Origin of the sequence: Neomelitea salexigens DSM 19753, from assembly GCF_000422345.1 — a bacterium.
GTDB lineage: Bacteria > Pseudomonadota > Gammaproteobacteria > Pseudomonadales > Spongiibacteraceae > Spongiibacter > Spongiibacter marinus_A.
Genome location: NZ_AULP01000001.1, coordinates 230,687 through 287,650, shown reverse-complemented (window position 1 = coordinate 287,650; position 56,964 = coordinate 230,687). Strand labels below are relative to the sequence as shown.

Genomic DNA, 56,964 nt, shown 5'->3' with positions numbered 1-56,964 from the left:
GTGATTTTTGGGTTGGCAAAATGGAATTATCACTATGAATGCGAATATCCATCAGCGGGCGCAGGGCAAAGTGTTGGACGTGGCGATTATCGGCGCGGGATTCGGTGGGCTGGGCCTGGCTATTCAGTTGCAGAAGCAGGGCATAACCAACTTCCAGCTCTTCGAACAAGCGAAGGACGTTGGCGGGGTTTGGCGCGACAACCTCTACCCAGGAGCGGCCTGTGACGTGCCATCGCACCTCTACTCATTTTCCTTTGAGCCAAATCCTCAGTGGGGACGCTTGTTCAGCCCACAGCAAGAGATTTATCGCTACCTGCGCCACTGCGCCGATAAATATCAGTTGCGGCCAAAAATTCGCTTCTCCACGCGGGTAACCGCGGCCGACTATTGTGAAAGCACCGCTCAGTGGCGTTTGGAATTGGCAGAGGGGCACCCCGTATTTGCGCGTGCTGTTGTGGTTGCCATCGGCGCTCTGAACATTCCTCAATACCCCAATATCCAGGGTATTGAGCGCTTTAAAGGTGTGGTGATGCACACCGCACAGTGGCAGCGCGACGCTAACTTACGCGGTAAGCGTGTTGCCGTGGTGGGGACGGGCGCTAGCGCTATTCAGGTGATTCCCGCTATTCAGCCAGAAGTCGGCTCACTCACGGTATTTCAGCGCACGCCGCCCTGGGTGCTACCCAAACATGATCGTCGCCTAACCGTGGATGAGCACGCGCGTTTTCGCCGGTGGCCGCTGCTGCAGCGCATAGTTAGGCGCCTTCAATATGTGAAGATGGAAAGTGTCTTGCCCGCATTTATCTGGGACAGTCTATTCACTCGCTTGGGCGAGTGGGCAGGGCGCAAATACCTGCGCAGCGTTGTTAAAGATGAAACCCTCAGAAACGCCCTTACACCGCAGTACTCGATGGGCTGCAAGCGCGTATTGTTGTCTGATGATTATTACCCCGCGCTCTGCCAGGACAATGTAAATGTGGTTGCCGACGGCGTTGCGCGTATGGATGAATCGGCGATCTATAGCAGTAGCGGTGAGCGGCACGAAGTCGATGCGGTGATTCTTGCTACCGGTTTCAAGGTTCCCTCTGCGGGTGCGCCAATGCCTGTTCGCGGCTTGGGAGGGCGATCTCTTGAAGAGGATTGGGCTGAGGGGGCCGAGGCGTACAAGGGCATTACTGTGTCTGGCTACCCGAACTTGCTTTACCTGATGGGCCCTAATACCGGGCCCGGTAATACCTCCGTTATCTTCTACATCGAGTCGCAGATTCGCTATGTGCTGCAATACTTGCAGACGCTGCGCGAACGGCCTGATTGTGGCCTGGACATCAAGGCGGATGTGCAGGATCAGTACAACAAGCGCATTCAAAACATGTTTCGTGGAACGACCTGGATGTCGGGCTGTAACAGCTGGTATCTGACCCAAGATGGCCGGAACACAACGCTATGGCCGGGGTTTTCGTGGCGCTACCGCCTGATGACGCGCCGCTTTGCGTTGTCGGACTATCGTGTTGTCGCAGCGGATAGCGCCAAACCGGCGTTATCCGCTCACGAACCCGTTGCACTGGATTGTGCAGAGCTTCCCTAAGTGTTCAAAGAGGTCTATTGATGACTAAGGTAAAACAGGTTGTTGCCGTATCGGGTGCGGCGTCGGGAATTGGTTTAGCGTTGGTAAAGCAACTGCTTGGGGAGGGCTGCGCAGTCGCAGCCTCGGATATATCAGCAAAAAATTTGGCCGCCTTGCGTTCGCTCGCGGATGAACAACACTTGCTGCTTAGTTGCGTTGACGCTGCTGAGCAGACGGCTGTTGCCCTCTGGGCGGCGGAGGTGAAAGAACATTTCGGACGGATTGATGCAGTGATAAACAATGCGGGTGTGTCGCTGAGTTGTCATGCCGCGGAGCAGCCCCGAGAGCACTTTAGCTGGCTGATGAATATCAATTTTTGGGGTGTCGTCAACGGCTGTGAAGCGTTTTTGCCTTACTTAAAGGACGCGGGTGGCTGTATCGTCAATATATCCAGCTTGTTTGGCCTGCTGGCGGTGCCGTCGCAGTCGGCCTACAACGCGGCAAAATTCGCCGTACGTGGCTACTCAGAGTCTCTCCGTCAGGATTTAAAGGGTAGTGGCGTTGCGGTGCTGACCGTCCACCCCGGCGGCATAAAAACGAATATTGCGCGAAACGGGCGACATTTTCATGACCTTCACGGCAAGGAGAGTGATTTGGACGCCACCGCGGCAAACTTCGACAAAGTGGCGCGCACCAGCCCCGAGCGGGCTGCAGCGAAAATTATTCATGCCATGCGCCGCCGCCGTCGACGTTTGCTAATTGGCAGCGACGCCGTTTTTCTGGATTGGGTTCAACGTTTATTTCCCGCCAATTACGATCGCTGGTTGGCGCCACTAATACGTTTGTCGTAACGTTTGCTTTGGGCTGCCCTCAGCCCTTTTTTCTTACTACCTGAGCGATGGCGCTGCTATTATGCTTGCCGGCTTGTAAATAGCGGAGGAGTGCAGGTGAGCGCTACGATACAGCTAGAACCGTCCTGGCTTGAGGAATTGCGTGGAGAGTTCGAGCAGGAGTATATGCATACGCTGCGGCAATTCTTGCAGCAGCGTCGCGAGCAGGGGGCACAGATTTATCCTCGCCCGTCTCAATGGTTCGCCGCGTTAGACAGTACGCCTTTCAAACAGGTGAAGGTAGTGATCTTAGGGCAGGACCCTTATCACGGCCCTGGTCAGGCCCATGGCTTGTGCTTTTCGGTGCAACCTGGGATAAAACCGCCGCCGTCGCTGATCAATATTTTTCAAGAGCTGCAGAGTGATTTGGCGATCGAGCCTGCGGGGCATGGTTATCTGCAGTCATGGGCTGAGCAGGGTGTGCTATTGCTCAACAGTGTCCTCACGGTCGAGCAAGGGCAGGCGGGTGCTCACCAGGGTAAGGGCTGGGAACAGTTTACCGATGCAATCGTGTCTTCGCTGAATCAACATCGCGACGGTTTGGTGTTTTTACTGTGGGGCTCTCACGCACAAAAGAAGGGCGCTGCGATTGATTCGAGTAGGCACTGCGTTTTGAAGGCGCCTCACCCGTCGCCGCTGTCGGCCTACCGAGGTTTCTTCGGCTGCAAACACTTTTCTCAAGCCAACGCCTATTTAGAGGCGCGAGGGCAGGCGCCTATCGATTGGCGCCTACCTTCTACTTAACGATTTACAGGTCGGGCAGCTCATAGGGAAATGGTAGCAGTGTGATGCGGTGCTTGCCGTGGGCTGTAAAAATAGGCGAGTTCACCGCATCAACCGCGAGTACCGCCAGCAGTATGCTGTGATCATCTGCGTTATATAGCGAAACGAGCTTGCCGATACTCTGCGTATCACCGTCGCCAAACAGCTCCGTAGCGTCGCTTTCATTTATCAAGGCATCCACTTTCGCGGCGTAGAGGCGGCGTTTGAGTTTGCCTCGATATTGAATACGAGCGACCACTTCCTGGCCGGTGTAGCAGCCCTTTTTGAAATTTACCGCGCCCACCAATTGGTAGTTCAATTGTTGGGGCAGGAAAAGGTCCTGTGTCGCGGCGTGCACCTCGCCGATTCCCTGCAGGATGTTATCTCTCTCCCAGTGAGCACTATCGCATACGGCGACGCCGTCACAGAGCGCGGGCCAAAGTTCGGCGGCACGCGTGTCGGTGAGCCAGCATTCATAGCGCAGGCCGTCGTCGTCCAGTTGAACAATGATCGTGTCAGTGTCTACGGTGAGGCTCTCCAGCGCCGCGCTGGGGGCGGTGCCGAAGAGGGTGCGCAAACGCTGCCTGGCGCCGGGGCCAGCCACACCAATGGCAAAGCGCGCTCTGGGCTGATCACCAATCTCGGCTTTTGAGAACACAATATATTTTTTCAGCAGGCTGCGAGTGTTTTCACAAATATCGGCACGCATTCGCAACAGGGCCAGCGTTTCTGAAGGCTGGGCGCCGATAAAGCTGCTCAGCACGCGGCCTTTGATATTGCAGTATGCGCCGCGGCTGGACTGGGCCGGAGTGATCGCGCGCCAGTCACAGCTCGTTTGCCCCTGCAAAAAAGTGCCGCTGTCAGGTCCATCTACGTGTAAAAAGTCGTATTGAAAGAGCGGTGATACCCAGTCGGCTGTGCCGTGTTGTTGCTCGCCGCTGGCCCAGAAGCCGCTCGGTTTGATTTGGCTCTGGGGGAATTGCTTAGAAAGTAGCGCTTCAAATGTGCTCATGGGTCCTGTGCTACCGCTTCGTCGGTACCGTGTGGTGAATGAGGGATAGTATTCTGGTGTGATTTTCACGCTTTTCGGTTAGACGCTAACCGCTTCGCTGCGCAAATTACCAGTGACGGGGGAGCGTTGACTGCAATACTGGCTCAGGATCACGGTATACTATACAAGTAAATGTCGCCAATATTGGTGGCTCTCCCTTTATGCAGTGGAAAATAATGCTTTCGGAAAACGAGATCAAGCGAATTTACTGGGCCTGCCGGCGTGGCATGCTCGAATTAGACTTAGTTATGGTGCCATTTTTTGAGCAGCGCTTCCGGTCCCTCGACGAGCGCGATCAGCAGCGTTTCATTCGCCTGCTTGAGAGTGAGGATACTGAGTTATTTCAGTGGTTTCTGGGAACCACCAGCCCCGAAGACCCTGAGTTGGCCAGTATTGTGAATGATATCAACGCATTCTCCCGCGCCGCTAAGGCTTGAGCTGCGCGCTTCGCGTATCGGCTTTTGCGTATTTTGCCTGCTCGCCGCGTTGGCGCTAGTGCTGACACCCACCATCGCTCCGTCGGTTGAGCGTTGGGCAGGGAGCGCCTTCGCGGCAGCGAGCGCCGTGTTGCTTCTTCAATGTATCGTCCTGGCCTACGTATGGCGAATTTGGCGAAAAACGCGGTCAGTTATTTTCGGCAATGGTTTGGTATTGCACGTAGACGCCCGCGGTTGGCGAGCAGACGTTGAGGGTAAAGTCGTGGGCCTGGACCTCAGCTGCCAGTATTTCTCCCGTCATTTACTGGTATTACAGCTTTGCGCCGATGGTAGGGGTTGGTCGCTACCGATACTAGCGGATCAACTAAGTCGGGAAGACTTCCGCGCCTTACGGCGTGCTCTGCTACATGGCCGTTGGTAACGTATCACTGTCTGTCATTACCCAAGCGCTGAAGTTTAGCTCGTGCTCTGATGACCGTAATTGTCAGGTACCAATACAGTGTCTTGCGCCGTGGGCAGCGTGGCGGGGTAGTCCAGCGTATAGTGGAGGCCTCGGCTCTCTTTCCGTTGCATGGCGCTGCGAATAATCAGTTCAGCGACCATGGCGAGATTGCGCAGCTCCAATAAATCATTACTGACTTTATAATTGGAATAATATTCAGCAATTTCCTGCTGCAATAGGGCGGCGCGGTTCAGTGCCCGCTGCAGGCGCTTGTCGGTGCGTACAATGCCGACGTAGTCCCACATAAAGCGCCGTAATTCGTCCCAGTTGTGCGAAATGATCACATCTTCATCAGAGTCAGTCACCATTGACTCATCCCAGGGTGGTGCAATAAGCGGTGCGCTGAGGTCGTCGAAGCGGCTGTTGATATCTGCTGCGGCCGCGCCGCCATAAACAAGGCATTCGAGCAGTGAGTTACTTGCCAGGCGATTTGCGCCGTGCAGTCCGGTAAAGGCGGTTTCACCGATGGCGTACAGTCCGTCAACATCGCTGCGGCCGCGTTGGTCGACCATCACACCACCACAGGTATAGTGAGCGGCGGGAACGACCGGGATCGCTTCGCGGCTGATGTCGATACCGAGCTCAAGGCAGCGCGCTTTAATAGTGGGAAAGTGCTCAAGCAGGAATTCTGAGCTTTTATGGCTAATGTCTAGGTAGACGCAGTCGCTGCCGAGCCGCTTCATTTCATGGTCGATGGCGCGCGCAACAACGTCGCGAGGGGCGAGTTCTCCGCGCTCGTCATAGCGCTGCATAAAGCGCTCGCCTTTGGCGTTGAGCAATTTCCCACCTTCTCCCCGTATGGCTTCGGTGATAAGGAAGGACTTCGCCTTGGGGTGATACAGGCACGTGGGGTGAAATTGATTGAACTCCATGTTCGCGACCCGACAGCCCGCGCGCCACGCCATCGCAATACCGTCGCCGGTAGCGCCGTCGGGGTTGCTGGTATAAAGGTAGGCTTTGTTTGCGCCCCCAGTTGCCAAAACGCTGGCGCGGGCGTGGAACAATTCCACATGGCCGCTGTCTCTGTTAAGCACGTAGGCGCCATGACAGCGTCCGTCGCGGACAACGAGGTCTATTGCGACGTGACGGTTAAATATCTCGATATTGTGGTGCTCTTTGGCTTTGGTGCTCAGCGTTGTCGACACCGCGCGGCCCGTAGCGTCAGCCGCGTGAATAATTCTGCGCTGGCTATGGCCGCCCTCCCGGGTGAGGTGTAGTTCGTTGCTGTCGTTGTCAAAACGGCTGAATTGAACACCTTGAGCGAGCAGCCAGTCGATACTGGCGCTGCTGTGTTCAACGGTGAAGCGCACAGCGTCTTCGTGGCAAAGTTGCGCGCCGGCGTTCAGGGTGTCGCTGACATGGGCATCGATACTGTCATTTTTATGGAGGACAGCGGCAATACCGCCTTGAGCCCAATAGGTTGCGCCCTCGTTGAGCTCGCTTTTGCACAGCACGGCGACTTTGGCGTGGTCGGCAAGCTGTAGCGCCAGTGATAGGCCAGCAGCGCCGCTGCCGATAACTAGCACATCGTGGGCATGGAAATGGCTCATTGCGGATGTTTGCTCCCGAGGCGGTCCGGCGATACTATGCCGTCGGAGTTTAAGAGGCGCAAAGTATACTGGTAGCTGCGCCGCAGACCAACACGCGCCGTGTTCTCACGCGGTAGTTTAAGGACAGTAATGTTAGAACTTCTTCAAAATTCGCTGGTCTATTTGGCAAGCGCTGCTGATCGACCATTGGTGAATGTACATGAGCCAAGCTAAACAGGCAGACCAGCAGCTCGTTGAGCGAGTCCAGCAGGGGGATAAGCGTGCCTTTGACCTTCTGGTACTTAAGTATCAACACAAAATATTTGGTCTGATATCCCGCTATATCAAAGATAGTGACGAAGTACAGGATGTTGCCCAGGAAGCTTTTGTTAAAGCCTATCGGGCTTTGCCCAAATTCCGTGGAGACAGTGCCTTTTATACTTGGTTGTATCGCATTGCGATCAATACGGCGAAAAACTATCTGGTTGCTCGCAACCGTCGCCCGCCGGGCAGTGATGTGGATGTGGCTGATGCCGAATATTTTGAGGGGCCGTCTGCTCTTAAAGAAGTCGAGACGCCAGAGAACCGCTTGTATGGCGAAGAGCTAAAAAATGTGGTTCAGGACGCGATCAAAACTTTGCCTGAAGATTTGCGCGCAGCGCTAACTCTGCGTGAATTTGATGGTCTCAGTTATGAGGATATTGCAGCGGTGATGGATTGCCCTGTTGGAACAGTGCGGTCGCGAATTTTCAGGGCTCGCGAGGCGGTGGATAGTCGAGTTAGGGCCCAAGTGAGTGGCGAAGAGGTGTAAATATGAAAGATGGCATCAGAGAATCTCTGTCGGCAATGATGGATGGTGAAGCCAGTGAGCTTGAGTTGCGCCGAGTTTTGCGCTCAGAAGATGCGGCCTTGCGCGCGGAGTGGGCGTCGCTCCACCGCAACCAACAGGTGATGCATGACGGCGAGCTGCCGTTTGCCGGTCTCGATATTTCGAGCCGGGTGATGGCCGCGATTGACGGTGAGCCGAATGCGGTGAAACGCGGCTCGTCCTGGCGTCAAGCGCTAACCGGCATGGCCGTTGCCGCCAGTGTTGCGGCAGTCGTCGTGTTCGCCGGCAGTGAGCGTATGCTCGGCGGCAGCACCTCAGTGCTGGCGGCGTCGGATACGTCGGTGAGCAGCGGCCGTGTTTACCCCGCTCAAATGTCTCCTGCCAATGGTGGTGTTCCGGTAAGTGCCATCGCAGGGGGGGCGCCCAGCATGAGCCCAGCAGTGAAAAGCGAAGCCGACAAGCGCTTCGAGGTATTGCTTCGCAAGCATACCGAGCGGGCGTCGCTGAATAATGGCCAAGGTTTCGTTTCGTATGCGCGGGTGGTGTCTCAGGAGTCAGAATAAGTGCGTTGTCGTGTGATATTGGCGGTCGCTGCGCTGGCATTCAGTCAAGCCAGTTGGGCGAAAGGTCCGGAAACGTGGCTGAAGCGAATGACGGACAGCCATCGGGCCCTCAATTACCAGGGCGTAGTGACTTACCAAGTCGACGACCGACTTAGCAGTTTTAAGGTCAGTCATGTTGTTAAAGATGGTCGCGAGTACGAGTCACTCGAAGCGCTGAGTCATGGCGACCATGAGGTGATTCGCCAGGGGCACGATATTAGCTGTGTACACCCCGGTCCTGAATTACTGCATCTTCTTGCCGATGGCTCTCCTGAAGCTAAGCAATTACAGAAGCTTTATCATTTATCCCTCCGAGAATCGGGCAGCGTTGCTGGCCGCGCAGCCATAGGATTGTCGATTCAGCCTAAAGACGTATACCGCCTTGGATACCGGCTCGCTCTGGATAAAGAAACGGGATTATTGTTGCGCTCGGAAATCGTTAACAAGCGGGGCAAGGTGCTTGAGCGTTTTGAGTACGTTGTGCTCGATCTCAGTTTTGATGAGGCAGCGCTTGAGCGCGATGAGTCACAGCTCATCGCACACCCCCCCGTTGACGAGCAAGGCAGCGTTCCAGAGGTTAACTGGCGTTTATCTTGGCTGCCTGACGGCTTTACGCCGTTGGCCGTTCGTGATCAAGCGCCGAGCATCAGTTACACAGACGGTTTGGCGGTATTTACGGTTTTTGTTGATTCCACCCAGGGTGTAACGTCGCAGAGGGATAGCCATATGCGGCGGGGCGCGTCGGTAAGTTACAGCACTACCCACAAATCGCGTGGCGTACGCGTGTCGGTGGTGGGGGAGATTCCCATGCTGACTGCGAGACAGGTAGCGCTCGGTGTGGAGTGGTCTGAATAATGATTTGTGAGCGCGGGCGTGTTGTCGCTGTGGAGACGTCGGCTCTGTGGATAGAGACCGTGTCCCAAAGTAGCTGCGCCAGCTGCTCTGCGAAGAAAGGTTGCGGGCAGGGGCTGATGAATAGTTTGCACGATGGTCGCCGCAATCAATTGCGTATCGCGTTAAATGGGCTCCCCGCTAGTGACTACCCCGTGGGGAGCGATGTGGATATCGCCATTCCCGAAGCAGCGTTAGTGGGTGGTGCGTTTATCGTCTACCTGCTGCCTTTGCTGAGTATGATCCTCGGTATGCTTGCTGGGAATAGCCTTTCGGGCAGTGAGAGCATTGCTGCAGTGTCGGCATTGGCGGGATTCTTGGTGGGTCTTGGTGGTGTACGGGCCCACGCACTATTGAGCCGAAACAGCGAGCGTTTCCAGCCCCGTTTAGTCGGGCATCATGGCCGAGCGTCCGCCGAGCCACTGCATTTTTTCGAGCATTAATAGGCATTTAGCCGCCTCCTGTGACAATACACATAGCTTAGGTAGCGGGCTTTGCGATACAATCGCGCCTTTATTTTCCTCAATGGCTTTGTCCCGGGGTTCTGCCAAACGTGCCTAGTCTCGACCTAATACGTAACTTTTCTATTATTGCCCATATCGACCACGGAAAATCGACCCTGGCGGATCGTTTTATCCAGTACTGTGGTGGCCTTGCTGACCGTGAAATGGCCGAGCAAGTGCTCGACTCAATGGATATTGAGCGCGAGCGGGGTATCACTATCAAAGCGCAGAGCGTGACGCTCGATTACACCGCGAAGGATGGTAATACCTATCAGCTCAATTTTATCGACACGCCCGGACACGTTGACTTCTCTTACGAGGTATCGCGCTCGTTAGCGGCTTGTGAAGGCGCGCTCTTGGTGGTGGATGCCGCGCAGGGTGTTGAGGCGCAGTCGGTGGCGAATTGCTATACCGCCATAGAGCAGGGGCTCGAAGTACTGCCTATTTTGAACAAAATGGATCTTCCGCAGGCGGACCCTGACCGGGTAAAACAGGAAATCGAAGAAATTATCGGCGTGGACGCCAGCGAGGCAGTGCCGGTCAGTGCGAAATCCGGAATGGGCATAGAAGACGCTTTAGAGCACTTAGTTGCCGCGATTCCCGCGCCCGAGGGAGACCCCGATGCCCCCTTGCAAGCTCTGATCATCGATTCCTGGTTCGACAACTACCAAGGGGTTGTCTCCTTGGTGCGAGTCAAGAACGGCACCTTGCGTAAAGGCGATAAGGTCATCAGTAAATCGTTGGGCAAAACGCACTCGGTAGATGTGGTGGGGATATTCACGCCCAAGCAAACCAATACCGGGGTGCTCAAAGCCGGTGAGGTTGGCTTCCTTATTGCCGGCATTAAAGATATTCACGGCGCGCCAGTGGGGGATACCTTCACGCACGCCAGTACACCTGATGTTGACGCATTGCCCGGCTTTCAGAAAGTTAAGCCGCAGGTCTATGCTGGGATGTTCACGGTATCTACCGAAGACTATGAAGACTTCCGGGAAGCGCTAGGGAAGCTGACATTGAATGATGCTTCTTTGTTTTATGAGCCTGAAACCTCTGATGCCTTGGGTTTTGGTTTTCGCTGCGGCTTCCTGGGCACGCTGCATATGGAGATCATTCAAGAGCGCCTGGAGCGTGAATACGATCTCGATCTGATAACCACGGCGCCCACCGTAATTTATCAAGTGCTCAAGAAAAACGGCGAAGAGGTTATGGTGGACAACCCCTCCGCAATGCCCGACCCGGGTGAAGTTGAGGAAACCCGCGAACCGATCGCCAGGGTGAACATTCTGGTCCCGCAGGAGCACCTCGGCAATGTGATGAGCCTGTGTTCGGAGAAGCGCGGCGTTCAGATTGATATGCAATTTTTGGGGCAGCAAGTATCGCTGACATGGGACATTCCAATGAGCGAAGTGGTGCTGGACTTCTTCGACCGTTTGAAGTCGGTGAGCCGTGGCTTCGCCTCGCTTGACTACAGTTTTGAACGCTTCGAGGCGGCGAACCTGGTCAAGCTCGATGTGCTGATAAACGGTGATCGTGTTGATGCGCTGGCGATGATTGTCCACCGCGATTTTGCGCAGTCCCGCGGGCGGCTGTTAGTTGAAAAGATGAAAGAGCTTATTCCACGACAGATGTTTGACGTGGCAATTCAGGCGGCAATTGGTGGGCATGTTATTGCGCGCCAGACGGTAAAGGCGCTGCGTAAGAACGTAACTGCCAAGTGTTATGGTGGCGACGTATCGCGAAAGCGTAAACTGCTTGAGAAGCAAAAAGCAGGTAAAAAGCGGATGAAGCAAGTCGGGAATGTAGAGATTCCGCAGTCGGCATTTCTTGCCGTCTTAAAGGTAGATGGATAAGGGGTATATGGCCACATGGTTAATTTGATCTTACTGTTCGTCGCGGCGACGTCGCTGTGTGTGTGGCTACTTCAAGAAATCAAAGGGCGTCGGCAGATGCAAACCGCATTGCAGTGGTGTGCCGAGAAAAAAACCGCTAGCGATGCGGTGGGGCTACGCCGTCAGGTTGTTCCCGCTTGGGTCGAGTGGAGCTATCGGTTGGTATCGGCACTGTGGCTGCTCTGGGTTGCCAGTGTTGTGCTGATTAAAGATGGCGATTTTGCACTGGCCCTGGTGGTGCTCACGGCGCTGGCGGGGGTGATTGCTGGCCTTGACCGCTTTGTTTTTGAAAAGGGCCGTCAGGCCTATGTTAACGCCGGCAAAATCGCCGTTTACATTACCTACTTTGTTAAGCAGGAGCAGGAGAACCTTAAGCGGGAATTTGGCGGGATGTTGCCGATCGCGGAGAATGCGCGGTCATTTTTCCCCGTGCTGCTCGTGGTATTGGTATTGCGCTCGTTTGTCGTTGAGCCGTTTCAGATTCCCTCTGCGTCGATGGTTCCCAGTCTCGAAGTTGGCGATTACATCCTGGTCAATAAGTTTAACTATGGGTTGCGCCTGCCGGTTGTCGGCACAAAAATCTTAGAAGTGGGCGAGCCGGAGCGCGGCGATGTTATGGTTTTCTTCCCTCCTGGTGACAGCCGTTATTTTATAAAGCGCGTCGTGGGCTTGCCTGGCGATAAACTGCGTTATGTTAATAAAAAGCTCTACGTGAATGATGAGTTAGTGCCCCATACCCTGGTGGCTGAAGTCCCGCCCCTGCAGCCTGTTACCCAGGTGGTTCGCGAGCAGCTAGGTAGTGTAGAGCACCTGATTCACCACGATAAACGCATTTATCGCGGTGATTTTGAAACAACGGTAAAGCCCGGTCATTACTTTATGATGGGCGATAATCGCGATAACAGCAGTGATAGCCGAGTTTGGGGGCAGGTTCCCGAGAGGAATATCGTCGGTCAGGCATTTGCAATCTGGATGCACTGGCAATCCTTCTCTCAGCTGCCCAGCTTCGATCGCGTTGGCCAAATACGTTAACGGTGCACAGGAGACAATAATGAAAAATCAGCAGGGAATTGGTCTACTATCCTTTGTCATCATCGTCGGTGTTGCCATGGTCTTGGGAACGATGGCAATTCGTCTCGCGCCTTTATACGTTGACTACTGGTCGCTCAGTCGTGTTATCAGTGACGTGGCTGAAGAGAGTAATGGTGCCGAAGTGACGCCTGCACAGATTCGTCAAAAGCTGTCGCGGCGGTTTATTACAAACCGGATCGAATCGATATCTTTACGCGATATTAAGATCAAAAATAACGACAATGGTGTGCTGATTGACGCCACCTATGAGAAGCGCGTACCTCTCTTCATCAATATTGACGCTGTCGTTAAGTTTGAAGACGCGCTTTTTCAGGTTGAACGCTAACTGGTATGCCGACACTTTCCGATGTGCTGGGATACGCTTTTAATGACGATGCCCTGTTGAGGCAGGCGCTGACGCACCGAAGCCTTAGCGCTGATCACAACGAGAGACTGGAGTTTCTTGGTGACTCGTTGCTGAATATGATCGTTAGTGACTTTTTGTACCGTCGCTTCCCGAATTTAGATGAGGGCGAATTAAGTCGAATTCGCGCCTCGTTAGTGAGCGGTAAGACCTTGGCGGCTGTTGCCGCTGAACTGAATCTTGGTGAGCGCCTTCTGTTAGGAAGCGGTGAGCGCAACAGCGGCGGTAAACGGCGCAGCTCGATCCTTGCGGATGCTGTTGAGGCCATTCTCGGTGCGGTATATCTCGATGGGGGCATGGAGCCCTGTAAGGCGTGTGTCCATCGGTGGTTTGCCGGCCGACTGGAGACTATTGACCCCACCGCGAGTCACAAGGACGCCAAAACGCGGCTACAAGAATATTTGCAGGCGAGAAAGCAACCCTTGCCGCAATACCGTCTTTGCTCGACAGAGGGCAAGTCTCACCAGCAGGCCTTTACTGTCGCATGTAAGGCTACACTGTTGAATGGGGAGGTTGTAGCAACGGCAAGTAGTCGACGTAAGGCAGAGCAAGCTGCGGCAGAGCAAGTGCTAGCGCAGCTGGAGAAGCAAGTATGAAACACGAGAATGAGAGCGGCACACGCTGCGGTTATGTGGCTATTGTTGGTCGCCCGAATGTGGGTAAATCCACGCTACTTAACCATATACTCGGTCAAAAACTGAGCATCACTTCAAGAAAGCCTCAGACGACGCGCCATCAGCTGCTGGGGATTAAGACTGAGGGTGATACGCAGGCGATCTATGTTGACACTCCCGGTCTGCATTTGCGCGACGAAAAGGCGATTAACCGGTACATGAATCGGGCCGCCAGTTCGGCCCTGAAAGATGTTGATCTGGTGCTTTTTCTGGTTGATCGCGATCGTTGGACCGATGAAGACGACCTTGTTTTAGAGAAAGTGAAGCAGGTTGACTGCCCAGTCTTGCTGGTAGTGAATAAGATCGATCGACTTAACGACAAATCGGAATTACTGCCGCTGTTGGAACAGCTTGCTGAAAAGCACAGTTTTACTGAAATTGTGCCTGTCTCTGCATTGCGCGGTCACAATCGCGATGATCTTGAGGCCGTTATTGAACGTTACCTTCCGGAGGGAATACACCTCTTCCCCGAAGATCAGATAACGGATCGCAGTGAGCGCTTTCTCGCTGCAGAGCTTGTTCGCGAAAAGATTATGCGTCAGCTCGGGGAGGAAGTGCCCTATGCGATGACGGTCGAAATCGAGGAATTCAAAGTATCGCCACGCCTGATAGAAATCAGCGCATTGATATTGGTAGAGCGCCAAGGACAAAAGAAAATACTGATCGGTGAGAAGGGGAGTCGCCTTAGGCAGATTGGTACGGAGGCGCGCAAGGATATGGAGCGCGCGTTCGACAGCAAGGTCATGCTGCGTTTGTGGGTGAAAGTGAAATCTGGCTGGTCCGACGATGAGCGCGCCCTGCGAAGTCTCGGTTATAACGATTTCGAGTAGACCATGAGTGCGCGTATAGAGGGGCAACCTGCATACGTGTTACACCTTCGCGCCTATCGTGATAGCAGTGCGATCATCGATCTATTTAGCCGAGACTATGGTTATTTAAGCCTCGTAGCAAAGGGGCTTAAATCGTCGAGTAAGAGTCGCCAGCAATGGCGCGCGGCGTTGCAGCCGGGCAATCTCATTCAGGTTTCCTGGCAGGGGCGCAGCGATTTAAAAACCTTGGTTGACGTGCAGTTGAACAGCACGTTCCCATTGCGGGGTAATACGCTTTACTGCGCTTTCTACATCAACGAAGTATTGGGCAGGCTGCTACAGCCTTTTGACCCCCAGCCGGAAGTTTTCAAGTTGTACGGTCGCTCTTTGCTGGAGCTGTCTTCAGGGGGGCAGATTGAACCCATACTACGCAGCTTTGAGCTAACGCTACTTACCGAGCTTGGCTACGGTGTCGACTTCTCGCCCGTTGAAAGCGCCCCCGAGGCCTATTTCATTTACGACCCGGAACACGGCTTCAGCCAGGTATCGGCGTCGATGGGCCCTCACCCAAAAGCCTTTTCTGGCCGCCTATTGCAACAGTTGGCGCGTGCGGAGTGGGACGCCGAAACGCTTAAACTAGCCAAACGCCTCAACCGGCTTATCCTCGCGCCCCTGTTGGGAGAGCGGCCACTTAACAGCCGAAAGCTATTTCTTCGGCAGCAATTAGGCTGAGTTGCTGGCTTTGTTAGTCGAATAGTGCATCCAGTTCGTGTTCTTCGTGCCATGTAAGTAATTCGTCTATTCGAGTAATCACCGCACTGAAAAGCGGTTGCTGTGGTGGCTTCTGAGCAGACAAATTGGCCTCTAAGTCGCAGACGGCTTGCTTGAGAAGTGGTACGCCGGTGTAGCAGCAGTTCCCTTTCAATCCGTGGTTCAGTTCGGCCAGCGTGTCCCACTCCTTGCTATCGAAGGCCTGTGTGAGCTGACTGCGCAAACCTGGCAATTCGTCCAGCAGCATCGAGAGCATGTTTTTTGCCAGCGTAGGGCGCTGTTTGGACAGTAATAGGCACTGCTTAAGGTCCACTGGTCTGGGTTGCTCCTCGGGGTCGGCGTCTGCCTCAGGCGCGTGTGCGTCGGTTGGCGGCAGGTCGCAGGAAGGCGCGAGGTAGTGTTGCAAAATATTGGTGAGCTGCTGCTCATTTACCGGTTTGCTCAAGTATTTATCGATGCCTGCATCGCGCAGTTGCGAAGGGTTTTCCGGTGCTAGGTAGGCCGATAGCGCCACAATAGGGGTGTGTTGATTCTTTCCGCGCTGGCGTATCTGGCGACTTGCGGCAATGCCGTCTAACTGCGGCATCTGGATGTCGATAAATATCAGGTCGAAACACTGCTCTTGGCAATGGCTGACCGCTTCCACGCCATTTTGAGCGCTGACTGGGCTGATGCCGGCATCCTCCAGAAACGTGGAGAGTATGAGCAGGTTAGACGGGTTGTCATCAACGATGAGTACTTGGCTATTGCGAAAATGCCGGTTGTTAAGTTGGCTGTCATCGCTCAGGCCCGTATTCAGCGCGTCAAAAAGGCGAACATGAGAAACCGGCTTGCTAAGCCAAACATTATTGTCTTGTGGGTGCTCCTCACTGTGGTAGCTCAGCACCACACAGGCACCGTCGCGATGAATAGTGGGTAGCGGTTGACAGCTTTCCTCTGCATCCAAGCTTAGAATGCAGTGGTCTGCTTGGGTATTGATGTCATCAACTTCCTGGCATAGCTGCACGTTCATGCCCCAGCCTTCGAGCAGTTCACAAATGGCGAGGCCGTATAGTGGACTGCTGTCATACAAGGCAACAGTACTACCCTGTAGGGATTGGAAATCACGCATTTGCATCGCATTGTGATCAATCGCCAAGCGCAGGCTAAACCAAAATGTGGCGCCGTGCCCAAGCTCGCTTTCTACGCCGATTTCGCCGCCCATCTCCTTCACCAGACCTTGAACAATGACCAGCCCCAGTCCTGTGCCGCCATATTGGCGAGTGACGGATGCATCCCCTTGGCCAAAGTCTCGGAAGATATGCTTGCGCTGCTCTGCGCTCATACCAATGCCGCTGTCGGTGACCTTAAAGTTCAGCGTCGCGTAATCGTCGTCCCGCTCGCTACAGGAAATATCGACGCGAACGGTTCCGGTAGGAGTGAATTTAATCGCATTGCTAACCAAGTTCGTCAGCATTTGCCGGAGCCGAAGGGAGTCGCCGAGAATTGCCTCAGGGGTGTCTTTCTCAACAAACAATGCAAGGTCGAGGCGTTTCTCCGCTGCGCCGGGAGCGAGCATGATCAAGGTATCTTCAGCAAGTTCGCGAAGTTGCACTGGGGCTTTATCGAAAACCAGCTTCCCCGCCTCAAGTTTGGAGAAGTCGAGAATATCGTTGATGATGGTGAGCAGGTTTACGGCGCTGTTGCGGATGGTTTCTACCGCTTCGCGCTGTCGCCCGCGAATATCCGCCTTGAGAAGAATATTACTGAAACCCAGAATACTGTTCAGTGGCGTGCGAATTTCATGGCTGGTGTTGGCGAGGAATTCCGATTTAACTCGGCTTGCGGTGACGGCTTCGCGCCTCGCTAGGTCAAGCTCGATATTCTGTATTTCAAGCGTTTCCAGGGTTTCACGTAAGTCGCTGTTGGATTGTTCAAGATTGAGTTGCAGCTCCTTTAGCTCCCGTACCTGAGCCGCGTTCAGTTCATTGAGGTCGTCGGCTAATTCACTGAATTCGTCGCCACCGGGAACATGGATGTGTAAGTCTCTCTGACCGCTGGTCAGGCGGTGAGTTGCCATCCGTAAAATTTGTAAGTCGCGACCGATATTGTGATTGATATAACTAAAAAACAAGATACAAACGAGGACGCTGAGGCCCAGAAAGATCGCCGCAGCGAGGTAGCTCTGGTACTTCATTAGCTCGTATTGGTGCCAGCCATAGCTCATTTGCACCCAGCCGAGGTGCTCATCAGCATCGATCTGATGGCCCTCTGCAGAGGCGGGGGCATGAATAGCCCACGTAATTTGGAGGTCATCGGCTTGATCCACGACCTTATAGGGCGTTAATCGGCCTAATCCGTCGATATTGGGAGGGGGCGTTCCGGGCCCTGCATGGGAGATGAGTTCGAGATCGCCATTGTAGATACTCACCGCTCGCACACCGGGCTCCTCGAGCGCGGTATGTAAAATATAGGCCAGTGTATCTTCGTGGTGATCATTCAACATATGGCTCGAGACGACGCTGAGCTGTTGGGCGGCGGACTTCGCGCGCTGGGTAAGTAGCTCTCTGCTGTCTGCCAGCTGCTGTTGAGTCAGGTAGGCACTGAAGCCCACGGAGATCAGAAGTACGGGCAGTAGCCCCATGATTAAGATAAGCCGTTTAAATCCGTATCGCCTGCGCATGTGAACTGGAGCCTATGACTAGGGCAGTGGTATTATCACTGCCAAAAGTTTACGCGGTTGCCATCCTGTGGCCGCTTTATCACTGAAGCCTATGGCAGCTGGGGCAACTGTTTCCCCCTGCTGCGCTGCTGAAGTCGGCTTGAGGTCTCTACTGCAATGACAGATTTTCCTACCATTGAGCAATGTATTGGCAATACACCCCTAGTGAGGTTGCAACGCCTAAATCGCGACAGCAGTAATACAATTTTGCTGAAGCTGGAGGGGAATAACCCCGCTGGTTCCGTTAAAGACCGTCCGGCTATGAGTATGATAGCGCGCGCGGAGGCTCGGGGCGATATACAACCTGGTGACACGCTTATTGAAGCGACGAGCGGTAACACCGGGATCGCGCTGGCGATGGCGGCTGCCATTCGCGGCTATAAGATGGTGCTGATTATGCCAAGCCATATGAGCAGTGAGCGCAAGTTGGCAATGTCAGCCTACGGCGCCACCCTCGTGGAGGTCAGTCAAGAAGAGGGAATGGAAGGGGCACGGGACTTGGCTTTAGCTATGCAGGCGAGAGGCGAGGGGAAGGTGCTGGATCAATTTGCAAATCCCGATAACCCCCTGGCTCACTACGAAGGAACTGGCCCTGAGATCTGGCGTCAGACCGGTGGACGTATTACCCACTTTGTCAGCTCGATGGGCACCACCGGTACGATTATGGGTGTCTCCCGGTTCCTTAAGGAGCAAAACCCCAGTGTGCAGATCGTTGGGCTGCAGCCTGAGGATGGATCCAGCATTCCTGGTATTCGCCGCTGGCCTGAGGCTTACCTACCGAAAATATATCAGGCCCCCAGGGTCGACCAGGTGATGGATATTGATCAGCAACTGGCCGAAAGAACCATGCGAGCACTTGCTGAGCAGGAGGGGATATTTTGTGGTGTGTCCTCCGGCGGTGCGGTGGCGGGAGCACTCCGCCTTAGCGAGCAGGTGGAAAACGCCGTAATTGTTGCCATTATTTGTGACCGCGGCGACCGATATTTGTCCACCGGCGTTTTCTAGGCGGCGATTGTACCGCTGTGTTTGAAACCAGTCGGGAAATGATTGAGTTAATACCATGGTAAAGGTCCGAGAGGATTATCCGCAGCTAGCCGATGGGCGTGTTGATATCCCGCGCTGGATGGAGCGTCTGTCGATAGATGACAGCGTTGTAGAGCGCAGTGAGCTGCTCCGAGCATTTGAGCTTGCCGAGCAGTGCGCCAGCGGCAGGGCGGGCACAGAGCCCGATGTGAGTGGGGATAGCTTTTTCACCGCGTTGGAAATGGTGGAAATTCTCGCCGACCTGCATTTGGATCAAGACAGTCTGGTTGCCGCGACCTTGTTTCGCGCAGTTCGAGAAGCGAGATTATCGCTGGGTGATCTGGAGCAGCAATTTGGTGGCTCTGTGGCGAAGCTCGTCGATGGCGTGTTGGGAATGGCAGCCATTTCCAAGGTTAACGCAGAGTTGGATGTACCTGTGCTGGGGCAGTCCGAGGCGCAAAGCGAAACCATTCGGAAAATGTTGGTGGCGCTGGTCGACGATGTGCGCGTCGCACTGATTAAGCTGGCCGAGAGAACCTCGGCGATTCGCGCGGTGAAGAACCGCCCAGAGAAACGCTACCGTGTTGCGAGAGAAGTTTTCGACATCTATGCGCCTCTGGCTCATCGCCTGGGTATCGGCCACATAAAGTGGGAGTTAGAGGATCTTAGCTTTCGCTATTTGCAGCCATCGGCCTACAAAAAAATTGCCAAACTGCTGGATGAGAAACGTCTAGATCGCCAACACTACATCGACGAGGTCATTCACACGCTTACCACGGCAATCAAGGCCGATGGCATTGACGCTGATATCGCCGGCAGAGCGAAGCACATTTACAGCATCTGGCGGAAAATGCAGCGCAAGGGCATAGGCTTTTCCCAGGTCTACGATATTCGTGCAGTGCGCGTGCTCGTGCCGGATGTAAAGGCCTGCTATGCCGTGCTTGGTCTGGTGCACGGCCTGTGGCGAAATATTCCCAACGAGTTTGATGATTACATCGCCAGCCCCAAAGAAAACGGTTACCGCTCACTCCACACCGCCGTGATAGGCCCTGAGGGCAAGGTTCTCGAGGTGCAAATTCGCACTCGAAGCATGCATGAGGAAGCAGAGTTTGGTGTGTGCTCTCACTGGATGTACAAAGGGGCAGATAAAACTGCCAAGAGTAATAATAGCTACGACGAAAAAATTGCATGGCTGCGGCAGGTGCTGGACTGGCATGAGGAAAGTGGCAGTAGCAGCGACGTCGCAGAGCAGTTCACACGCGCCCAGGACAGGGTCTACGTGTTTACTCCAGATGGTCATGTGGTGAATTTGCAAAACGGTGCGACACCATTGGATTTTGCGTATCACATCCATACTGAGGTGGGTAATCGCTGCCGCGGCGCCAAAGTGAACGGCCGCATCGTACCTCTGACATACACCTTGAATACCGGTGAGCGCGTTGAAATTCTCACTGGTAAAGAGAGCAAGCCTCGCCGCGACTGGCTGCAGGGTAATCTGGGTTATTTAAAAACCAGCCGGGCTCGCACCAAAGTGCAACATTGGTTTCGACAGCAGGCTAAGGAAGACAATATTGCTGCCGGTCGCGCGTTGCTGGAAAAAGAATTTCGTCGCCTGGCGCTCAATAGCGTTGACTACAAGTACATCGCCGATCAAACACATTGTGCCAGTGTAGAGGACATGTACGCTGCGGTGGGGGCCGGTGAAATCAGCATGCTACAAATTGTCCGTCTGGCGAACCAGCTGATCGGGCAAGATGAAAATGCCGCTGAAGAAGTGTTGCCACGCCTAAAGGCGCCTAGCAAAACCTCCAAAGATAGCAGTAAGGTGCGGATCAGCGGCGTTGGCAACCTGTTAACGCATTTCGCCAGGTGCTGTAAGCCCCTGCCTGGGGAGGCCATCACGGGATACATCACGGTGGGGCGCGGCGTGAGTGTTCACCGCCAAGATTGCAGTAAGCTTCTGCAGCTTCAGAGTGTGGAGCCGCACCGAATTATTGCCGTCGATTGGGAAGTTGAGCAAACCGATACCTATCCTGTTGATATCGAGTTGCAGGCTTTCGATCGACAAGGGCTGCTTCGCGATATCACCCTGCAGTTGGCCACAGAAAAAGTGAATGTAATCTCCCTGAATACTGTTACCGACACGAATAGCCACATGGCCACGATGCGTATTCGCCTGGAAATTAGTGATGTCGGTGCTTTATCGGGCCTGTTGAACCGCCTAAATGGCTTGCCGAATGTTGTAGCGGTGAAACGTGTGAAGGAAGGATGATGGCGGCAAAGCAATATGACATCGATGATTTGCGCGAACTGATGTCGCGTTTGCGCGACCCTCAAGATGGTTGCCCTTGGGATCAGAAGCAGGATTTTAAAAGCATCGTCCCTTATACACTCGAAGAGGTCTATGAGCTCGTCGATGCGATCGAGAGTGCTGACCCGGATCAGATTCGCCAGGAGATGGGCGACGTATTGTTCCAGTTAATTTTTTACAGCCAGCTGGCACAGGAGCAGGGCGACTTTACCTTTAACGACGTTGTCGATGACATCACCCGCAAACTTCTGCGCCGTCATCCCCATGTTTTTCCCGATGGAACCCTGGAAAGTCGCCGCGGAGAAGCACCGCCTGATGAACCCGCAATCAAGCAGCGCTGGGAGGAAATCAAGGCAGAGGAGCGCCGGGGAAAGGCCCAGTTGAGTGCCTTAGACGATATTCCCATGGCATTGCCGGCGACCAACCGAGCGGAAAAACTGCAAAAACGGGCGAGTCGCCTTGGCTTTGATTGGGACGATGTCGCAGGTGTATTGGCCGCTTTGGAAGACGAGTTGGCCGAACTCAAAGAAGCGATAGACGGCGGCCAGAGTGAGGAAATAGCCGATGAGCTCGGCGATGTTTTCTTCTCCGTGGTGAACTTGAGTCGCCATCTTAAGCAGGATGCCGAAGGCGCACTTCGAGCAGCGGGTCAAAAATTCGAGCGACGCTTTCGCTATGTTGAACAACAGGCCGGGGGGCAGGAGGGCGCTGCCGCCACACCGAAAGCCGTGCTTGAGCAGTATTGGCAAGATGCCAAACAAGCGGGCTTGTAGCCCACTTGTGGTCAGTGCTTATTGCGGTTTTTCAGGGCTGACATATGCTTTTCAGTCAAGCTCAAGTAACGAGGTGTGGGGCCTACATCCTCATAGACAGGGTCGCCGAGTTCATCGGTGGTAACAACTTTTTTGCCGCGGACATAAGGCATGGCGCTTTCGAGTTCGTTCAATGACGCGCTAAGCAGGTCTGTGATTAGCTCTTCAACGTGGCGCCTGGGATAGAGCTCTGCCAGCGCTTTTAGTTTGGCGGCATCCTCCAGTGGCAGCCGTATCTTATAGCAATCCTCGGTTAAGCCGCTGCTGGCGGTTTGTTCCCAGAGTGATAACAAATCCCGTACTTTCATTGGCCAGTTCCTGTCATCGCAGAGTATTTACACTCTGATACTAGTACGTTGGTCGGGGGCTTGCCTAGGGTCTGTTCACACTAATTGCGTTGCGGTTGTTGCGGCTAAAAATTCGCCAATCCAGGAAGGAGAAGGCGCATTTGCTTATTTCAAATGCGCGACGAATGGCGACGACTGGTGGATTATTAGTCACAATCCCAAAGGCTGGCGCCATTTTGCCTCCAAGATGTGCAGCTCAATGAGTGAGGCGTTAGCCTGCAGCTCAGAGATAGACGCTTGCCTATGGGGGCATCACCCAGTGACAGGGCGGTCTTCGACCTTAGTAGGCTTGTGTGTCGGCCTCTAGCTGTGTATCGTTGTCGGCTTTGAAAAGCGACCAGTTCGACGCCTCAGCCGTCGAGACCGACTAATCAGTTTGCAGACGTTGGTAGGAAAGCCATTCAGAGCTTTGCTGCAAGGTATGTTCCAGCCATTCCAATCTCATTAGTTGGCGCCGTTACTGGCCGTAGAGCTTTTTTTAATCCTTTGGGAGTTGTTGCGCATGCGCGTTATTTTGTTGGGGCCTCCAGGGGCCGGTAAGGGGACTCAAGCCCAGTTCATCACTGAGAAGTTTGGTATTCCTCAGATCTCCACAGGCGACATGTTACGTGCGGCGGTAAAGGCGGGTAGTGAGCTGGGCCTGAAGGTGAAAGATATTATGACGACGGGTGGCCTAGTGTCCGACGACATCATTATCGCCTTGGTTAAGGAGCGTATTGCTCAGTCAGACTGTGTAAACGGATTCCTGTTTGACGGTTTTCCCAGAACGATCCCTCAAGCCGAGGCGCTGCAAGAGGCCGGCGTTGATATCGATCATGTTCTGGAGATTGCTGTTGCTGATGAAGAGATCGTGACTCGCATGAGTGGCCGCCGAACTCACGAGGCATCGGGTCGCACCTACCATGTGGTCTATAATCCACCTAAAGAAGAAGGCAAGGATGACCTTACTGGCGAGCCCTTGATTCAGCGTGAAGATGATCAAGAAGCGACTGTACGCAATCGTTTGAACGTGTACCATGAGCAGACTAAGCCTCTGGTAGCCTTCTATAGTGAGCTAGACGGAGAGAATGCGCCGAGCTATTCGCGCATTGACGGCGTGGGCACCGTAGACGAAATTACCCGGCGCGTGCTCGAGGCGCTTCAAGACTAGGCTCCGTTGTGGCAGTCTGGTTTTGCGATCTGCGGCGCCTTTAGGCGCCGTTTTTCTTTGTGCTATAAACCGAATGTTTGTTCAATCGCGTAAGACGCATCTCGCACGCTTTGGAAAGTGAAAAATGAAAACAGCGGTAGTCTTTATCAATTTGGGTACACCAGATGCTCCCAATACCCCTGGGGTGCGGCGGTTCTTGAGGGAATTTCTGTCAGACCGACGCGTGGTCGAGGTCCCAAGGCTTATCTGGCTGGCGATACTCTATCTAATTATTCTCCCTTTCCGTTCACCTCGTGTGGCAAAGGCTTATCGTCAGATATGGTTTGGTGACACCTCCCCGCTCAGGCACTTTTCAGAAAGTTTAGTTGAGGGGGTCGCCAACAAACTCTCCCAAGAGTATCCGGGTGCGGATATCACGGTGCGGCTTGCCATGACGTACGGGCAGCCCAGTGTGGAGTCTCAAATACATGAGCTCTGCGACGCCGGTGTCGAAAACATCTTATTTGTGCCGCTGTACCCACAGTATTCGGCGACTACCACGGCGGCTGCCATGGATGCCGTATACCGCTGCTTTGCTCGCATGCGGGACATGCCTCAGTGGTCATGGCTGCGCAATTACCACGACCATGAGGCCTATGTGGCGGCCCTTGGCGAAAGTGTTAAAGCACACTGGCAAAAAAACGGCCGGGCAGAGCGCTTACTCATGTCGTTTCACGGAATTCCGAAGCGAAATGTGGATTTGGGCGACCCCTATGAACAGCATTGCAATGAAACCGCACAGGCCGTGGCCAAGTACCTTGAACTGGATGACACCCAGTGGCTCAGGACATTTCAATCTAGGCTGGGTAAGGCTGAGTGGTTAACTCCCTATACCGACAAAACTGTAGAAGCGTTGCCGGCAGAAGGGGTGAAAAGCCTGGATGTAATGTGTCCAGCGTTTGCTGTTGAATGTCTTGAAACATTGGAGGAGATAGATGGCGAAGCAAAAGAGATTTTCATGGAGCACGGTGGGGAAGGGTTTAATTACATCCCGTGTTTGAATGATAGCGATACTCATCAAGATTTGATGCTGGAATTGTGTCGCCCATTTGTTTCTCAGTCTCTTAAAAAGTAAGTCGCTAAGTGCGACAAAGCTTTTGATTTTTTTGCGAAAATTTTGCGCTGCTTACTATGTATGCTATTTTTTAAACAAATAGCATAAAGCTGTTCGCCAAGGAGAATAAAATGCCAAGAGCAAAGCGCAAAGTTGCCACTGCAGCAAAGAAAAAAGCATCCCCCAAAAAAACCGCCTCCCCTGGAAACGCCGTCGTTAAAAAAGCCGAGGAAGGTTTGAAGAAAGTTGAGGCGATGTTAGCTAAAGAACGCAAGGCGGTAGCTGCAGCGAAAGCGAAGCTAGATTCTGCTAAGGCGAAGGCAAAGAAAACGGCCAAGGCGGCAGATAAAAATGCTGCCAAGCGTGCATCAGCTGCAGCAAGCAAGGCAAACCAAAAATTGCGAACGGTACGTGCGAAGGTTGCCAGCAGTAAGTCGGCATTAGCTGATGCAAAAGTCATTGCAAAAATCTCGGCCTCGGAGGCTGCGGTCCGCCAAAAAATTCAAGAGCGATCCGAAGCGCTGGCAAGTAAGGCAGACGCTGATTTAGCGAAAGCCGTTAAACAGTTCGAGCAGCGGTTTATCAAAAAGCGCAACGCTGAGGACAAAGCGAAGCTTGCTACTATTGAGCGTAAGCTGGTCAGCAAGCACAAGATGGCGGTCAAACAACTGACAGCCAAGCTGTCAGACCCAGCCAAAGCGGCGCTGGCAAAGACCGCTGCCAAGCCTGCTGCGGCATCAGCCACTAAGAAAAAGACGGCAGCTAAAAAGACGGCAGGTAAGAAAGCTGCCGCTAAAAAGTCCGCAACTCGCAAAACCGCCGCGAAGAAAAGTGCCCCTAAAAAAGCGGCGGCTAAGAAGGTAGCGAAGAAGAAGGCAGTGGCCAAGAAGGCGGCGCCGAAAAAAGCACCGGCAAAAAAAGTAGCCGCTACGCCAGCCAAGACGAGTAGCTGAGAAATTTAGAACCTCTGGATATCTCTTCAGGGTCATTAGATAAACCGCGCTACGGCGCGGTTTTTTGTTTGCGGCTTAAACCTTGCAGAGCCTGGGATCGGTGTTCATAATAGCCGCCCCGATTTTTGCGCAATAGCGTTTTACATGTGGCCTATCGTAGCGGCCACCACTGGATAAGGAACAGTCATGCCTGTTATTACTCTCCCCGATAATAGTACCCGCGAATTCGACACGCCGATTACCGTTGAGGGTGTGGCGGCCGACATTGGTCCAGGTCTTGCCAAGGCGGCTCTTGCGGGGCGGGTAGACGGTGAGCTCGTCGATACTCGCTACCTCATTGAGCAGGATGCCAATTTAGCGATTATTACCGACCGCGACGAAGAGGGCCTGGAGATTATTCGTCATTCCACGGCGCATTTGCTGGCAATGGCTGTTCAGGAAGAGTTCCCTGGTGCGCAGGTAACAATTGGCCCAACAGTGGAAGATGGCTTCTACTACGACTTTGCCTTTGAGCGTGCTTTTACGCCTGATGACTTGCAGAAAATCGAGGCGCGAATGGAGGCCATTGCCGGGCAGGATTTAGCTGTCGAGCGATTGGTAATGTCGCGTGAAGAAGCGGCCAAAACGTTCGCCGATATGGGCGAAGAGTATAAAGTTGAAATTATTCACGACCTGCCTGAGGGAGAGGAAATCTCGGTTTATAAGCAGGGTGAGTGGATGGATTTGTGCCGAGGGCCTCATGTTCCCAGTACTGGCCGCTTGAAAGCCTTTAAACTCACCAAGGTGGCTGGTGCGTATTGGCGTGGCGATCAGAATAACGTCATGTTGCAGCGAATTTACGGTACAGCCTGGGCGAATAAAAAGGCCCTTAAGTCTTATTTGAACCGGATTGCTGAGGCGGAAAAGCGAGATCACCGCAAGGTTGCTAAAAAACTCGACCTGTTCCACATGCAGGAAGAAGCGCCCGGAATGGTGTTTTGGCACCCCAAGGGTTGGGGTATTTATCAAGCTGTTGAGCAATATATGCGAGATCAGCAGCGCAAGCATGGTTATCAAGAGATTAAAACTCCTCAGCTGGTTGATATTTCGTTGTGGGAGAAGTCAGGGCATGCCGACAAGTTTAGCGATGGCATGTTCCGCCTTCAGGCCGATGAGCGAGAAGTGGCCGTTAAGCCAATGAATTGCCCTTGCCACGTTCAAGTGTTTAACCAGGGGCTGCGCAGTTATCGGGATTTGCCCTTGAGGCTGGCAGAGTTCGGTTCGTGCCACCGCAATGAGCCCTCAGGTTCTTTGCATGGAATTATGAGGGTGCGTGGTTTCACCCAGGACGATGCGCACATTTTCTGTGCTGAGGAGTCAATTCAGCAGGAAGTGTCACAATTTATCGATTTTTTGCACGATGTCTACGCCGATTTTGGTTTCAGTGACGTCATCTATCGCCTGTCAACACGCCCCGCGCAGCGCGTTGGTAGTGACGAGGATTGGGATCGGGCCGAAGAGGCGCTGGCGTTAGCCTTGGACAGCAAATCTTTGCCATGGGAAGAGCTCCCAGGAGAGGGCGCTTTCTACGGGCCGAAAATTGAATTTTCCCTTAAAGATTGTATTGGCCGAGTTTGGCAGTTGGGGACGATTCAGGTTGACTTCTCGATGCCAGGACGCCTGGGCGCGCAATATGTGGACGAGAGTGGTCAGCGCAAGACGCCAGTAATGCTGCACCGAGCGATATTGGGGTCTTTCGAGCGCTTTATCGGCATTTTGATCGAGCATTACGAGGGGGCGTTCCCACTTTGGCTTGCTCCGGTGCAGGCTGTAGTCTGCAATATCACCGATGCACAGGGTGAATATGTGTCAGAAGTGAAAGAATTCCTGCAAGATCGTGGGTTTAGAGTCGACTCGGACTTGAGAAATGAGAAGATCGGCTTTAAAATCCGCGAGCACACAATTCAGAAGGTGCCTTATATCCTGGTAGTCGGGGATAAAGAGGTGGAAAGTCGGACTGTAGCAGTGCGTGCAAGAGGTGGTAAGGATTTGGGCTCGATCTCACTTGATGAGTTGGCGAGCATCCTTGCCGAAGGCGTGGCTGCTCGCAGCCGTGCAATATCGGAGAGCTAGCAATTAAACGCGATAACGCAAAAGGGCGCGGCAAACGCGCACTAATAAATCAAGATATTGAAGCCAGTCAAGTTAGGCTGATCGATGCTGAAGGCAACCAAGTGGGTATCGTTCCACTCGCGGAGGCGTTAACTGCCGCCCAGGAAGCCAGCCTAGACTTAGTGCAGATTGCGGACTCTGATCCGGTGGTCTGCAAGATCATGGATTACGGAAAACATGTTTTCGAGGCCAAAAAGCAGCAAGCTGCGGCCCGAAAAAACCAGGTTCGTACTCAGGTCAAGGAGATCAAATTCCGACCTGGGACGGATGACGGGGATTATCAGGTAAAACTGCGCAACCTGATACGTTTCCTCGAGCATGGGGATAAAGCCAAGGTGACATTGCGTTACCGCGGTCGAGAGATGGCCCACCAGGAACTGGGTATGCAGTTGTTGCAGCGAGTAGAAGCAGACCTCGCTGAATACGGCGCTGTAGAACAGTATCCGAAGATGGAAGGTCGTCAATTGACGATGGTGATTGCCCCGAAAAAGAAAAAGCAGTGAGCTCTCAGGGCCTGCTTAATTGATTGAAGCAATGCGGAGTATCTAACGATGCCAAAAGTTAAAGTACACAGCGGAGCGGCAAAACGCTTTAAAAAAACCGGTAGCGGTTATAAGCGTAAAAGCGCCCACAAGAGTCACATCCTTACCAAGATGACCACCAAGCGTAAGCGTCAGCTGCGTGGCACCAGTGCTGTCCACAAGTCGGACAAAGTTCTGGTCGACCGCATGCTTCGCGCCATTTGATTACCGTCATCTCAACAGATAAGGAATAGACTATGCCCCGCGTAAAACGTGGTGTGACAGCACACCGTCGTCATAAAAAGATTTTGAAGCAAGCCAAGGGTTACTACGGAGCGCGCTCGCGCATCTATCGTGTAGCTAAGCAGGCGGTAATCAAAGCCGGTCAATACGCTTACCGCGATCGCCGCGTTAAGAAACGTACTTTCCGTGCGCTGTGGATCACCCGCATTAATGCTGCATCTCGTGCCAATGGCTTGAATTACAGCCGTTTGATTGCTGGCTTGAAAAAGGCAGAGATCGCACTGGACCGTCGCGTACTGGCTGACTTAGCCGTGCACGACAAAGAAGCCTTTGCTGCCGTGGTAGAACGCGCGAAAGCAGCTCTGGCCTGATGCCTGCCACCGCCCAGCGGTTGTAGATATCACTATTGGATAGGGGAAGAGCTTCGCTCTTTCCCTATTTTTTTTTCGGGCGCTTGCGCCCGGCAGTTACCAGCCGAGTACCTGAGTCAGGAGTGGGGAATGGAGAATCTTGAAGCCTTGGCCGCCGAGGCCGCAGAGAAAATCGCTGCGGCAGATGATGGGCGTGCCCTTGAGCAATTGCGTGTTGATTACCTGGGAAAGAAGGGGCATATCACCGCGTTGCTCAAAGGTTTGGGCAAATTATCGGCCGAGGAGCGCCCGGCAGCGGGTGCCGAGATCAATAGGGTTAAGCAGGCACTTGCGGAGCAAATTGGCGAGCGAAAGGCTAAGATGAAAGAGGCTGCTGTCGCAGAAAAATTGGCGGCCGAAACTATCGACGTGACCCTGCCTGGCCGCGGTCAGCAGCTGGGTGGCCTGCACCCGGTAACGAAGACCATAGAGCGCATCAGCCAATTTTTTGAAGGTATTGGTTTTGATATCGCTGAAGGGCCTGAAATCGAAGATGACTACCACAACTTCGAAGCCTTAAATATCCCTGCCCACCACCCGGCGAGGGCGATGCACGACACGTTCTACGTCGATGCCAGTACGGTACTGCGTACCCATACCTCGCCCGTGCAGGTGAGGGTGATGGAGTCCAGTGAGCCGCCGCTAAAGCTGATCTGTCCGGGGCGCGTGTACCGTTGTGATTCCGACTTGACGCACACGCCGATGTTTCATCAGGTTGAAGGCTTGCTCGTTGACCAGGAGTCCAGTTTTGCCGACCTGAAGGGCATGCTGGAATCGTTTTTGCGCGCCTTTTTCGAAAAAGACCTCGCCGTACGGTTTCGGCCGTCATATTTCCCTTTCACAGAGCCGTCGGCAGAGGTCGACATTCAGTGTGTGATGTGTGGGGGCGAGGGTTGTCGCGTATGTAGCCACACAGGCTGGATTGAAATTCTCGGTTGCGGAATGGTGCACCCCAAGGTCTTCGAGTACTCAGATATCGACCCTGAAAAATACAGCGGCTTTGCGTTCGGTATTGGTGTGGAGCGCCTGGCAATGCTGCGCTACGGCGTCAATGACCTGCGATTATTTTTCGAAAATGACCTGCAATTCCTAGAACAATTCCAGTAAATGCATCGAGCTACTAGCTAGGCAACGTTAACAGTCGGATACGGATAGAGCATGAAATTTAGTGAACAGTGGTTGCGAGAGTGGGTAAACCCCGGTGTGGACAGTGACGACCTATCTGCACAATTGACAATGGCTGGCTTGGAAGTCGATGCCATTGAGCCTGTCGCGGGTGATTTTAGCGGTGTGGTTGTTGCTGAGATTACTGCTGCAGAGCGCCACCCTGACGCTGACAAGCTGCAAGTTTGCCAAGTGAGTAATGGCCAGGAAAGTTTCCAAATTGTTTGCGGCGCCGCCAATGCTCGGGTGGGAATCAAAGTGCCCATGGCCATGGTAGGAGCGATCCTGCCCGGCAATTTCAAAATAAAGAAAGCCAAGCTTCGCGGTGTAGAGTCCTTTGGCATGCTGTGTGCCGAGCAAGAGTTGGGAATGGCAGAGCAGTCTGATGGCCTGTTCGAATTGCCCAGCGATGCGCCGTTGGGTGAGGATGTTCGCAGTTACCTAGGGCTTGACGATAAGCTTATCGAGCTTGGTTTGACTCCAAACCGTGCCGATTGTCTCAGTATTAGAGGGGTCGCCCGCGAGGCGGCCGTTCTCAATAATATGGCGTTTGCTGAGCCAGCTCAGGCTGCGGTAGAAGCCAGCATCGATGATCAGCTTGCCGTAAAGATTGCGGCGCCTGATCACTGCGCGCGTTATGTGGGCCGAGTGGTGCGCGGTGTGAATATGGGGGCTGAAAGCCCCTTGTGGCTGCAAGAAAAGTTGCGTCGCTGTGGTTCACGTAGCATTGACCCAGTGGTGGATGTCACTAATTTGGTTATGCTTGAGCTCGGCCAGCCCATGCATGCCTTTGACTTATCGGCGATCAGTGGCGCCGTTAATGTGCGCACGGCAACGTTAGGCGAGAGCCTCGAGCTGCTGGATGGGCAAACGTTGGAGCTTCGTGACGATAGCTTGTTAATAGCCGACGATGAGAAGCCGTTGGCGCTCGCCGGCATTATGGGCGGGCAGGGCAGTGCAGTATCTGCCGCGACTCAAGACTTGTTCTTAGAGTCTGCATTTTTCACCCCAGAGAAGCTTGCCGGCAAGGCGCGCTCTTATGGTTTGCACACTGACGCGTCGCATAGATTTGAGCGCGGTGTGGACTTCGCTTTGGCAGAGAGAGCCATTGAGCGTGCCACCGAATTAATATTGCAAATATGCGGTGGCAAAGCAGGGCCTCTGACTGAGGCGAGCAGTGATGCTTTACCAAGCCGCAGCCCTGTGATCTTGCGTGAGGCGCGTATCGAGAAGATGCTTGGGATGCCGTTGCTGGCTAAAGAAGTCGAGCAAATCCTGACAGGTTTAGGTATGGAGGTAGAGCGCCAGGACAGCGGCTGGGTGGTAACCCCGCCAAGCTGGCGTTTTGATATTGCCATCGAAGTTGACTTGCTCGAAGAGCTCGCTCGGGTATATGGCTATAATCGCCTGCCGGTTAAGCCTATTCGCTCAGAGCTGGCAATAAAGTCTCGCCCGGAAGGGCAGCGTGCGGTCATGGATTTACGGCAGCACTTGGTATCCCGTGGTTACCAGGAAGCCATTAGCTACAGTTTTGTCGACCCTGTGCTCAACGCGAAACTCTCAGAGCGCGAGGATTGCGTGACGTTGTTGAATCCCATTAGTGCTGATATGGCGCAGATGCGTGACTCTCTTTTGCCAGGACTGTTGAAGACAGCGGAATACAATAGCAAGCGTCAACAAGCGCGCCTGCGATTCTTTGAAATTGGGCAGCGTTTTGTGCCATCAGCTGAGGGCTTGGCACAGATTCCGACGCTGGGTGCGTTGTTGTCTGGGCGGCGAAATCCGGAAAATTGGAGTTCAGGTGGCGATTTACTGGATTTCTTCGACCTTAAGGGCGATCTAGAAGCACTGATGACCCCTGCCGCGACACCTTTGCGCTTCGAGGCGGCGCAGCATAAGGCTTTGCATCCAGGGCAAACTGCGAACGTCTATCAAGGGGAGCGCTGCGTTGGGCGCATTGGTGCGCTTCACCCCTCGCTGCAGAGCGAGTTGGATTTGCCGTCGGCGGTGTATTTCTTCGAAATAGACCTTGATGCGCTGCTCGAAGTCGCTGTACCTGCGTTTAAACCTGTTTCACGCTACCCTGAGCTGCGCCGTGACTTAGCGGTTATTTTGCCTAGCGATGTCGCCGCCCAATCCGTCCTAGATTGTGTGCAGGATGCGGCTGGGGAGTTGTTAGTTAACTTGAAGCTCTTTGATATTTATCAGGGTAAAGGTATTGATCCAGAAAGGAAAAGCCTGGGCCTGGGCTTGACGTACCGGCATTCATCCCGCACTCTTAATGAGGAAGAAGTTACCCTATCTGTAGAGGCGGTAGTGCAGGCGTTGCAGGATCGCTTCGGGGCCAGTTTAAGGAACTGAATGTGATGACGTCCCTCACCAAGGCAGAAATGGCGGAGCGCCTCTATGAAGAGCTCGGTCTGAACAAGCGTGAGGCGAAAGAGCTTGTCGAGCTGTTTTTTGAGCAGATTCGCCACTGTTTAGAGAATAATGAACAGGTCAAAATTTCCGGCTTCGGCAATTTTGACCTGCGTGATAAGAGCCAGCGGCCTGGGCGCAATCCCAAAACCGGTGAAGAAATTCCCATTTCAGCTCGGCGAGTAGTGACCTTCAGGCCAGGCCAAAAGTTGAAATCCAGGGTAGAGGACTATGCTGGAACCAAGTCATAACGACGAGCTGCCACCGATCCCAGGAAAACGCTACTTTACGATAGGTGAAGTCAGTGAGCTCTGCTGTGTCAAACCACATGTGCTGAGATATTGGGAGCAGGAGTTTCCTCAGCTGGCTCCCGTTAAGCGCAGGGGTAACCGCCGCTATTATCAGCACCAAGACGTACTGATGATTCGTCAAATCCGCAGCCTGTTATATGAACAGGGCTACACCATTGGTGGTGCGCGGCAGCGCATGTCGGGGGATGAGGCTAAAGGCGATTCCGCTCAGTCCAAGTTATTGATTAAACAGTTAATCGGTGAACTGGAAGATTTGTTAAAAGATCTAAAAAGATAGTTCACAGTGCTGTTTAGTTGGGGTATGATTCTGCCCCTCATTTCGGGGCGTAGCGCAGTCTGGTAGCGCACCACACTGGGGGTGTGGGGGTCGCAGGTTCGAATCCTGCCGTTCCGACCATATTTAAAGGGCCGCTTTAGCGGCCCTTTTTCATTTTTAGACTGTTATTTTATTTAGCCTGGCCTGCTGCATGGCATGCTGTTCTAACGACACCCCTCATCCTGCATATATTCGGTCAGTAACTGACTGATTCAAAAAATCATTCAAGCAAGTTCACTCCTCCAATTAGCCGCTTTTCACATAACAAAGGCTTTTGTGATTTGAATCACTATAATCAATACGTATAAACGCGTATTATCGGTCTATAACACAAATAAAGCAGAACGTAGATTCTGTTCGCGGAAAAACAAAAAATGTCTGGAGGACATGCTGTGAAAACTCTATCAATGAAACAAATGTCATTAGCGGCAGCCATTGCGGCTGCATCATCACTCTCAAGTGCCGGCCCTTTGGCGCCAATCATCGAACCGCTTGCTGAAGGCTTGGCGGGAACGCCGCTCGACGCAATCGTCGCGCCGTTAAACGAAATCGATTCCCAGCTTTCAGCGCTTGATGGTGGTGGAGATAACCCTCTGCAGCCGATCTTGGATCAATTGCAGGGCGGCGGTAGCGGCGGTGACAACCCCTTGCAGCCCATTTTGGACCAGCTTCAGGGCGGTGGTGAAAACCCTCTTGCGCCGTACGCATTGCAGCTGACGAAGACGGTAGACGACTTGGCCAACGACTTGGCAGGCAAGGACGGAACCGTGGATGCAGTGACTGATGTTGTCGATACCTTGGCAACCGACCCGGAAGCCGTTCAAGCGAGCGTTGAAGCCATTCCGCCGACACTGGAAGTGCTGTTTGCACACCTTCAAGAGAACTTGATGGGGTTTGCGCCTGAGGGAGACAGTGACGGTGGCGACAACCCGCTTCAGCCTCTGCTTGACCAGCTTCAGGGTGGTGGAGAGGGCGATAACCCGCTGCAGCCCCTTGTTGATCAATTTGAGAGCGCCGCAGCTGGCGGTGAGGGCGGTGAAAGTGATAACCCTCTTCAGCCAGTGTTAGATGTACTGCCTATCCCCGCGCCATCTGAGGGTAGTGATAGCGATTCTGAGCCCAGTGCATTGCCGCTTTCACTCGCGTTTTCTTTCGAGTCAGCGGCTTTCAGCTTTTCATTTGGGTTTGACGGCCAGGAGCCAGTATTTGAATTGCCAACACCCTAACGAGGCGTGTTGACCTGATATAGTAGAGCCGGTTTCCTTAGGGAACCGGCTTTTTTACTTTTAAGTTTCCGCTAGCTATATCACAATAACGCATATTATAAATTTGGGTCATGTTCCGGCAGATAGGCATCGACACTTGAATTTTCGGGCATTTATACAATCCTTCCTTATCGGCGTGCTCATGGCGGCTCCGATTGCACAGGCACAGTTGATTTCGGTCGATGTGCTGGGTATTGGGGTGGATGTTACCGTGCCGGGGGCCGGAAGCGGCGAGGATGATATTTCGGTGTTGTCCCTAGATGCGTTGAGCGACGATGCGGCGTTAGGAGCCGGAATCGCCGGGCAAGATATTCTTTTGCTGGGAGCGCCAGCGTCTCCTCTTGAAGTGGAGGGAGGGGGGAATGCTTTGGCACCCTTGCTCGATAACTTGGGTGGTGAAAGCTCGGTTATCGAATTCCTGCAAGACACAGCCGGAGACGGCGACATTATTCCTGAAGTGCTTACCATAAAGCTTTCCGACGACACGCAAGCGAGTGACGAGGGGACGAGTGACGATGGGGCGAGGGTTGATGGTAATCGCGCAAAAAAGCCCTTAGCGCGGTCGGCTGCTGCGGCGCAGTGCCGTGATGCCGATCGCGACAGCGTATGTGACGAAGTAGATCGCTGCCCGAACTCGCCTGCTGAGGCCATTGTATTGCCCTCGGGTTGCCATTTCGAAGCGGGGCGCACGCTGCGTCTCGTTGGGGTGAGCTTTGCCAGTGATACCGCTTTGCTCGACGCATCTTCTGCGGCTACCCTCAGGCAGGCCGCCAATATCCTGAATTCACAGCGCTTTAAAAAAATTGAAATTGAGGTTGTCGGCCACACCGACGACCGTGGTGATGATGATTACAATATGCGCCTGTCTTTAGCGCGTGCGCAGGCCGTGGTGCGTTTTCTTGCTGCCGAAGGTGTTGAGGTGCAGCGTTTGCAGGCAGTTGGCTTCGGTGAAAGGCAGCCAAAGGCAAGTGTTGAGGGTTTGACCGGCCGTGACTTGGCCCAGGCTCGCGCAGAAAATAGACGTGTCGAGATGCGAGCGGCAAAGAATAGCGCCGAATCTGATGCTCGCTAAAGGTTAAGGACTTTGTATGGCAATTGATTTACCCCCAATCATTCCTCCCCAAGCATCCACTGCTGAGCGGATCGTGCAGTACAGCTCTGCACGTGAAGACGCGGTATATGAGGCAGAGGTGGCGGGCTACACGCTGCGGATAACGGGGAATCGCCACCTTAGCAAAGAGCAACTGGATATGCTGATGGCGGCGGCGAAAACACCAGCCCAGGCCGTGAACGCACTAAATCAGTCATACCATCACTTGGGGCACTTGTTAACGACTATCTATTTCGCCCAGCGCGACGAGACAATTTTTGTCCATGTTATTAACGGCACGTTGGCCGATATAAAAGCGCCAGAGGGGATCAAAGGGCATTTTTCATCCTTGATTGGCGATAGCGACCTTCATCGCAGTGAATTCGATACAAAGCGCGTGTTAGCGAATTTAAAAAGTGACCGCGCAGGTCTCGACTATGGCATAAGCTATCAGGTGTCAGGGGACCCCAATGCGTTAACCATGGTATTCAGCGAGCGTGAAAAAGCTGACCATGATGCGACGGTGTTAAGCCTTTCCGCTAACAATTATGGCAATCGCTTTTTAGGGCGCTATTTCGGTGGTGTCTCGGCTAAACACGATTTCGCCAATGGCCTCCATTTACAGTTTGTGTACGACCGAGCACTGACGGAGCTCGGAGAGGTCAATGGTGGTGATTACTACGATGGCTATACGTTTCGGCTGAACTACCCAAGCCAATGGGGGCTTTACGGCATCGAAGCGCGCCATGTTGACTATGCGCGCTTTGCTGATGCCTTGGTGACTACCGCAAACGACCCTTTGCTCAGCCTGGGTACGTGTGACATTGCGCTGTTGTGCGCGCTACTGGGCGGCACAGGCACGTCGATAAACATTGGTGGTGGCGGCACCACTACAACGTCTGAAGAGGTGTACTTAGAGCATCGCACACAATCCGCAGCACTTACCGGCGAGCAGGTTTTGATGAGCGATAGCCTTTACCGCTTGACGCTCACCGAGCGCGTGGAATACATCGATTCCACTATCGACCTGCGCGACGGTGGGGCGTTGTTGGACGAGCCCCAAACCAACCTTGAGTTAGGTCTTAAGTTTAACCGCTTATTGCGTATAGCAGGCTTTCCAAGTCGGTTAACGGCGCAGGCATTCATCGATTTCGGGCTGAAGTCAGACAGTGGCACCTTTGCCACAGACGACCGTCAAGGCGTGGTGTTCATCGGTAGAAGAACGAGTGAGTTTACTATATTTAAGCCCCGTTTCTCGCTGCAATCCGCCGTGGTTGATTGGGCGAATCTAACGGCGAGTTTCACAGGCCAGTACTCCGATGGCAGCCAATTACCACTCCAGCAGCAATACTACTTGGGAGGCAGTAACGGTTTGGCGGCTTACCTTCCTGGGGTACTGGTAGGCGATTCAGGCCACTATGCAAAGTTGAGCTTTGAATCTAACCCACTACCTTTTATGGGCCTGGAAATAAAGCCGTCTGTGTTCATCGAGCAAGGTTGGGTGTGGTACGAAGATGCACGCGGTGATGCCGGTGACACAAGAATGATTAGCGACGCAGGCTTCGCCTTAAAAGCTAGCTATAAGGACCACTTAAGCAGCGAGTTTGTGGTGGCCCACCCGATCGATGATGAAAATATCAACCAGAGCTTGCTCGATGCTGCCGAGGTCGACTTCTTCTGGCGCCTTAAAGTCAGCTATTAGACGGTGTAGGGAAGAGCAGGGTGACAATACTGCCGCCTTGCTCGCGAGCGGCAAAACGTAGCTCTATGCCACAGCTGTCGGCAATGTCTCGCACAATGGCGAGCCCCAGCCCCTGACCGTCACCATATTGATCACCGCGCTTGCCGCGAACCATCATACTGTCGATGTCTTCTTGCTCTAAGCCTTTGCCGTCATTTTCAATAAAAAGCGCAACAGCGCCGTTTACCATGAGCTCGGCATAAATACACACCCGTGCATGACAGGCCTTGCAGGCGTTATCGAGCAGATTGCCAAGTAATTCCATTAAATCCTGCTCGTCTATAGGCACGGTTGTCTGGCTGTTGAGCGCGACCTCTGCAGTAAATGATTTAGCGTGATAGACCTTCTGCAAGGTGTGAATAAGCCTTTCCACTAATGGTTTGATCTGCGTTTTGATATGTAGCTGCTGCTGGCCGCTGCTTACGGCCCTGCGCAGCTGGTAGCGAACAATATTATCCATCCTCTCGATTTGTTCGTTACGTTGAACGTCGTCTAACTGGCCACTTTTTAGCACCGCAAGCGGGGTTTTCAAACTGTGAGCTAGGTCCCCCAAGGTATTGCGATACCGCTCGCGCTGCCGGCGCTCTTTTTCGATTAGTTGATTGAGGTTGCTGGTGATAGCCGCCAATTCACTGGGGTAGTTATCGCCGAGCCGCTCGGCTTGGCCTTTCTCTAGTAAACGCAGTTCTTTTGCCAGCCTGCGCAGTGGTTTTAAGCCCCAGTATTGGATGACAGATACTAAAAGCACAGAAAGACAAGCAACGATGGTCATCCATATCGCCATCTGCTGGCGGAACTGTCTCTGTTCTCGAATGAGATTTGTTTTTTCTGAGTACAGAGAAAAAACAATCGCCAGATCCTCATTTTCCTCCGTTTCCCACAGGGCGCGGTAGCGGTAATAGAGGAAAGGTTTTTGGTCGATGAGCGTTTCGCCGGTGACGGCCTCGCCAGGCCGTGATGTTTCGAAGTTGTTGGGTAGCGACAAGGTATCGGCGCTTAGTGAGCGCCACAGCTGCTTACCGTCGGGAGATTGTATGTCAGCGTAAAGCCCGGAGCGAAACTGCCAGAAGTCGGGCTCTTTGAGCCGATCATCGGTGCGAAAGCCATCCTCCTCGTTCCATTCAACGGCCCCTAATAGAGAAAAAAATTGGGCTTGGAGTCGGTTTTCCTCGGCTTTCAGCAAACTACTCTGGTAGGCGCGATCAATAGCAGCGGCGGTCAATCCCAGTAATAGGGGCATAGCAATGATCATCGAGATGATGAGCCGGCGGCTAATTGAGGAGTGGCGCGTCGCCATTATTGTTGCGAATCCTCTCCTAGCTCGAAGCGATAACCGCGACCACGAAGCGTGCTGATGGGCTTGAGCTCGCCGGTTGGGTCAATTTTCTTTCGCAGTCTGGCGATAAAGACCTCTATAACGTTGCTGTCGCGATCAAAGTCTTGATCATACAGGTGCTCTGTGAGCTCAGTTTTAGATACGACTTGCCCGCTGCGCATTGCCAAGTATTCCAGCGCATTATACTCAAAGGTAGTGAGCTCTAATTTGCGTCCGGCGACGGTAGCCGATTTGGCAGCGGTATCAATTTGTAGTTCGCCAAAACTGATGCGCGGGCTGGCAAACCCGGCTGAGCGCCGTATCAGGGCATTTGCGCGCGCCAGTACTTCCTCGATCTGAAAAGGCTTTGCAACGTAATCATCTGCGCCGGACTCCAAGCCTTTCACTTTGTCTTGCCAGCTGTCTCGCGCCGTTAAAATCAGTACGGGAAAGTCTCTGGCATCTTCACGCCAGTGCCCGACGACGCTAATGCCGTCTAACTTGGGTAAGCCTATATCAACGATGGCAAGGTCATAGGGATGTTCCCTTCCCAGGAACAGGGCTTCCTCTCCGTCACTACAGGCGTCGCAGGCAAAGCCCGCTGCCGTGAATTGCTCGACAAGTTGGGCTTGCAACAGAGACTCGTCTTCAACGATTAATACACGCACGTGAGCTACCTTTGATCGATGATGACGTTTTTGACCTTGCCATTTTTTTGCAATATGCGCACGCGGTAGGCATTGCCGTTAACGGTTTGAATTTTTTTGGCGCCGACTGCGCGACCGCCGTAGCGCCGTTCAGCAATTGAGATCGCCTCACTCGCGCTAATCAGCGGCTGGTTTCGTCGCGGTTCCAAGGCGTTGCGTGGCGAAACGCCTAGCGCACCTCGGCCGTTGTTTATACCTTTTTCCAACAAACCGCTGCTGTAGCTGTTTATTGAAAGAAGCATGCCGAAAACGATCGCGGCAAGGGTTTTAAAGCAATGTCGAAAATTCATAATGTCACTGGCTTTGCGGGTTGGCGTGGCCGTTCGGGCGCTTATAGGTTACCGCAGTCAACTCAAATTGTTCAGTGTCTTTGTTCGGTAGTCCTGTCAGACACTTGCAGTTTGAGGGGACTAGGCTTAACTTTCGCTGAACCGGTTTGTTCAGCGTCAACCAATAAGGAGAGTAGTGTGAAACTTTATACCTTTGATCCCGCGCCAAACCCCAGGCGGGTGAGCCTGATGTTAAAACATAAGGGCATCGACATTGATTCTGAACAGGTCGACCTGATGAAAGGCGAGCAGATGAACAGTGAATACAGCAAAATTAACCCGCTGTGCACGGTGCCTGCTCTGCAACTCGATAATGGCGACACCCTGTGTGATGCCATTGCCATTTCGCTCTATATTGACGACCAGTTTCCCGAAAAGAGTGTATTCGGTGCTAACGCCTTAGAGCGCGCAAAAATTATCGCTTGGTGTCAGCGTCTCTATGTTGATGGCTTGGCGGCTGTCGCAGAGGTCCTGCGCAATACTAACCCCGCGTTTAAAGACCGTGCATTGCCTGGGCCGGTAGCGGTGCCTCAGATCGCTGAACTGGAAGAAAGGGGCCACCTTCGCATTACGGCATTTTATCAAGCAATGGAAAAAGAATTGCAGAATCGCCAGTATTTGGTGGGAGAGTCCTTAAGCCAAGCGGATATCGACCTCTACGCGGTACTCGGCTTCTGCAACTGGGTAAAACGCGATATTCCTGAAGATTGTCCGGTGCTGAGGGCGTGGTTCGACACGATGAAGCAGCACTTCGGTGAGTAAGTTAGCACAACAACCAGCCGGCTGATTTAGGCGCAAAGGCCTCCAGCCGGTCTACACGTCGCTGCACTTAGGGCAGTTGGCTAGGCCGGATGGAGGATGCCGCCCAACGGCTGTTGGCGCAAAATAGTCATTTACCACCCGGAATGGCTAATATGCAAAGAATAATAGTTGCCGCTTTGAGTGTTTGTGCTCTCATGCTGTGCCAACAGGGCTATACCCAGCCAGTTGCAAACCTGGATACCCCCCCGGCCTCGAATCTGAATAAAAAGCCTCGCTGCAAAAATTGGCAGCCCGAACGACAATTACTCTTTGGTGATCTGCACGTGCATACCAAGTACTCCTTGGATGCAAGCACCCAGGGTACTCGAACCTCTCCCGCCGATGCTTACCGTTTTGCAAAAGGTGGCCGTCTACCCGTTCAGCCCTGGCTCCCTAATGGCGAGGCGTTGAGGGAGCTAAAACTAGAGAGGCCTCTGGACTTCGCGGCGGTGACAGATCACGCCGAGTTATTTGGCGAGCGCGATATTTGTTTGGACCCTTCACAGCGCGGCTTTGGTAGCTGGCAATGTCGTTTGTATCGCGGTTGGCCTCGCGGGGCATTTTTCCTGTTCAATACCCAAGCGGCCATGGCCGGCCGCTTAGGCTTCTGTGGTGAAGATGGCGAATACTGTCGACAGGCGGCCTTGCGGCCCTGGCAAGACATTCAAACCTCAGCTGAATTGGCTTACGACCGCAGTGATGACTGTGAATTTACCTCTTTCGTGGCCTATGAGTGGACGGGGGCAGCTGAGAATCTCGCCAATCTCCATCGCAATATTATTTTTCGCAATGCCAGTGTACCAGCGTTGCCGGTTTCCTTTATCGATGCCCCCAGTGCCCCACAACTGTGGGATGGGCTAGACGCGCAATGTGGCAAAGCGAGCGGCCTCAAAAACTGTGAAGTGTTGGTGATTCCGCACAATAGCAATCTGAGTGATGGCTACATGTTCGCCTTGAACGAAGAGGGTAATAACGACCCAAGTAGGGAGGCGCAGAGAGCACGTTTAGAGCGAATTGTAGAAATTATGCAGCACAAGGGCAGTTCCGAGTGCTACTACGACCCGCTGCAATCTGAGGATGAGCTGTGCGGTTTCGAACAATTACCTTACGGCAGCTTTCGCAGCAAGTTTCTCGGTAAACTTTCCCCCTCGTTGAGTGAGCCAGCCGGGCCAAAATCCGGTTTTTTGCGCGAAGTATTGCGCGACGGCCTGGCGTACGCTAACTCCAGCGACTCGGGGCTAAATCCACTGGCTTTTGGCTTTATCGCCAGCAGCGACACGCACATTTCTGCGCCTGGAGCGGTGAGCGAGGAAGAATTCCTGGGGCATGGTGGGGCAGGTATGCCTGCGGGTGAAAGTTTGCCGCCGGGCTTGCCCGATGATATTGAGTTTAATCCGGGTGGCCTTGCGGCGGTATGGGCAGAAGAGAATAGTCGCGACGCCATTTTCGATGCCTTGTTAAGGCGCGAGGTCTATGCGACAAGTGGTCCGCGTATCGCCCTAAGAGTTTTTGCGGGTGAGGAACTCCCTAACGATTTATGTGAGCGCACGGATTTTGCCAAAGTGGGTTATGAAAACGGCGTACCCATGGGAGGGGAGCTCCAGCTTAGTTCATCATCGGTCCCCCGTATTGCGGTGATGGCCGCAATGGATCCCGGCATAGCGAAGCAGCCTGGCTTGCCCCTGCAAACTCTACAGATTGTAAAAGGCAGTGTTGATAGCGCGGGTCAGCGCTCAGAGACAGTGATTGATATTGCCAGCTCGGGAAAGCCGGCGACTGTAGACATAAGCAGCTGCCAAACGCAGGGTAGTGGTGCCACACAGCTGTGCTCGGTATGGCAGGATCCGGATTTCGACCCAGAAGCGCGCCATTACTACTACGCTCGCGCCGTCGAAGTGCCCCGTTGCCGGTGGAGTCAGCAGCTGTGCGTGGCGGCCGCAGTAGACTGCAGCGAGCCGGACACCATTTCACCTGGCTATGAAAGCTGCTGTCGTGATGACCACCGACGTCAAATACAAGAGCGAGCCTGGAGCTCGCCAGTGTGGGTGACCACGCAGCAGGCTCCCTCTGGCAGTTAAGGGGATGGCCTCATTCAAGGCTGCTTTTTGGGCGGCGCCGGATAGCGATCCATAACAATTAATGGGTGAAAGGCAAGCTCAATACCCTCTTGGATGCGGCTGCTGTTGCCAAGGATTTTTTTACGGCGCACGAAGCCATCTTGGCTCTTGCGGGAGTCGATTGCATGCAGCGTATCCAAACCACCGCGGCTGGCGAACAGCGGCTGCCCTTCGGTGCTGTAGAGAGTAATCACTAAGCTCGCGCCCTTGATCACTTGAGTCCAATTGAAATCAACCGGAACACTGGCGCTTGCGCCCTCTGTGGCAGGTTCGCGGGTAACGCCATACCAGCGGGCATAGTGTTTCATGCCCCTGCTGTGCTGCACATCGTGAGCGATTAGGTCAGTAAAGACGATCGCATCGATATCTTTGTGTGCCTGCAGGCTCTGAAAGGTGCTGGCCATTACCTGTTGCCAACCCTGTTGGTCGACTTTGCCGGTTGTGGGATCGTAGAAATCACCGAAGTTTAGCAGCGCCTGCTGCCAGGCATTGTTGAATAGATGTTGAGGGGCGATCTCGAAGCCATTTTCTTGCAGGTAGTCCACCACCATCGAATCGATTTTCGTCACGCTGTCCCGTAACATGGAGCGGGTGGGTTCACCGGTGACATTGACACTGGCAACGATCACTTTTTTCACTGGTTTCGCAGCCATAGCGTCTTTGGCGATAAAGAAATCGAACACAGTGGGGTTGTAGCTCACGGAGCTGCAGGCACCGAGCAACAGTCCTGCTGCAGCAACTATCGGAAGCAAAATTCTCACAGTAACACCTATTTATTTGAATGCGCAGGCATTCTAGCAACCGGATCAGAGCATGAGAAGTGAAGTAAAAAATGCAGCGGCGGTGCTGCACAGCGAGTCGCGGGGCGAGGGGCCTACCGTCGTACTACTGCACGGGCTATTTGGCTCGGCTAGTAATTTATTGACCCTGTCACGCCATTTGGAACCCAACTACCGAGTGGTTCGCATGGATCTGCGCAACCACGGTAAGTCTCCTCACCGAGACTATATGGATATTCCCAGTATGGCTGAGGATGTAGCCAAAACCCTCGGCGAGCTGGCGGTGCAAAGTGCGACGTTTCTCGGCCACTCTCTTGGTGGCAAGGTAGCGATGCAATTGGCGGCTTCTCAGCCCAATTTGGTGGAGAAGCTCGTGGTCGCTGATATTGCACCGGTTCGCTATGGGCGCGGGCACGATGCCATTATCGAGGGCTTATTGGCCATGGACTTGCGAGCGCTGCGTAACCGAGAGCATGCCGACGAGCAGCTCAAAGAAGCAGTACCGGAGCTACCCATACGGCAGTTCTTGCTGAAAAACCTAGTTCGTGATGGCGAGAGTTGGGCCTGGCGCATGAATCTTTCGGTGATTGCAGACTGCTACGATTTACTGCGTGATGCGCCCGCCGCAGAACCCTACGCGGGGCCGACACTATTTATACGCGGCGAGAACTCTCGCTATATTATCGATGAGAACCGGGTGGGAATTATGAAGCAGTTTCCCGACAGTCGTATCGAAACCATAGCCGGAACGGGGCATTGGCTGCACGCCGAAAAGCCGCGTGAGTTCAACGCCCTGGTGTCTGATTTTTTGGCTGAGAGCTAACATGATTGATGCCATTAGTGCGCAGCTTTACGCCGAGCAACCCCTCGACACGCTTTACCATTACACGTCGTTGAGCGGCGTTTTGGGCATCCTGGGCAGCGGTGTACTGTGGGCCAGCGACATCCGCTACATGAATGATTCTGCGGAGCTCAGGCACACCGCCGATTTGGTGAAGCGCGAGGTGGAGCTGCGAATTCGCCAGGGGCATGATCAGCCGGCGCTGCTAAATGCGTTTATCGATTGGGTGCAGCACCGTATCACCAATGGCCATATTTTATTTGGTGCTTCGTTTCGCTCCAATGGCAATTTATTGAGCCAATGGCGCGGGTACAGCTCGGTGGGTAAAGGCGCAAGTCTCGGCTTCAATGCTGCCTTTATTCGTCGCTGTGCGAGCAGCCAGAGCTTTAACCTGGGGCGCTGTGTCTATGCTCCGAGCGCCCAGCATAGCTTGATCGCAGAAATCATCGACGGTGTGGAGCTGTTGGCCGGAGAAGGGGAGCAGAAGGATTACCCGAGTTTATTTGCTCACCTGGAAACCGACTTACTGCGTATCGCCGCGATTTTGAAGCACCCCTCGTTTGAGGAAGAGCAGGAGTGGCGTTTGGTTTCGCCGGTAATTTCCAACTACCCCAATGCAGAGGTTTTCTTTCGAGAAGGCCGGAGTATGCTGGTGCCGTATATGAAGTTTGCACTGGCCTCATCAGAGGGTGAAGCAATGGCTCTCGATCATGTTTACTTGGGCCCCACGCCCAATATTAGTTTGTCGATGAACTCGCTGAAAATGTGCCTGCTGAAGCACGGTATTCAGCCAGCAGAGGGTATCGACTATTGCCAGATACCCTACCGCCAGCGATAGGCCTACTGGCCTGAGAGGATGAAGTCGGCGCAGCGCTCGCCGATCAGCACTGAAGTTGCGTTGGTGTTTCCGGAAATAATCGTGGGCATCACGGATGCATCGGCAACGCGAAGGCCTTCAACACCATGTACTTTGAGGTGCTGGTCGACCACGGCCATGTCGTCGTTACCCATTTTACAGGTGCCAACAGGGTGGTATACCGACTCGCCGGTGTTGCGCACAAACTCAAGAATCTCTTCGTCACTTTGTACTTCAGGGCCGGGCACAAGCTCTTCACGGCGCCAGGAGTCGAAGACGGGAGCCTCAAAAATTTCACGCGTTTTGCGAATCGCTGCGATCATCTTTTGACGATCTTCCTCTTCCGCGAGGTAGTTGTGAATAAATGCCGGTGGCTCGGTTGGATCTGTGCTGCGAATGTGCACCCAGCCGCGGCTCTTTGGTCGCAGATAGCATACAGTCGCTGTGGTGCCTGGCACGGTGAGCATGCGGCCGTTTTCGTCCTGATCACCCGCGGCAGGGGTGAAGTGAATCTGCGCGTCGGGGCGATCGACGTCGTCCGAGGTGCGGAAGAAAACACCAACCTGCGAGGCCGGGTGCGCCAGCATGCCTTTGCCCTTAAACCAGAACTTGAATAAATTGCCGATCATTGGCAGCGGGCGTGAGTCCTCATAGAACGTTCGCAGTCCCTCGAAGGAGCGCTGGGTGTTCACGGTGAGGTGATCCTGCATATTTTCACCGACACCGGGCAAATTGTGGACGGACTTAATGCCTTTCTGACGCAACAGCTCGGCATTGCCTATACCGCTAAGTTCTAACAGCTGCGGTGAGTTCATTGTGCCACCGCATAAAATGATTTCTCCCCGGCAGCGAGCGGTGACATCCTTACCATTTTTCAAATAGCGAAGACCGGTTGTGCGATGACCTTCGAAAATAATCTGGCTCGCCAGGGCGTTGGTTTCAATCGTCAAATTGCTGCGCTTCGCGGCATTGCGCAGATAGGTGCGCGCAGTGCTCTGACGGCGGCCGCGGCGAATATTCACTTGATAAAACCCTGCGCCTTCCTGAGTTTCGCCGTTGAAATCAGGGTTGTAGGGGATGCCCACTTCCTGCGCGGCTTTCACGTAGAGATCCGCCATTTCGTAGTGGTCTTGCACGTCATCGACGTGGAGTTGGCCGTCGCGCCCGTGGTATTCGTCACTGCATTGGCCCACATAGGCCTCGTTGCGCTTAAAGATAGGCAGTAGCTTGTCATAGCTCCACTCGGTGTTACCCAGAGCCGCCCAATGGTCGTAATCTTCCTTTTGCCCGCGTATATAGACCATGCCGTTAATTGAACTGGAACCGCCGAGCACCTTGCCACGGGGCTGGTCAATGCGGCGATCATTCATATGAGGCTCAGGCTCACTGGCATAGCACCAGCTGAATTTGGGGTTTTTCATGGTGAATGCAAAACCCAGTGGCATATGAATAACAGGATTGCTGTCTTTCCCACCTGCCTCTAGGAGCAGGACATTGCGTTGGCCGTCCTCACTGAGGCGATTGGCCAGGGCGCAGCCAGCGGAGCCGGCGCCGACAATAATGTAGTCATAGAGCTTAGTCACAGTGAGTTTGCCTCGCGTTATTGTTTTACTGGTGTTCGGGCGCAGGGGCCGGTCAGGTTATTCCCATTAGCGTAGAGGGAATGGGCGACAAGGTTAAGTTATAATTATGTAACCTTCGGCCAGTCAAGTCTATGCTCGGCGGTGTTCACCGCTGTCTGCCAGTTAAACGCCTCCACTAATGCCGCATAGGTCCCCGTTAACGGCGACACAAAGCGCTGCCGTTGGCCACTGGCGGGATGGCTGAACTCTAGGGCCATGGCGTGCAGTAACAGGCGAGGGCAGGCTAAATGCTCAGCAAAATAACGGTTATGCCTACCGCGGCCATGCTTGGCGTCACCAATAATGGGGTGGGCGATATGCTTCATGTGTCGGCGAATCTGGTGGGGCCGCCCGGTCAGCGGTTCGGCGAGCACCAATGAGTAGCGCGATTGAGGGTATTTTTCGATACAGGCATCAAGTTCGTACTGAGCCAGACACTGATAGTGGGTAATGGCCGGCTTGGCGTCCCCAAACTCCGTTCTTCCCGCATAGCGATCTGGGTCTGCCCGCAATGGATGATCGATGCAGCCACTTGCGGGGGCGTAACCCCGAACTGTCGCTAGGTAGGCCTTGCGGATGCGATGCTGGGCAAACTGTTTGGCTAATACCGAGGCACTCTCGCTGTGCAGGCCAAAAACCATAACCCCTGAGGTGGGTTTATCCAGGCGGTGAACGGGGTAGATGTATTGCCCTAGCTGCTCGCGGAGTATCTGAAGGGCAAAGCGCGTTTCTCGCCGGTCTATCGGGCTGCGGTGAACGAGCAGGCCGCTGGGCTTGTCCACCACAACAATATCGTCGTCGCGATAGAGCAACGGCAGTTGCTCAACGGCGTTTTCTGCACTTTTTGGTTCCTTATCTTGCGAGTTTGATGAAGAGTTTGTCATTTTCCCTAGGTTTTCTTGTCGCTAGTGGCTGGGCGGGGTAGATTTCCCGATCTACTACTACGTATGCCAGAAAAATCAGCGGAGATAATAAGTGGCAGAAAAATTTTTGTGTCAAGCCGTGGATATGACCTTCTTTGAATCAGCACCGTTTAAGTACGTTGCCGAGGTAGAGTTCGGTGTCAGCGCGGCAGATGTCTTTGCATCTTTTGAAAATGCCGATGACTGGCCCCGTTGGGCAATGCCGATCCAGCGCGTGGAGTGGACCTCGCCGAGGCCTTTCGGGATCGGGACGACTCGCACAGTATATATGATGGGCGGACTGACGGGTTTCGAAGAGTTTATTGCCTGGGAACGGGGCAGGGAAATGGCATTTTGTTTCACACACGCTACCCGGGACAATATCGAGTCCTTTGCTGAGCGCTACGAAGTGGACGAATTGGCGGATAACCGCTGCCGCGTGCGGTGGACAATGGCGATGAAGCCAAAGGGCTTTAGTAAGGTATTTCTACCCGTATTCAGCCCTGTGATGCGTTTTGGTGTGAAAATGATGCTCAAGAACTTGAAACGCTTATTGGAGAAGCGCGCCAATTGATACATGGCGCGCTTTTTTACGACCTAACTCAGTTGTTCGCAACACGCTCCGCACTGGCAATTTCGGCGTCCAGCTTTGCGATAATGGTGTCAATATCATCCTGCGACAGTTCGCCTTCCTTCAGGTAAGTAATTTCACCCTCGGCATTGAGCAAAATAACCGCAATGGTTCGGGATTTTAATTGCCAGGCCTTTAGCCCGCGTCCGGCATCGTCGGCAACGAGTACAGCTTGGGGGTGAGCGCGCTTATTCTTGGCGAGCTCACCAGCGACCAAGCCAGAGGTTCCCCAGAGTGCGTCATCGAGGTTAACCACGGAAATTGATTGGAAACTCTCAGTGGGATACTCGCCGGCTTCCAGCCGTGAGCGAAGGGGGGCAATCGCGGCATCTGATGACATGCGCGCAGGCATGTGAAAAATGAGTGCTGGGCTGCCCGTGCTGATACTGGTGCTAGACCAAGGGCTGAAGCTCACCTTGTCGCCCGACATAACCAGCTCCCCGCGGCTTGGCACGTCCAGTGTAGGTAAATTGCCGCCCACTTCCAGTGCCATACCCAAGCTGCTGCCAAGCAGAGCCAGTGAGACGGCTACAGATTTCCATAAACGCAACATGAATCGATCCTTATAATAGTAGTTAAAGCAATGCGCGGCAGAATAGCATAGCCGCCGCGTTGCAATGATGACGCTTAGTTCACATTATCGGCCTCGTATCTGAACCGAGGCTGAATTGGCTGAGACCTCCACTGAGACCCATTATTCGCCAAAAAGTGTCGCAACAATGCGGCGTTGGCCACCTCTGTTGCGGTGCTCTCCAAGGTACACGCCTTGCCAAGTACCCAAGGCAAGCCGTCCCTTGCTCACGGGTATTGTCACGTCACTGCCCACTAGACTGGCTTTAATATGAGCTGGAAGATCGTCACAGCCCTCATCGGTATGCTGGTAATGGATATCGCCTTCGGGAACGCAGCGTGAGAAAAAATACTCAAAGTCGCTACGCACTGTGGGGTCGGCATTCTCGTTAAGTGTTAATGATGCCGAGGTGTGTTGAATAAACAGCTGACATAAACCGACAGATAATTGTGAGATTTCCGGCAGTTGCGCGATGATCTCATCGTCGATGAGGTGGAAGCCACGCGCTTTCGCGCGCAGAGTAATCGTTCGTTGTATCCACATATCGCATGAATCCGTCGTGTCAGTTCATTGCTCAGGCAGCAATTCACCGCAGTATTTGCAGTGAATGGCGTCGCGTTCGTGGTTGCCCTGTTGGCAGGACGTGCAGCGCTTTAAGCCTGCCTGACGTTGGTTTTCTTGCACTAGCTCCGCGCTGAGTATCCCGGTTGGGATGGCAATGATGGCGTAGCTGGTAACCATTGCCATCGCTGCGATGGCGCGTCCCAGGGGCGAATGGGGAACAATATCGCCGTAGCCTACTGTCGTGACGGTGACGATGGCCCAGTAGATGCTTTGCGGCAGACTCGTGAAGCCATTTTCAGGCCCTTCGACCAAATACATTAAAGAACCAAAGACAATCACCAGTGTGACGACGGTGATAAAGAACACGGTAATTTTGTGGCGTGACGATTTGATCGAACGCACCAGAATGTTCGCCTCAGACATGTACTTGAATAACTTAAACACGCGAAAAATACGCAGTACGCGAAAGATGCGAATCACCAACAAATGCTGGGCGCCGGGAACAATTAACGCCAGGTAGGTGGGCAGCGTCGCTAGCAAGTCGACGATGCCATAGAAGCTGGTGATGTAGCCTTTTCGATCTACAGAGCAGTATATTCGTGCCAGATACTCGATACTAAACAGCACAGTGAAGGCGATTTCAGCAGTGTAGAGCAGCTCGCCGTAGGCTGCATGCAGCGGTTCCACGGAGTCCAGGAATAGGGCCAAAACGCTAGCGATAATTATGATGATAAGCGCAATATCGAAGTTTCTGCCTGGGCCGGGCTCAGTGCCGAAGATAATCTCGCGAAGGCGCTCCTTAAAGGTATCGCCCGTCATTGTGCCTGCTCCTCACGAATAACCGCGATAATCTCCCGGCAGAGAAATGCCAGTTGCTCGTCGTCAATGATGTAGGGCGGCATGGTATAGATGAGTTTTCCAAAGGGCCGAATCCAAACACCGTGGTCGACGAAGCGGCGTTGAATAGAGGACATTGTTACCGGTTCAGCCATTTCAATCACGCCGATGCCGCCGAGGCAGCGCACGTCAGCAACGCCCGGTATCTCGCTGGCCGGTGATAAGCCGTGCTTTAATCCCCGCTCGATACGCTGGATATTGCCCTGCCAGTCGTTGGCAAGTAGTAGGTCGATGCTGGCATTGGCGATGGCGCAAGCCAGAGGGTTCCCCATAAAAGTCGGGCCGTGCATAAATACGCCGGCTTCCCCCTGGCAAATACCTTGGGCAATGTCTTCCGTGCACAGGGTAGCAGCAAGGCTTAGATAACCGCCGGTCAGCCCCTTGCCAACGCACATAATGTCGGGACTGATACCGGCGTGCTCACAGGCGAAAAGTTTACCCGTACGGCCGAAGCCGGTGGCAATTTCGTCGTGAATCAGCAATACATTATAGCTGTCGCACAGGGCGCGGAGGCGGCGTAGATAGTCGGCGGAATAAAATCGCATTCCGCCAGCTCCCTGCACAATAGGTTCGACAATAACGGCCGCTACTTCGCTGTGGTGCTCGCGAAGCAGCGTTTCCACCGAGGCCATATCGTCATCACTGGCCGCTTGCCCAAATGGTGTTTGTGGCGCCTCTGCAAACAGTTGCTGACTCAACACTGAGCTGAATAAATGGTGCATACCATTGACGGGATCACACACTGCCATCGTGGCAAAGGTGTCGCCATGATAACCATTGCGAAGCGCGATAAGTCGATGCTTTGCTGACTGCCCCTTGGCGATCCAGTATTGCAGCGCCATTTTAATCGCGACTTCAACCGCGACTGACCCCGAGTCAGAAATAAATACTCGCTGCAGGGGTGGCGGTGTCAGGTCGACCAGCCGCTTACCGAGTGTTGCCGCGGGGGCGTGGGTCAGGCCGCCGAACATAACGTGGGACATGTCTGCCAGCTGACGCTGTGCGGCGTCGTTTAACACGGGATGATTGTAGCCGTGAATCGCCGACCACCAAGACGACATGCCATCGATTAAGCGCCTGTCGTCCGCCAATACAATTTCAACACCACTGGCAGATTTAACCGGGAACATCTCTGGCGCGGATAGCGCAGACGCATAGGGGTGCCAGATATGATCGCGATCCCAAGCGAGCCAAGTGCTTGTGTCGATATTGCTGTAGTCGTGCATAGCGGTCTCCGTTGCTGGCCAGCTATTCTAGAAGCTGACGCCGCGTTTTGCATCTGCCGAGCGTGGTAGGGATACTGGAGGCCATTGCGATAACTCGATTGGAGGCAACAGATGAGCCAATTTCGTGTGGTAACCGACAGCATGGGCGACGTCAGAGTGCCGGCGGATGCCAAGTTTTCCGCCCAAACCCAGCGGGCATTGGACAACTTTCAGATCAGTTCGCTGACACTTCCCGACAGCTTTATTGACGCGGTATTACATATCAAGCGTGCGGCCGCCGAGGTCAATGCCGAACTGGGCGTGCTGGACGCCGAGATTAGTCAGGCCATTATCCAAGCAGTGGACCGCGTATTGGCGGGCGAATTTCGCGACCAATTTCCCGTTGACGTGTTTCAGACTGGCTCGGGTACCAGTACAAATATGAATGTGAATGAGGTGGTGGCGACCCTCGCGAGTGAGATGTCTGGCCTGTCCATCAGTGCCAACGACCACGTGAATATGAGCCAGAGCAGCAATGATGTCGTGCCGACAGCGATACACTGCAGCGCTGCCATTAAGCTACAGGAAATATTGATCCCAGCGGTGAAGCGTTTGCAGGCGACGATTGATGAACGCGCTGGCGATATGACAGGCGTAGTCAAAACGGGCAGAACACATTTAATGGATGCCATGCCGATGACACTTGCCCAAGAGATGTCGGCGTGGTCTTGTCAGCTTGAGAAAGCGCAGGTGCGTCTGCAGCATGTCCTGTCGGAATTGCGGCTGTTAAGCCAGGGCGGCACGGCGGTCGGTACCGGTGTGAATGCGCCGCAGGGCTTTTCGGCGGCATTTTGCGAGGTGATTTCTCGCAACACCCATACCGATTTCCGGCCGAACAATAATTTTTTTGAGGGTATCTCCTGCCAGGACACGGCGGTGTCGGCATCGTCGCAATTGAAAACGCTGGCGGTGGCTCTGACGAAAATCAGTAATGACTTGCGCTGGATGAACAGTGGGCCGCTCTCTGGGCTTGGCGAAATTCAGCTGCGGGCGCTGCAACCGGGTAGCAGTATTATGCCGGGTAAGGTAAATCCGGTGATTCCCGAAGCGGTAGCGATGGCTTGTGCGCAGGTGGTCGGCAATGATGCCTGCATTGCCATGGCAGGGCAGTCGGGGAATTTTCAGCTCAATGTGATGTTGCCAGTGATTGCCTATAACTTGCTGCAGAGTATCGATGTGATGGCGTCGTCATGCACTGCTTTGGCCGATCAGTGCATTGTTGATTTCCAGGTAAATCACCAAAATCTGCAGGCTGCCCTGGCTAAAAACCCGGTGTTGGTAACGGCATTAAACCCGCTTATTGGCTATTTAAAAGCGGCTGAGATTGCAAAGCGAGCATACAGCGAGCAGCGCGATATACTCGATGTTGCCGAAGAGATGACACCATACACTCGTGAGGAATTATTAGACTATCTCGATCCGGAGCGGCTTACTCGTGGTGGCTTACACGCCTAGTTTTTTCTTCCAGCGCCATCAATATAGGCTGAAGCGCATTGCCTACCTTAGCCGCCATCGCAGGTTGTGCCTGGGCGTTGGGGTGGATGCCGTCATTTTGCATTAGTGTGGCGTCACCGGCGATGCCTTCGAGTAAAAAGGGTAGCAGCGGCAGCTCGTGTTCCTTAGCCAATGCCGGGTAGATGTTCTCAAACCCGAGGCTGTAGCGCCGCCCATAGTTGGGCGGAATACGCATTCCCACAAGGAGTATTTTTGCGCCGCTTTCTCTGCTCAGGGTGATCATTTCGCTAAGCGTGTTGCGTACACGTGATAGTGGATAGCCCCGCAAACCATCGTTGCCACCTAGCTCGAGCACCACGACGTCGGGGGCGTGCTCTTGCAGCAAGCCCGGCAAGCGCTGCAGGCCACCTTCGGTAGTTTCGCCGCTAACACTGGCATTAATAATGTTTGCACGGTCTGCTAAGTCGCGGGCAAGTAGGGCGACCCAACCGTTTTCAGGTGCCATGCCATAGGCGGCGCTGAGGCTATCACCGAGAATAAGTAGTCGCGGGTTACTGCGGTCCTGAGCATGGAGCGATACACTAAACGCAAAGCCGCAGGCAACGACCAGCAAATGCAGTACAGGAAGGCGAATGATAAAAGTTGAAAAGCTCAGCAAGACAGTCCCCAGTGGTGATGGCGAGCTACGAATACTGAAAGGGATCGATCTCGAAATCAAGGCGGGGCAGAGCGCGGCGATTGTTGGGCCGTCTGGGTCAGGGAAATCTACGTTGCTCGGGCTATTGGCTGGCTTGGACTCGCCGAGCGAAGGTGACGTTTTGCTTCAAGGCCAGTCTTTAGCCTCTATGAATGAGGATCAACGAGCGGCACTGCGAGCACGCTCGGTGGGGTTTGTGTTTCAGTCCTTTCAGCTGCTGCCCTCACTAACGGCACTGGAGAATGTGATGCTGCCGCTAGAGCTGGCAGGCATGGAGGCCCCGAGACAGCGCGCGACGAAGCTGCTTGAGGAGCTGGAGTTAGGACATCGGCAGCAACACTATCCGCGGCTGCTTTCCGGTGGTGAACAACAGCGGGTAGCGATAGCGCGGGCTTTTGCCAGTGAGCCCGCGATCCTGTTTGCCGATGAGCCAACCGGCAATCTTGATGCGAAAACCGGCGCTCATATCACCGAGCTGCTGTTCAGCTTGAACCGAGACAAAGGCACTACATTAGTACTGGTGACCCATGAGCAGGGCCTGGCAGACCACTGCCAACGAGTGTTTGAAATGCACGATGGTGAGTTGTCAGAATTACAGCGGCAACGCCCATGTTGATGCTCAATCAATGGCTGCGCGCCTGGCGCGGTGGCGAGCTGGGCTTATTATGTATCGCACTCAGCCTGGCGGTCGCAAGCGTTAGTGGTATTGCCGGTTTCTCAGAACGTTTACAGGCGACGATGGCGACGCAAAGTCGCACCTTTTTGGCTGCCGACCATGTGCTGACTAGCCCGCGGCCGATCGAACCGGAGTGGTTAGATAAAGCCCGCTCTGAGGGCTTGCGCACGGCGCAGCTTGTGGCATTTCGCACAATGGTCTACGCGAGTGAAGAGATGCTGCTGGTGTCTATGCGGGCGGCTTCCTCACCCTATCCATTGAGGGGCGAGCTTCGCGCAGCCAAGCAGATGTTTGCCGATGGGGAGGGGGTTGAACACGGACCATTGGCAGGGGAAGTTTGGCTGGATTCACGGGCGATGGCGACGCTCGGTATTACCCTGGGCCAGACCGTTGAGGTAGGGGAAAAAGCGCTAGTGGCAACGCGGGTATTGGTTGATGAGCCCGACCGCAGTTCTGCGTTGAATATATACGGCCCTCGCGGGCTAATGAATCTGGAAGACCTCGACGCCACTGAGGTGGTTCAGCCCGGGAGTGTCGTGGACTACCGCTACCTTTTCGCCGGCGATGACACTGCATTCGCGGCATATCGGCAAACCCTCGGTACCAGTCTGCTGCCCGGGCAAAAGTGGTTGAATATCGAAGACAATCAGCCGGCACTGGCCAGCGCTCTGGAGCGCGCAGAAGAGTACCTTCTATTGGCAGCCAGCCTTACCCTGGCACTGGCGGGCGCCGCCATTGCGCTGGCTGCCCAGCGCTACGGCCAGCGCAACATTGACGCGGTGGCCTTAATGAAAACCCTGGGCGCGAGTCGGCGATATATCTTACTGCACTACCTTCGGCAGCTACTGCTGGTATTGCTACTTGCCTCGGTGCTGGGAGGCTTGGTTGGCGTTGCCGTGCAATACTTGTTGTTTGCCAGCCTAAATGACCTGGTGTCTGCAACCCCGCCGGCTGGAAGTTTACGGCCGTTTTGGATGGCTATTGTCAGTGCAGCGTTGTGCCTGTTGTGCTTTGCCATGCCACCGATAGTGCGTTTGAGTCGCGTATCGCCCGTTCACGTGTTGCGCCGCGATGAATCGCTCGCGGGCGGCGTTCGCCTTGCCACCGCTGCCGGGGCTGTGGGCTTAGGGCTGCTGATGTACTGGTATAGCGGTGATTTCTCACTGGTTGTTGCGCTGATGCTGGGCTGTTCAGTGTTACTTGTGGCGGCGGCCGGCGTCGTACTCATGGTATTGACAGGTATTCGTCGCCTTAGCCGTCGACTGCCGGGCAGTGCTCAACGCTTGGCTGTGTCGAGCATTTATCGGCGGCGATACGCCAACGCTTTTCAAACTGCCAGCATCGCCCTTGCTTTGATGGTGCTGGTGAGTTTACTGCTGCTACGGGAATTACTCCTTAAGGACTGGCAGCAACAGGTTGCTGAGGATACGCCAAACTACTTTTTGATTAATATTGCCGATCGTGATGTCGAGCCCCTGGAGGCCTTTCTCGCTGACCGCAGTATTCACCACGAGGGCTTGTATCCCATGGTCCGTGGTCGCCTCGTAGAAATCGACAATATGCCATTGCAGGATATTGAGGGCTTGGAAACCCGAAATACGGGTGTGGACCGCGAGTTGAATCTCAGTTGGTCAACGGTGCTGCCAGAGGATAATCAGCTAATTGCTGGTCAGTGGTGGAGTCAGGCTGCTGAGCCGCAGCAGACAAACCCTGTGTCAGTGGAGCAAGAATTGGCTCAACGCCTCAATATTACTGTGGGCACTGAGTTGCGTTTCAACGTCGGTGGCAGAGACTTAACCGCGACGGTTGCGAGTTTACGGCAGCTCGACTGGGCAAGTATGCGTCCGAACTTTTACTTCCTGTTTCCAGAGGACGCGTTGCGCAGTTATGCCGGTAGCTATATTACCAGTTTTTACCTCGACGACTCACAGCGCCCGCTGTTGGTCGATTTGCTCGGCCGCTACCCGACGGTCAGCCTGATTGAAATTGGCGCAGTACTCAAACAGGTTCAGGGCGTGGTTGCGCAGTTGTCTCGTGCACTGGCTGTGGTGCTTTTGCTGGTGCTGGTGAGCGCCTTACTGATTAGCGCTGCAAATGTGATGCTGAGCTTCCAAACTCGCAAACAGGAAAATGCGCTGCTGCGAACCCTGGGCGCCAGAAACCGTTTTTTATTCGCGGTGGTTATTGGCGAATTTGCGTTGCTGGGCGCACTGGCCGGAGCGGTTGCTGGGCTGGGTGCCAATTTTTGTTTATTTTTTATTCAGCGCTGGGTCATGCAGTCAGAAGTGCTTCTCTATTGGACGGCAATACCGCTAGCGAGTGTGGCGGGGGCTGGCATATTAGCACTGCTGGTGTTGACGAGTAGCCGAAAAATGTTGCGCAGCTCCGCGACAGCGTTACTGCGCGGAGCGTGACTGAAGGCTAGGCTGAGGCCTTCTGCGCCGACTCTGGAGGGTAGTGCGTTGACTCATCAGGCAGTGTCGAGATGTAGCTCGGGTCCGTGCAGAGACCCGCGATCATCATGCGCATAGATTTTTCAGCTTGAAGGTGCAAATCGCGGTGATAGCCATAGGTGTCTGCGTGATCCAGCATCAGAGTGGTTACGCCGTGCACGGCTGCCCATACCGTGTGGGCAATAGATGCAACGTTATCTAGGGGGCGAAGCTCGCCGTTGGCGAGGCCACGCTCGACGCCCGCGCGCACTTTATAAATCGCTTCGCG

Annotated in this window: 57 protein-coding genes and 1 tRNA gene (2 of these 58 only partly in view); 42 read left to right on the top strand and 16 right to left on the bottom strand. The window is 53.9% G+C overall.

The features are described 5' to 3' along the window. The 4 genes from H573_RS0101370 to ung all read left to right on the top strand — a co-directional run. Positions 1–38: the 3' portion of an alpha/beta fold hydrolase gene (locus H573_RS0101370; RefSeq protein WP_027872703.1), read on the top strand. It extends 961 nt beyond the left edge of the window; the window shows 38 of its 999 coding nt (coding positions 962–999); its start codon lies off the left edge, out of view; it ends in the stop codon at positions 36–38. Continuing rightward, entirely contained in the window at positions 35–1,585 is a 1,551-nt protein-coding gene (locus H573_RS16565; protein ID WP_051170823.1) for a flavin-containing monooxygenase, read from the top strand. Before H573_RS0101370 ends, H573_RS16565 begins: the two co-directional genes overlap by 4 nt. 20 nt (positions 1,586–1,605) lie before the next feature. Beyond that, complete coding sequence (locus H573_RS0101360; protein WP_027872702.1) at positions 1,606–2,415, top strand: SDR family NAD(P)-dependent oxidoreductase; 810 nt, start codon at positions 1,606–1,608, stop codon at positions 2,413–2,415. A gap of 96 nt (positions 2,416–2,511) precedes the next feature. Then, the gene (gene ung / locus H573_RS0101355) at positions 2,512–3,198 is read left to right on the top strand and encodes a uracil-DNA glycosylase (RefSeq protein WP_027872701.1); all 687 of its coding nucleotides are present in this window, start codon (positions 2,512–2,514) and stop codon (positions 3,196–3,198) included. 4 nt (positions 3,199–3,202) lie between these two features. On the opposite strand, the gene ygfZ is transcribed toward ung, so the two are convergent. Further along, complete coding sequence (gene ygfZ / locus H573_RS16560) at positions 3,203–4,228, bottom strand: CAF17-like 4Fe-4S cluster assembly/insertion protein YgfZ (RefSeq protein WP_051170822.1); 1,026 nt, start codon at positions 4,226–4,228, stop codon at positions 3,203–3,205. Positions 4,229–4,443: 215 nt separating this feature from the next. Between ygfZ and H573_RS0101345 the strand changes: the two genes are divergently transcribed. Both H573_RS0101345 and H573_RS19455 read left to right on the top strand, forming a co-directional pair. Then, positions 4,444–4,704 (top strand): FAD assembly factor SdhE, encoded by a 261-nt coding sequence (locus H573_RS0101345; protein WP_027872700.1) that lies wholly within the window; start codon positions 4,444–4,446, stop codon positions 4,702–4,704. Then, positions 4,667–5,125 (top strand): protein YgfX, encoded by a 459-nt coding sequence (locus tag H573_RS19455; protein ID WP_154653808.1) that lies wholly within the window; start codon positions 4,667–4,669, stop codon positions 5,123–5,125. The genes H573_RS0101345 and H573_RS19455 overlap by 38 nt, the downstream gene beginning before the upstream one ends. A gap of 35 nt (positions 5,126–5,160) precedes the next feature. Here the strand turns inward: H573_RS19455 and nadB are convergent, their stop codons facing one another. Further along, positions 5,161–6,756 carry an L-aspartate oxidase gene (gene nadB / locus H573_RS0101340; protein WP_027872699.1) on the bottom strand — a complete coding sequence of 532 codons (1,596 nt, stop codon included), beginning with the start codon at positions 6,754–6,756 and terminating at the stop codon, positions 5,161–5,163. 193 nt (positions 6,757–6,949) lie between these two features. Between nadB and rpoE the strand changes: the two genes are divergently transcribed. The 10 genes from rpoE to recO all read left to right on the top strand — a co-directional run bounded on the left by rpoE (position 6,950) and on the right by recO (position 15,159). Further along, positions 6,950–7,546, top strand: coding sequence for an RNA polymerase sigma factor RpoE (rpoE, locus tag H573_RS0101335; protein WP_027872698.1), 597 nt, complete (start codon positions 6,950–6,952; stop codon positions 7,544–7,546). 2 nt (positions 7,547–7,548) lie between these two features. After that, on the top strand, positions 7,549–8,127 hold the full coding sequence (locus H573_RS0101330; protein ID WP_027872697.1) for a sigma-E factor negative regulatory protein: 579 nt from the start codon (positions 7,549–7,551) through the stop codon (positions 8,125–8,127). Further along, complete coding sequence (locus H573_RS0101325; RefSeq protein WP_027872696.1) at positions 8,128–9,021, top strand: MucB/RseB C-terminal domain-containing protein; 894 nt, start codon at positions 8,128–8,130, stop codon at positions 9,019–9,021. After that, on the top strand, positions 9,021–9,500 hold the full coding sequence (locus tag H573_RS16555; protein WP_051170820.1) for a SoxR reducing system RseC family protein: 480 nt from the start codon (positions 9,021–9,023) through the stop codon (positions 9,498–9,500). The genes H573_RS0101325 and H573_RS16555 overlap by 1 nt, the downstream gene beginning before the upstream one ends. A 110-nt stretch (positions 9,501–9,610) precedes the next feature. Next, complete coding sequence (gene lepA / locus H573_RS0101315; RefSeq protein ID WP_027872695.1) at positions 9,611–11,410, top strand: translation elongation factor 4; 1,800 nt, start codon at positions 9,611–9,613, stop codon at positions 11,408–11,410. 15 nt (positions 11,411–11,425) lie between these two features. Further along, on the top strand, positions 11,426–12,481 hold the full coding sequence (lepB, locus tag H573_RS16550) for a signal peptidase I (RefSeq protein ID WP_027872694.1): 1,056 nt from the start codon (positions 11,426–11,428) through the stop codon (positions 12,479–12,481). A 19-nt stretch (positions 12,482–12,500) separates the two neighbouring features. Further along, the gene (locus H573_RS0101305) at positions 12,501–12,866 is read left to right on the top strand and encodes a DUF4845 domain-containing protein (protein WP_036255438.1); all 366 of its coding nucleotides are present in this window, start codon (positions 12,501–12,503) and stop codon (positions 12,864–12,866) included. A 5-nt stretch (positions 12,867–12,871) separates the two neighbouring features. Next, positions 12,872–13,540, top strand: coding sequence for a ribonuclease III (rnc, locus tag H573_RS0101300; protein WP_027872692.1), 669 nt, complete (start codon positions 12,872–12,874; stop codon positions 13,538–13,540). Further along, positions 13,537–14,448 carry a GTPase Era gene (era, locus tag H573_RS0101295; protein WP_027872691.1) on the top strand — a complete coding sequence of 304 codons (912 nt, stop codon included), beginning with the start codon at positions 13,537–13,539 and terminating at the stop codon, positions 14,446–14,448. The genes rnc and era overlap by 4 nt, the downstream gene beginning before the upstream one ends. A gap of 3 nt (positions 14,449–14,451) precedes the next feature. Continuing rightward, entirely contained in the window at positions 14,452–15,159 is a 708-nt protein-coding gene (recO, locus tag H573_RS0101290) for a DNA repair protein RecO (RefSeq protein ID WP_084497837.1), read from the top strand. Positions 15,160–15,172: 13 nt separating this feature from the next. On the opposite strand, the gene H573_RS0101285 is transcribed toward recO, so the two are convergent. Next, a complete protein-coding gene (locus H573_RS0101285) occupies positions 15,173–17,860 on the bottom strand; it encodes an ATP-binding protein (protein WP_084497835.1) in 2,688 nt (895 codons plus the stop codon). 156 nt (positions 17,861–18,016) lie between these two features. Between H573_RS0101285 and cysM the strand changes: the two genes are divergently transcribed. Genes cysM through mazG form a run of 3 tightly spaced genes read left to right on the top strand, consistent with a single transcriptional unit; the run spans position 18,017 to position 22,006 of the window. Further along, complete coding sequence (gene cysM / locus H573_RS0101280) at positions 18,017–18,904, top strand: cysteine synthase CysM (RefSeq protein ID WP_027872688.1); 888 nt, start codon at positions 18,017–18,019, stop codon at positions 18,902–18,904. Between the two features lie 55 nt (positions 18,905–18,959). Next, positions 18,960–21,194, top strand: coding sequence for a GTP diphosphokinase (gene relA / locus H573_RS0101275; RefSeq protein ID WP_027872687.1), 2,235 nt, complete (start codon positions 18,960–18,962; stop codon positions 21,192–21,194). Next, complete coding sequence (gene mazG / locus H573_RS0101270) at positions 21,194–22,006, top strand: nucleoside triphosphate pyrophosphohydrolase (protein WP_027872686.1); 813 nt, start codon at positions 21,194–21,196, stop codon at positions 22,004–22,006. Before relA ends, mazG begins: the two co-directional genes overlap by 1 nt. Positions 22,007–22,017: 11 nt before the next feature. Here the strand turns inward: mazG and H573_RS0101265 are convergent, their stop codons facing one another. Next, positions 22,018–22,353, bottom strand: coding sequence for a hypothetical protein (locus tag H573_RS0101265; protein ID WP_027872685.1), 336 nt, complete (start codon positions 22,351–22,353; stop codon positions 22,018–22,020). A gap of 541 nt (positions 22,354–22,894) precedes the next feature. Here H573_RS0101265 and adk point away from each other — a divergent pair. The 15 genes from adk to H573_RS0101190 all read left to right on the top strand — a co-directional run bounded on the left by adk (position 22,895) and on the right by H573_RS0101190 (position 37,179). Then, positions 22,895–23,542 (top strand): adenylate kinase, encoded by a 648-nt coding sequence (gene adk / locus H573_RS0101260; RefSeq protein WP_027872684.1) that lies wholly within the window; start codon positions 22,895–22,897, stop codon positions 23,540–23,542. Between the two features lie 124 nt (positions 23,543–23,666). Continuing rightward, positions 23,667–24,656: a ferrochelatase gene (gene hemH / locus H573_RS0101255; RefSeq protein WP_027872683.1), complete on the top strand. Its 990-nt coding sequence runs from the start codon at positions 23,667–23,669 to the stop codon at positions 24,654–24,656. Between the two features lie 110 nt (positions 24,657–24,766). Next, positions 24,767–25,588 carry a hypothetical protein gene (locus tag H573_RS0101250; protein ID WP_027872682.1) on the top strand — a complete coding sequence of 274 codons (822 nt, stop codon included), beginning with the start codon at positions 24,767–24,769 and terminating at the stop codon, positions 25,586–25,588. Between the two features lie 186 nt (positions 25,589–25,774). Further along, complete coding sequence (gene thrS / locus H573_RS0101245) at positions 25,775–27,700, top strand: threonine--tRNA ligase (protein WP_027872681.1); 1,926 nt, start codon at positions 25,775–25,777, stop codon at positions 27,698–27,700. Next, positions 27,688–28,242, top strand: a complete 555-nt coding sequence (infC, locus tag H573_RS0101240) for a translation initiation factor IF-3 (protein WP_154653807.1) — start codon at positions 27,688–27,690, stop codon at positions 28,240–28,242. The genes thrS and infC overlap by 13 nt, the downstream gene beginning before the upstream one ends. Before the next feature lie 48 nt (positions 28,243–28,290). Continuing rightward, a complete protein-coding gene (gene rpmI, locus H573_RS0101235; protein ID WP_022960515.1) occupies positions 28,291–28,485 on the top strand; it encodes a 50S ribosomal protein L35 in 195 nt (64 codons plus the stop codon). Between the two features lie 32 nt (positions 28,486–28,517). Beyond that, positions 28,518–28,874: a 50S ribosomal protein L20 gene (rplT, locus tag H573_RS0101230; protein WP_027872679.1), complete on the top strand. Its 357-nt coding sequence runs from the start codon at positions 28,518–28,520 to the stop codon at positions 28,872–28,874. Between the two features lie 129 nt (positions 28,875–29,003). Beyond that, positions 29,004–30,020, top strand: coding sequence for a phenylalanine--tRNA ligase subunit alpha (gene pheS / locus H573_RS0101225; RefSeq protein WP_027872678.1), 1,017 nt, complete (start codon positions 29,004–29,006; stop codon positions 30,018–30,020). 51 nt (positions 30,021–30,071) lie between these two features. Beyond that, positions 30,072–32,438 (top strand): phenylalanine--tRNA ligase subunit beta, encoded by a 2,367-nt coding sequence (gene pheT, locus H573_RS0101220; RefSeq protein WP_027872677.1) that lies wholly within the window; start codon positions 30,072–30,074, stop codon positions 32,436–32,438. A gap of 5 nt (positions 32,439–32,443) precedes the next feature. Next, positions 32,444–32,746 carry an integration host factor subunit alpha gene (gene ihfA, locus H573_RS0101215; protein ID WP_022960519.1) on the top strand — a complete coding sequence of 101 codons (303 nt, stop codon included), beginning with the start codon at positions 32,444–32,446 and terminating at the stop codon, positions 32,744–32,746. Then, a complete protein-coding gene (locus H573_RS0101210) occupies positions 32,727–33,083 on the top strand; it encodes a MerR family transcriptional regulator (RefSeq protein WP_027872676.1) in 357 nt (118 codons plus the stop codon). Before ihfA ends, H573_RS0101210 begins: the two co-directional genes overlap by 20 nt. Positions 33,084–33,126: 43 nt before the next feature. Beyond that, positions 33,127–33,203, top strand: a tRNA-Pro gene (locus tag H573_RS0101205). Between the two features lie 311 nt (positions 33,204–33,514). Beyond that, positions 33,515–34,348 (top strand): hypothetical protein, encoded by an 834-nt coding sequence (locus H573_RS0101200; protein ID WP_154653806.1) that lies wholly within the window; start codon positions 33,515–33,517, stop codon positions 34,346–34,348. Positions 34,349–34,529: 181 nt separating this feature from the next. After that, entirely contained in the window at positions 34,530–35,459 is a 930-nt protein-coding gene (locus H573_RS18725) for an OmpA family protein (RefSeq protein ID WP_051170815.1), read from the top strand. A 16-nt stretch (positions 35,460–35,475) separates the two neighbouring features. Next, positions 35,476–37,179, top strand: coding sequence for a ShlB/FhaC/HecB family hemolysin secretion/activation protein (locus H573_RS0101190; RefSeq protein WP_027872674.1), 1,704 nt, complete (start codon positions 35,476–35,478; stop codon positions 37,177–37,179). Here H573_RS0101190 and H573_RS0101185 read toward each other — a convergent pair. The 3 genes from H573_RS0101185 to H573_RS0101175 are packed head-to-tail and all read right to left on the bottom strand — an operon-like array spanning position 37,169 to position 39,530. Beyond that, a complete protein-coding gene (locus H573_RS0101185) occupies positions 37,169–38,515 on the bottom strand; it encodes an ATP-binding protein (RefSeq protein ID WP_027872673.1) in 1,347 nt (448 codons plus the stop codon). The genes H573_RS0101190 and H573_RS0101185 overlap by 11 nt on opposite strands. Beyond that, entirely contained in the window at positions 38,515–39,201 is a 687-nt protein-coding gene (locus H573_RS0101180; protein ID WP_027872672.1) for a response regulator transcription factor, read from the bottom strand. The genes H573_RS0101185 and H573_RS0101180 overlap by 1 nt, the downstream gene beginning before the upstream one ends. A 5-nt stretch (positions 39,202–39,206) precedes the next feature. Beyond that, on the bottom strand, positions 39,207–39,530 hold the full coding sequence (locus H573_RS0101175; protein ID WP_027872671.1) for a PepSY domain-containing protein: 324 nt from the start codon (positions 39,528–39,530) through the stop codon (positions 39,207–39,209). Positions 39,531–39,707: 177 nt separating this feature from the next. Between H573_RS0101175 and H573_RS0101170 the strand changes: the two genes are divergently transcribed. Then, entirely contained in the window at positions 39,708–40,331 is a 624-nt protein-coding gene (locus H573_RS0101170) for a glutathione S-transferase family protein (protein ID WP_027872670.1), read from the top strand. A 152-nt stretch (positions 40,332–40,483) separates the two neighbouring features. Further along, positions 40,484–42,448 carry a DUF3604 domain-containing protein gene (locus H573_RS16540; protein WP_234701817.1) on the top strand — a complete coding sequence of 655 codons (1,965 nt, stop codon included), beginning with the start codon at positions 40,484–40,486 and terminating at the stop codon, positions 42,446–42,448. Between the two features lie 14 nt (positions 42,449–42,462). Here the strand turns inward: H573_RS16540 and H573_RS0101160 are convergent, their stop codons facing one another. Beyond that, positions 42,463–43,248 (bottom strand): hypothetical protein, encoded by a 786-nt coding sequence (locus H573_RS0101160; RefSeq protein WP_154653805.1) that lies wholly within the window; start codon positions 43,246–43,248, stop codon positions 42,463–42,465. A 52-nt stretch (positions 43,249–43,300) separates the two neighbouring features. Here H573_RS0101160 and H573_RS0101155 point away from each other — a divergent pair, with 52 nt between their 5' ends. Both H573_RS0101155 and H573_RS0101150 read left to right on the top strand, forming a co-directional pair. Beyond that, entirely contained in the window at positions 43,301–44,089 is a 789-nt protein-coding gene (locus H573_RS0101155) for an alpha/beta fold hydrolase (RefSeq protein ID WP_051170809.1), read from the top strand. 1 nt (position 44,090) lies between these two features. After that, entirely contained in the window at positions 44,091–44,945 is an 855-nt protein-coding gene (locus H573_RS0101150; protein ID WP_027872667.1) for a DUF2971 domain-containing protein, read from the top strand. Positions 44,946–44,947: 2 nt separating this feature from the next. Here the strand turns inward: H573_RS0101150 and H573_RS0101145 are convergent, their stop codons facing one another. Together H573_RS0101145 and H573_RS16535 are read right to left on the bottom strand one after the other, a co-directional pair. Further along, positions 44,948–46,546 (bottom strand): GMC family oxidoreductase, encoded by a 1,599-nt coding sequence (locus H573_RS0101145; protein ID WP_027872666.1) that lies wholly within the window; start codon positions 46,544–46,546, stop codon positions 44,948–44,950. 104 nt (positions 46,547–46,650) lie between these two features. Then, positions 46,651–47,469, bottom strand: coding sequence for a pseudouridine synthase (locus H573_RS16535; RefSeq protein ID WP_051170805.1), 819 nt, complete (start codon positions 47,467–47,469; stop codon positions 46,651–46,653). 91 nt (positions 47,470–47,560) lie between these two features. Here H573_RS16535 and H573_RS0101135 point away from each other — a divergent pair, with 91 nt between their 5' ends. Beyond that, a complete protein-coding gene (locus H573_RS0101135; RefSeq protein ID WP_027872665.1) occupies positions 47,561–48,061 on the top strand; it encodes an SRPBCC family protein in 501 nt (166 codons plus the stop codon). Between the two features lie 28 nt (positions 48,062–48,089). Here H573_RS0101135 and H573_RS0101130 read toward each other — a convergent pair whose 3' ends face one another. The 4 genes from H573_RS0101130 to bioA form a co-directional block, all read right to left on the bottom strand. Then, on the bottom strand, positions 48,090–48,671 hold the full coding sequence (locus tag H573_RS0101130) for a YtfJ family protein (protein ID WP_027872664.1): 582 nt from the start codon (positions 48,669–48,671) through the stop codon (positions 48,090–48,092). A 141-nt stretch (positions 48,672–48,812) separates the two neighbouring features. Then, positions 48,813–49,232: a secondary thiamine-phosphate synthase enzyme YjbQ gene (locus tag H573_RS0101125; protein ID WP_027872663.1), complete on the bottom strand. Its 420-nt coding sequence runs from the start codon at positions 49,230–49,232 to the stop codon at positions 48,813–48,815. A gap of 24 nt (positions 49,233–49,256) precedes the next feature. Further along, positions 49,257–50,072, bottom strand: a complete 816-nt coding sequence (locus H573_RS0101120; protein ID WP_027872662.1) for an ion transporter — start codon at positions 50,070–50,072, stop codon at positions 49,257–49,259. After that, positions 50,069–51,376 carry an adenosylmethionine--8-amino-7-oxononanoate transaminase gene (bioA, locus tag H573_RS0101115; protein WP_051170804.1) on the bottom strand — a complete coding sequence of 436 codons (1,308 nt, stop codon included), beginning with the start codon at positions 51,374–51,376 and terminating at the stop codon, positions 50,069–50,071. The genes H573_RS0101120 and bioA overlap by 4 nt, the downstream gene beginning before the upstream one ends. Positions 51,377–51,487: 111 nt before the next feature. On the opposite strand from bioA, the gene H573_RS0101110 reads away from it, so the two are divergent. Further along, a complete protein-coding gene (locus tag H573_RS0101110; RefSeq protein WP_027872660.1) occupies positions 51,488–52,870 on the top strand; it encodes a class II fumarate hydratase in 1,383 nt (460 codons plus the stop codon). On the opposite strand, the gene H573_RS16530 is transcribed toward H573_RS0101110, so the two are convergent. Then, positions 52,845–53,528: an arylesterase gene (locus H573_RS16530; RefSeq protein ID WP_036255431.1), complete on the bottom strand. Its 684-nt coding sequence runs from the start codon at positions 53,526–53,528 to the stop codon at positions 52,845–52,847. The two genes, H573_RS0101110 and H573_RS16530, sit on opposite strands and share 26 nt — an antisense overlap. Between H573_RS16530 and H573_RS0101100 the strand changes: the two genes are divergently transcribed. Together H573_RS0101100 and H573_RS0101095 are read left to right on the top strand one after the other, a co-directional pair. Then, positions 53,503–54,183 (top strand): ABC transporter ATP-binding protein, encoded by a 681-nt coding sequence (locus tag H573_RS0101100; protein WP_027872659.1) that lies wholly within the window; start codon positions 53,503–53,505, stop codon positions 54,181–54,183. The genes H573_RS16530 and H573_RS0101100 overlap by 26 nt on opposite strands. After that, positions 54,177–56,657: an ABC transporter permease gene (locus H573_RS0101095; protein ID WP_027872658.1), complete on the top strand. Its 2,481-nt coding sequence runs from the start codon at positions 54,177–54,179 to the stop codon at positions 56,655–56,657. Before H573_RS0101100 ends, H573_RS0101095 begins: the two co-directional genes overlap by 7 nt. Positions 56,658–56,664: 7 nt before the next feature. Here the strand turns inward: H573_RS0101095 and H573_RS16525 are convergent, their stop codons facing one another. Then, positions 56,665–56,964, bottom strand: the final stretch of a protein-coding gene (locus H573_RS16525; RefSeq protein WP_051170802.1) for a TetR/AcrR family transcriptional regulator. Its footprint extends 384 nt past the window's final position; only the last 300 of its 684 coding nucleotides appear in the window; its start codon lies off the right edge, out of view; the stop codon is at positions 56,665–56,667.

Coding starts and splice junctions, on each gene's coding strand:
- H573_RS16565 (WP_051170823.1), top strand. CDS start 35: ATGAATGCGAATATCCATCAGCGGGCGCAGGGCAAAGTGTTGGACGTG.
- H573_RS0101360 (WP_027872702.1), top strand. CDS start 1,606: ATGACTAAGGTAAAACAGGTTGTTGCCGTATCGGGTGCGGCGTCGGGA.
- ygfZ (WP_051170822.1), bottom strand. CDS start 4,228: ATGAGCACATTTGAAGCGCTACTTTCTAAGCAATTCCCCCAGAGCCAA.
- H573_RS0101345 (WP_027872700.1), top strand. CDS start 4,444: ATGCTTTCGGAAAACGAGATCAAGCGAATTTACTGGGCCTGCCGGCGT.
- H573_RS19455 (WP_154653808.1), top strand. CDS start 4,667: ATGATATCAACGCATTCTCCCGCGCCGCTAAGGCTTGAGCTGCGCGCT.
- nadB (WP_027872699.1), bottom strand. CDS start 6,756: ATGAGCCATTTCCATGCCCACGATGTGCTAGTTATCGGCAGCGGCGCT.
- rpoE (WP_027872698.1), top strand. CDS start 6,950: ATGTACATGAGCCAAGCTAAACAGGCAGACCAGCAGCTCGTTGAGCGA.
- H573_RS0101330 (WP_027872697.1), top strand. CDS start 7,549: ATGAAAGATGGCATCAGAGAATCTCTGTCGGCAATGATGGATGGTGAA.
- H573_RS16555 (WP_051170820.1), top strand. CDS start 9,021: ATGATTTGTGAGCGCGGGCGTGTTGTCGCTGTGGAGACGTCGGCTCTG.
- lepB (WP_027872694.1), top strand. CDS start 11,426: ATGGTTAATTTGATCTTACTGTTCGTCGCGGCGACGTCGCTGTGTGTG.
- H573_RS0101305 (WP_036255438.1), top strand. CDS start 12,501: ATGAAAAATCAGCAGGGAATTGGTCTACTATCCTTTGTCATCATCGTC.
- rnc (WP_027872692.1), top strand. CDS start 12,872: ATGCCGACACTTTCCGATGTGCTGGGATACGCTTTTAATGACGATGCC.
- era (WP_027872691.1), top strand. CDS start 13,537: ATGAAACACGAGAATGAGAGCGGCACACGCTGCGGTTATGTGGCTATT.
- recO (WP_084497837.1), top strand. CDS start 14,452: ATGAGTGCGCGTATAGAGGGGCAACCTGCATACGTGTTACACCTTCGC.
- H573_RS0101285 (WP_084497835.1), bottom strand. CDS start 17,860: ATGCGCAGGCGATACGGATTTAAACGGCTTATCTTAATCATGGGGCTA.
- cysM (WP_027872688.1), top strand. CDS start 18,017: ATGACAGATTTTCCTACCATTGAGCAATGTATTGGCAATACACCCCTA.
- relA (WP_027872687.1), top strand. CDS start 18,960: ATGGTAAAGGTCCGAGAGGATTATCCGCAGCTAGCCGATGGGCGTGTT.
- mazG (WP_027872686.1), top strand. CDS start 21,194: ATGGCGGCAAAGCAATATGACATCGATGATTTGCGCGAACTGATGTCG.
- H573_RS0101265 (WP_027872685.1), bottom strand. CDS start 22,353: ATGAAAGTACGGGATTTGTTATCACTCTGGGAACAAACCGCCAGCAGC.
- adk (WP_027872684.1), top strand. CDS start 22,895: ATGCGCGTTATTTTGTTGGGGCCTCCAGGGGCCGGTAAGGGGACTCAA.
- hemH (WP_027872683.1), top strand. CDS start 23,667: ATGAAAACAGCGGTAGTCTTTATCAATTTGGGTACACCAGATGCTCCC.
- H573_RS0101250 (WP_027872682.1), top strand. CDS start 24,767: ATGCCAAGAGCAAAGCGCAAAGTTGCCACTGCAGCAAAGAAAAAAGCA.
- thrS (WP_027872681.1), top strand. CDS start 25,775: ATGCCTGTTATTACTCTCCCCGATAATAGTACCCGCGAATTCGACACG.
- rpmI (WP_022960515.1), top strand. CDS start 28,291: ATGCCAAAAGTTAAAGTACACAGCGGAGCGGCAAAACGCTTTAAAAAA.
- rplT (WP_027872679.1), top strand. CDS start 28,518: ATGCCCCGCGTAAAACGTGGTGTGACAGCACACCGTCGTCATAAAAAG.
- pheS (WP_027872678.1), top strand. CDS start 29,004: ATGGAGAATCTTGAAGCCTTGGCCGCCGAGGCCGCAGAGAAAATCGCT.
- pheT (WP_027872677.1), top strand. CDS start 30,072: ATGAAATTTAGTGAACAGTGGTTGCGAGAGTGGGTAAACCCCGGTGTG.
- ihfA (WP_022960519.1), top strand. CDS start 32,444: ATGACGTCCCTCACCAAGGCAGAAATGGCGGAGCGCCTCTATGAAGAG.
- H573_RS0101210 (WP_027872676.1), top strand. CDS start 32,727: ATGCTGGAACCAAGTCATAACGACGAGCTGCCACCGATCCCAGGAAAA.
- H573_RS18725 (WP_051170815.1), top strand. CDS start 34,530: ATGGCGGCTCCGATTGCACAGGCACAGTTGATTTCGGTCGATGTGCTG.
- H573_RS0101190 (WP_027872674.1), top strand. CDS start 35,476: ATGGCAATTGATTTACCCCCAATCATTCCTCCCCAAGCATCCACTGCT.
- H573_RS0101185 (WP_027872673.1), bottom strand. CDS start 38,515: ATGGCGACGCGCCACTCCTCAATTAGCCGCCGGCTCATCATCTCGATG.
- H573_RS0101175 (WP_027872671.1), bottom strand. CDS start 39,530: ATGAATTTTCGACATTGCTTTAAAACCCTTGCCGCGATCGTTTTCGGC.
- H573_RS16540 (WP_234701817.1), top strand. CDS start 40,484: ATGCAAAGAATAATAGTTGCCGCTTTGAGTGTTTGTGCTCTCATGCTG.
- H573_RS0101155 (WP_051170809.1), top strand. CDS start 43,301: ATGAGAAGTGAAGTAAAAAATGCAGCGGCGGTGCTGCACAGCGAGTCG.
- H573_RS0101150 (WP_027872667.1), top strand. CDS start 44,091: ATGATTGATGCCATTAGTGCGCAGCTTTACGCCGAGCAACCCCTCGAC.
- H573_RS16535 (WP_051170805.1), bottom strand. CDS start 47,469: ATGACAAACTCTTCATCAAACTCGCAAGATAAGGAACCAAAAAGTGCA.
- H573_RS0101130 (WP_027872664.1), bottom strand. CDS start 48,671: ATGTTGCGTTTATGGAAATCTGTAGCCGTCTCACTGGCTCTGCTTGGC.
- H573_RS0101125 (WP_027872663.1), bottom strand. CDS start 49,232: ATGTGGATACAACGAACGATTACTCTGCGCGCGAAAGCGCGTGGCTTC.
- H573_RS0101120 (WP_027872662.1), bottom strand. CDS start 50,072: ATGACGGGCGATACCTTTAAGGAGCGCCTTCGCGAGATTATCTTCGGC.
- bioA (WP_051170804.1), bottom strand. CDS start 51,376: ATGCACGACTACAGCAATATCGACACAAGCACTTGGCTCGCTTGGGAT.
- H573_RS0101110 (WP_027872660.1), top strand. CDS start 51,488: ATGAGCCAATTTCGTGTGGTAACCGACAGCATGGGCGACGTCAGAGTG.
- H573_RS0101100 (WP_027872659.1), top strand. CDS start 53,503: ATGATAAAAGTTGAAAAGCTCAGCAAGACAGTCCCCAGTGGTGATGGC.
- H573_RS0101095 (WP_027872658.1), top strand. CDS start 54,177: ATGTTGATGCTCAATCAATGGCTGCGCGCCTGGCGCGGTGGCGAGCTG.